The sequence below is a fragment of the Myxococcus sp. RHSTA-1-4 genome, from assembly GCF_020037125.1.
Classification (GTDB): Bacteria; Myxococcota; Myxococcia; order Myxococcales; family Myxococcaceae; genus Myxococcus.
Genome location: NZ_JAIQDG010000003.1, coordinates 57,672 through 115,033 on the forward strand (window position 1 = coordinate 57,672; position 57,362 = coordinate 115,033).

The window sequence follows — 57,362 nt, forward strand, 5'->3', positions numbered from 1 at the left end:
GGCCCTTGCCGAGCGTCGCTTCCTGGATGGCGAGGGCGCGCAGGTGCAGTGGCTCGGCCCAGGCGTACAGCCCCTCACTGGAGTAGAAGAGCGCCAGGTTGTTGAGCGCGCGGGCAACGCTGGGGTGGTTGCCGCCGCGCGACGCCTCCAGGATGGAGAGCGCGCGTTGATACAGGGGCCGGGCCCGGGAGTTCTGACCCTGGCGCGCATGGAGGGCCGCGAGATTGTTCAGCGAGCTGGCCACCTCGGGATGATTCCTTCCGAGTGCCGCCTCGCTGATGGCGAGGGCCCGTCCAAGCAGCTCCTCGGCTCGCGAGTACATTCCCTGGCCGGCATGGAGCGCCGCGAGGTTGTCGAGCGTCGTGGCCACCGCGGGATGATTCCCGCCGAGCGCCTTCTCCTGGATGGCGAGCGCGCGCTCGTACAGCGGCTCCGCCCGGGCATGGAGCCCCTGGCGGGAGTAGAGGCGGGCCAGGTGATTGAGCGTCCTGGCCACATCGGGGTGGTTCCCGCCGAGCGCCTTCTCCTGGATGGCGAGCGCGCGTTGATGCAGCGGCTCGGCTCGCGCATGGAGGTCCTGGCTCGCGTAGCCGAGGGCGAGGTTGTTGAGAGACCTCGCGACGTCGAGGTGATTCCCGCCGAGCGTCGCCTCTTGAATGACGAGGGCGCGCTCGAGTAGGGGTCTCGCCCGCGCGTGGAGGCCCTGGTCGTGGTAGAGGGCCGCGAGGTTGCAGAGCGCCCTGGCGACATCCGGGTGGCTCCCGCCGCGGGTCCCTTCGAGCAGGGTCAGTGCCCGCTCGAACAGGGGCTCCGCCCGTGCGTAGTCCCCCCGGGCGCTGTAGCCGAGCGCGAGATGGTTGAGCGACTGGGCGACGGCTGCTCCATCGGGTGCCGGCCGTGCTTCCAGCAACCCCGCCTCCGGCCCTGTGCCGTCATTCGTCAGGCCCGCGATGCAGCAGAGGACGACGACTCTCGTCACTCCCAGCACACGCCACATAGGTCATCACTCCGTGGCCGCCCTCGGACCCGGCCCCCTGCGCCGAGGTGTCGGTGGCTCTGGAGTGTCCATATGCGCGGCGGTGCGGCGGCGCTGTTACGGAGTTCACACCCGCGTGCCTATTCGTCTGAGATGGAGCGTCCCGTGTGCCCGCCGGCGGCATAGGAACGGTTGCGAAGCAGCACCGTGTCCGGGTGCATCCCCTGGCGTCGCACCATGCAGCGGTCTCCGCCGCCCATCTCCGCTTCGCCCGGGTGGAAGCGGCCGGGGCACTCCTGGAGGACGTCCTCCAGCGCGCGTCCGTCTCTCGTGCGAGCGAGGCAGGCCGCGCCGTCCGGTGCCCACGCCGCCTCGAACGAGGCCCGCTCGGTGTTCCAGGCCGCGGAGGATTCCGTCGTCCGGGACTGCACCCCGAACCCGTCGTACATATCGATGAGGGTGTGTTCCTGTGTGTGGCTCCGGCCGTTGCCGCAGTAGTCCGCGCGAGCCATGCGCGTGCAGGCCTGGTGCAGGTCGGCCAGTGACTTGCCAGCACGCTCTGCCCAGGGCTTGTAGCCCCAGCGGATGCACTGGCTGATGGCGCCGCTCTCACACGCCAGCGTCAGCTTTCCAGGCACGTCGTGGCGTGCGCCGCTGGAGTCCCAGACACCTCGCACCGCCAGGGCGCGAGGGTCGGGGACGGTGCCGGTGGACGCGCAGGGGTTCTCCCACTCGCGCGCCACCGGGTTCCAGGCCTCGATGCGGTACCAGTGCATGGCGGGGTCCTCGGGAGAGGGCTCCGCGCCGCAGATGGCGACGTCCACGGGCCTGCCGTCACTGGAGATGCCCTGGAGCACCGTGCCCACGAGATTGCCGGGGGCCTTCGGGGTGGCCACCAGCCGCCCACGTTCGAGCCACACGGCCTTCGGCTGTCCGTCGGCCGGGCGCAGGGGCACGGCGCTGACCGAGACGAGCACACTCTGCCGCTCATCCGTCCGCTGCTCGGAGCTCCAGGCGCGCTTCGTTCCCCACAGGAGCGTCGCGCCTGGCATGAGGCCGCGCTCCGGGGCATGCCCCTGACACCGGCGTGCGTACCGGTCCGTGCCGGGACGCGAGGCGAGCAGCCGATTCGAGCGGGCGCTCCGAGCCAGCGAGCTGGCCGGAGTCACGGCGAACGCTGGCTGGAGGGACATCAGACACAACGAGGTGAGCAGGAGCTTCTTCATCGCGTTCATTGGAGGACCTCCCCCTGGAGATGAGGCGGCCGGCACCGGGGCCGGCGCCCTCAGCGATGAAGAGCGCCCGACGTAACGTTTTATGCAGGAATTCTTACCCCGAGCCCGCGTGCGGCCTGGATTCCGCATGAGAAACGGTAAGGCACCCTGGAGGATGTTCTCCAGCGCGCGTCCATCCCGCGTGCGAGCGAGGCAGGCCGCGCTGTCCGGCGCCCACGCCGCCGAGGACTCCATGACGGTGTTGTCGCGCGTGTGGCTCGAAGGTGGCCACCAGGCGTCCACCTTCGAGCTGCACGGCCTTCTTCCCTGCGCCGGTCAGGCGCAGGGGCACGGTGTCGACCGAGTAGCGAGGTGAGCAGTGTGAGCGCTTTCAGCGCGGTGGAAGGACGGGAGCGATGGATTGCAGAGGGGCGTCGCGGCCCAGTGCGATGAAGGGGGCCCAGTAGTGGGGGTGAGGCCGGCTCTCTCGCAAGGTGCGCATCGCGTCGCGCAGGGCTTCCGCCCGGCCTCCGCCAGCCAGCAGGTGACGGTAGTAGTCCTCCATGAGGAGGCGAGTGCTGTCGTCGTTCACCTTCCAGAGGCTCATCACCACGGTTTCGGCACCCGCGATGACAAGGGCGCGGCGCAGGCCATAGACGCCCTGCCCATGCTTCACGTCTCCGCGGCCCGTGTCGCAGGCGGAGAGGACGACAAGCTGGGTGCCCCACAGGTCGAGACCGGCCAGCTCCAGGGCGGTGACGAGGGCGTCTTCGGCCGTGGCCGCGTCCTTTCCGGGAGCCTTTGCGCCCGAGAGGACGAGGCCGGAGCGGAGCAGCGGATCCGCCGGGCGAGGGGGGGCGGCGTCACTGCTGAAGCCGCCGGAGTGTCCCAACCCGCGAGAGTCTTTGGGGGCGACGGAGTCCTCGAGGAAGAAGCCATGGGTGGCGACGTGGAGGACACCGGGCGTGGAGAGCTGGAGGAGCCGCTGCTTCGTGGCCTCGGGGCCAAGGTGGAGCTGGGCCTGGGGGAGGAGGCTCTGGATGGCTTCGCCCTCCCGGCGGGTTCCCGGCAGTGGCGCCCAGGCTCCACCGGACAGGTCTCTGCGTCGCGTGGAGAAGAAGCGCTCCAGGGAAGGGGAACGCTGTGACTCCGGAGTGGCGTCTTCCAGGCGGGCGCCGAAGTCGGGGTCGGCGAGGACGACGACGGAGCGCGCCGGTGAAAGCTGCTGGGGTCGGGGGAGCAGGTCCTTGCCGGAGGTGACGTAGGAGAAGTCGAAGGAGTCGACGAGGAAGCCGTGGCCGTCGTGGAGCGCGGCGAAGGGAACCAGTCCCAGCTGGCCGTCTGGCGAGAGGAAGAGGCGGCGGACCTCGCCGAGGCCCGGCAGGAGGGGCTTGAAGGCCAGGGTGTAGAGCTCCTGCGCCACGCGCTGATAGTTGGCGTCGCGGCGTGCCATGGCGTTGCGCAGATGGGCGGCGGCACGGTCGATGGGCGCGGCGGGGCCCAGGTCGACGGCGTGGATGCGGGCATCCGGGAAGAGCACCAGCGCGAGATAGCGAAGCTGGGTGGGGATTCGTGACCTGGGCGTGCCGGGGGGGGGGAGGAGGGGGGAGTCTTCATAGGCGATGAACTCAATGAGGGCTGCGTTCCCGGGAAGGGAGGCGGCGACACGGTCGACGATTTCAGCGGGGGGCGGTCGTGCGGTCTGCTCACGCAGGGGGGCGGAGTGCCTGGCGAGGTCGGCTTCGAGTGAGTCACCCTCGTCGGCGAGGGCCTTCAAGCGCTGCTGATAATCAGCGGGAGCAAGCGAACCCGGGCCGCTGAGAGAGAGTTGGGCAAGCTGGGTGCGCAGGTCGCGCAATCGCTCGAAGGTGTCGCGCTCCCGCGCACCAAGGCTGCGATAGACGGCGCGAGAGGTATTGGCGATTTCCTCGACGGAGCGGCCCTTGCGCAGCAACACGGCGGTGGCGGCGAGGTGCCGCACGCTCGAATTCTCCGGATGCGCGCGGAGAAGGGAGTAGAGACGTTCCTCCTCGGTGCGGAGATGCTGGAGGAAGTCCGTCAGGCGCGATTCGGAAAAGCCGAGGGATTCCTGACGCAGGCGTCCCTCGGAGATGATGAAGGCTCGCGTGAGGAGCGGCACGGCATGGGCGGGACCGTGCAGGGCCAGTTGGTTCAAGGCGAATTCGTCGAGCGATTCGGCAATGTCGGGGTGGCTCTGGCCGAGGGCGGCTTCGAAAATGGCGAGCGCCCTCTGGAACAAGGGCTCGGCGCGAGCGTGCTTCCCCTGGTCGCGGTAGAGGTTGGCGAGGTTGTGGAGTGAGGTGGCGACGTCGGGGTGGCCCTGGCCGAGCGCCGATTCCCAGATGACGAGCGCCCGCTGGTACAGCGTCTCGGCGCGAGCGTACTGCCCCTGGTCGAGGTAGAGAATGGCGAGGCAATTGAGCGAGGTGGCGACGTCGGGGTGGTTCTGGCCGAGGGTGGCTTCCCGAATGGCGAGTGCGCGTTGAAGGAGCGGCTCCGCTCGTGACACGTCGCCCTGCCGCCGAAACAGATCTCCTAGCTGATTCAGGCTGGTGGCCACCTCGGGACTTGTGGCTCCGCGCACAGCCCCTCGTAATGCGAGGGCATGCTCGCTTTCTTTGATGGCGTCGGTGTACCTGCCAGCCTCTTTGAGTCTTTGCGCTTCGTCGAACGCCGTCTGCGCTTCTAACAGCCGCGCATCCGATTGTTCCTCGCTGGCCAAGGCACCCGTCGCGCAGCACAGGACGACCACGCACAACCATCTCAGCACTCGCCACATATCAGCACCCATGAACGTTGAAGGCGGTGGACTCGCGCACTGCAGGCGGGTCCACTCGCGATGCGGTCAATCGGCTGTGTCTCAGCGGCTGCACTGAGAGCGGTTGCGCAGCAGGGCCGTCCCGGGGCTCATGCCCTCGCGCCGCACCGTGCAGCGGTCTCCATCACCCAGGTCCACCGCCGCGCCCGTGCGGAAGCGGCCGGGGCACTCCTGGAGGATGGTCTCCATCGCCCGTCCATCCCGCGTGCGCGCGAGGCAGGCCGCGCCGTCCGGCGCCCACGCCGCCTCGAACGCGGCACGCGCCATGTCCCAGGCCGCCGAGGACTCCGTCGTCCGCGACTGCACTCCGAGTCCGTCGTACAGGTCGATGACGGTGTTGTCGCGCGTGTGGCTCCGGCCATTGCCGCAGTAGTCCGCGCGAGCCATGCGCGTGCAGGCCTGGTGCAGGTCGGCCAGCGACTTCCCGTCACGCTCCGCCCACGGCTTGTAGCCCCAGCGCACGCACTTGCTGATGGCGCCCGTCTCGCACGCCAGCGTCAGCTTGCCCGGCGCGTCCCGCCGTGCCCCACTCCCATCCCAGACACCCCGCACCGCCAGCGCCCGGGGCGCGGGCACACGGCCGTCGGCCAGGCACGGGTTCTCCCACTCCTGGGACACCGCGTTCCACGCCTCGATGCGGTACCACACCAGCTCCGGGTCCTCGGGAGAGGGCTCGGCGCCGCAGATGGCGACCTCCACCGGCTGGCCGTCACTGGCGGTGCCCTGGAGCACCGTGCCCACCACGTCGCCGGACGCCTCGGGCCAGGCCACCAGGCGCCCCTCCTCCAGCCGCACCGCCCTCACCCCGGCCTCGCTCTTCCGCACGTCGTCACTATCGACGGAGACGAGCACGCTGCTCCGCTCGTCCGCGGCCTGCTCGGAGTCCCACGTCCGCTTCGTGCCCCACAGCGCCGTGCCCTGCGGGTTGTTGCTCCGCTCGGGCGCCTGGCCCTGGCACCGGCGCGCGTACCGCTCCTCCGCGGACAGCGACGTGACGGCCCGCTCCGGCCGGCTGCCGGGAGAGGGCGCCGGTGCGGCGGCGAACACCGGCGTCGTGAGCAGCAGGTACACGGAGGCGAGCAGGGACTTCTTCAGCGCTTTCATGGACGTACCCCTCCCTTTTGACGAGGCGGCCGGCAGGTGCCGGTGCCTTCACTGAAAAGGAGCCCCCGGGTCGGAGCGCTATGCAGGAATTCGTACGTGCCTACCGGGGGGGATACGAGGCACAGACACGCACGCCCGTCGTCATGTCGCGGAGGGTGGGTGTGCCCGCGGTGCGGTTGGCCGTGAGCGCGGTGGCGGACTCGTAGTACCAGGCGCCCCCCTTCAGGACGATGCGCCCCAGGTCCGCCGTCACGGACCGCGTGAGCTCATACGCGTTGCCCGCCATGTCCATGAGGCCGAAGGGACTCGCCGACACCGGGTACGAGCCCACCATGTCGGGGCCAAAGGCCGAGGGCTCCCGGCCGTAGGTCGTGTCGAAGTTGGCGTCGTCCGGCAGCAGCCGGTCGCCATGCGGGAAGGCCCGGCCGTCGGCCCCGCGCGCGGCGTACTCCCATTCGTGCTCGGTGCACAGGCGCGCTCCCGGGAGCCGCCCCGTGCGGTCCAGCCAGTAGAAGTACCCCGCGAGGTCCTCCGTGGAGACGCCGGACAGCGGCAACCGGCGCCAGTCGGCGCTCTGGCGTCGAGAGCGGCCCGGGTAGTGGATGTCCTCTCCTTCCCGAGCGGAGAGGACGTCGTCCCCCGCGACGTGGAAGGAGAACGTCCAGCCCGTGCGCGCCTGGTGCTTCAGCGTGACGGCCTTGCCGCTGCCGTTGAAGCGCGGCTCCTCGAGGATGCGCCGGGCCGCGGCCTCCGGAGGCAGCGAGTCCAGCCAGGCCACCCAGTCGCCGAACGTCACCTCCGTCCGGCCGATGACGTACCCCTCCGTGAGACAGTGACGGTGGAGCGGCGCGGCATGCAGGAAGTCACGCATCCGCTCGGGGTCGGCGCTGCCCAGCAGGAAGCACCCGGGCGGGATGTACACATAGCCGTCAGGCACGGAGGCTGGCAGCGAGAGCCGGACCTTCTCGTGCGTCCCCCGCGTGAGGAGGACCGGCAGGTCGACCGTCGCGTGGCCGGGATGGCTGATGCGCAGGTGATACGAGCCCGCGGGCAGCCGCGTACCGGTGAGGGGCGTCGTGCCGAGCGGAGGCCGGGGCTCGCGGCGCAGCACTCCCTGGGCGTCCTTCACATAGCGCCCGAGCTCGACGCGCGCGCCCGGAGGCTCCGTCTCCACCTGGAACTCCGCCGGGAGCTGGAGCCGGTACAGCCAGGCGCCCTCGTCCGTCTCGTCCACCAGCCGCTCCAGCCGCCCCCGCAGCTCGGCGGCCGGTGGGTCCTGATGGAAGTCCTCGGCGAGCCGCATCCGCTCGTGGAGGACCTCCGCGAGGAGCCGGTGCGCGTCCCCATAGCCACGCTCGCGTTCGAGCGCCCGCTCCAGGAACTCGGTGGCCCGGGCGAAGGACGCATCGGTCTCCTCGCGCAGCCGGAGGGCCTCGGCCCAAAGCTTCTCGGGAAGGCTCCAGGCCAGGTGCGTGGGCGCGCTTCCCGGGGGCGGAGAGACACGGCCGCTGAACAGCGCGAGCGCCTCCTCGCGGCGCGCCCGGGTCTTCTCCGCCAGCTCGCGGCCTTCGGCGAAGTCTTCCCGTGCTGCCGCGACATGGCCGTCGATGAAGCGCTGGTCCTCGAGGTGCCCGTGCAGGCGAAGGCCGCCATAGAGGCCCGCCAGCGCGAGCACCCCCCCGAGCGCGGCGAGGTAGCGGCCCCACCGCTGAAGCCTCACGGCCCGCTGGGACGCCGCGAGGAAGGCCCGCTCGCGGGGGCCCAGCAGGGCGGAGTCCAGCGGGCGCGCCTCGTCGACGTGCCGCTGGCCCCACAGCGCCTCCGGGGCACGCGACAGGCGCTCCCACTCGGCGCTGGCCGCCTCCAGGCGCTGGCGCACCGCGCGGTGGCCGATGTCCCGGTCCCTCCAGTTTCGCAGCGTGCCCCAGCTCTCGATGAGCGAGTCGTGGGCAATCACATACCGGGCCGCCCAGCCGACCGTATAGGTGTGGAGGATGCGGCCCTCGGTGAGCGCGCGCAGGGCGGTGCGTGGCGCGGCGTCCGGCGTCGGCAGGAGCTCCGCCTCGCCCAGCTCGAGGCGTGTCCCCTCGGCCGTCACCAGGTTCAGCAGGAGCCGCCGCGCCGCCTCCTTCTCCGTCGGCGTCAGCCGCGCGAGCACCCCGTCCGCGTGCCGCGACAGCGCTCCGGCCACGCCGCCCATCGCCTCCAGCGCCTCCTTCGTGATGCGGCTGTGCGCCGGGTTGCGCCGCTCCCACAGCTCCGCCAGCGCGAACTGGAGGAGGGGCAGGCTGCCCGCGCCATGCGCCATGGACTCGACGAGCGTCTGGATGAGCTCCTCGGACTCGAAGCTCACCCCCCGGCCGCGCGCCGGGCCGATGATGGCCTCGCGCACGCCCGCGGGCGTCATCGGGCGGAGGATGTACAGCGCGCGCTCGGCCTCGTCTCCCAGGCCCGGCAGCGAGGACACGCTCGTCAGGAAGTCGCCGCGCACCGCCATCAGCACGCGCACGCCCGGAGAGGGCAGGGCCAGCTCCCCCAGGAGCAGCGCGAAGCGCGCCGCCTGTGCCGGCTCCGCCTGGGTGAGCAGCTCCTCCAACTGGTCGATGAAGATGAGCAGCCCCCGCCGCTCCTGGTACGCAGTGCGCAGCGTGGGCCCCAGCCAGTCCGGCACCGCCGTGAGCGCATGCACCACGTCCTGCTCCTTCATGCCCAGCACGGGCACGAGCGCGGCGGCGAGCGCCTGCAGCGGACGCGGGCCGGGCCACAGCGTCACCGTCACCATGTGCCGGCCCCCGTCCAGGGCGCCGGCCTCCACCCGGGGCAACACGCCCGCCCGGCACAGCGAGGACTTGCCCACGCCCGAGTCGCCCGCGACGAGCACCATGGGCAGGCGGCGCAGGCGCTCGATGACCGCGCGGATGTCCGCGTCGCGCCCGAAGAAGAGCGAGCGGTGCTCGGCCTCGAAGGGCGCCAGTCCCCGGTAGGGATTACCCGCCGCGAGCGGCGTGGCCGCGTGGAGCTGTTCGAGCCGCTCCAGCGCCTCGCGCAGGAGGTCGGCCGAGCCGGGCCGCTCGGCCGGGGCGGGCGCGAGGCAGTGCATGATGAGCGCCGCGAACTCCGGGTCGACGTCCGGCGCGAGGCCGCTCCCGGGCGTGTCGGCCCCGGGCGCGCCGTGTGGGAGCCCCTTGACGGGAGTGCCCGGCGGCGTGCTGCCCGTGCACAGCTCGTAGAGGGTGACGCCGAGCGAGTAGATATCGCTCTGCGGGGACGCGGGCTCGCCCTGGAAGAGCTCGGGCGCCATGTAGCGGGGCGTGCCCGCCGCCTGCCGCGCCCGGGAGGCCGGGGACAGGGTGCCCGGGTCGAAGTACTCGGCCAGGCCGAAGTCCAGCAGCTTCACCACGTCGTCATCGGTGACGAGGGCATTCGACGGCTTGAGGTCCCGGTGGAGCACGCCCTGGCGGTGCGCCGCCGCGAGCCCGCGCGCCAGCCCGAGTCCCAGCGTGAGCACCCGCCGCCACGGCAGCGGCACGGGCAGGTGCGCGAGGCTCCGCCCGACGACGTACTCGGAGACGATGTACGGCTGCCCATCCACCGTGCCGACGCGGTACACGGTGACGACGTTGGGATGTTGCAGCCGGGCAATGGCCCGCGCCTCCGTCTCGAAGTACGCGCGCACCATGGGCCGGGGACGCGAGGAGGCGATGAACTTCACCGCCACCGCCCGCCCCAGCGAGGTGTCCTGCGCGAGGTACACGAGCCCCATGCCCCCACGGCCCAGCAGCGGCCCGAGCCGGAACTCGTCGAACTCGGCGGGAGGTGTCCAGGGCGTCGCCGGCTCCGGCGCTGGCTCCTCGGCCACCTCGGCCGGGGGCGGCCGTGCGGGGGGGACGGGAATGGACTGGGTGCTGTCCTGGACGGGCACGGCCGCGGCTCCCATGGCCAGGCCGCCCCTGGCGACGGTGGCCATCAGCTTGCGGCAGGCGTCACACCCGGCGGCGTGCCGGTGGAGGCGGGCCAGTACGTCCGCGGACAGCCGACCCTCCATCAAATCCACCAGGAGCTCGTCGGATAGACACTGTCCTGCGCCCGCCCCCTCCTGGGCTGCGTTTGACGAAGTCATGGTGAGTGGTGCGAGAGTCTCTCAGACGGGTTGAAGCGGTTTCAACATCCAGACTCGAAAGAGACAGTGGAGGGATGAGGCTCACATGGGGAACGGTCCGGGACTGGTTGCCACATTCGTTACACATGCCAGGGTGCGCCTTGCCCCACCCGGCGACCCCGCCCCCCTCGAAAGCCTGCTCAGCCACGCCTGGAATTCCTCTCGCGCGCGGTGGCCCGGCGTGGACGTCTCCGCGGAGACGTTCGTGCGTCACCTCGCCGAGCGGTTCCCCGAGGTGGGCCCCGGGAGTCCGCTCGCGCCGGTGCTGGAGTCGCTCTCCGTGGAGGAGCTGTACCTCGCGTGCGCCTGCGCGCGGGGACTTCCCCTGGCCACGGAGGCCTTCGAGGTGCACTACCTGGCGAAGCTGCCAGGAATGCTCGCCTACCTGAAGCAGCCCGCCGCCGTGGTGGACGATATCTGTCAATTGACTCGCGTGAAGCTCCTGGTCCACACGCCAGGGAAGGGTCCGCGAATCAATGACTATACGGGCCGGGGCGCGCTGATGAGCTGGGTGCGCGTCACCGCCGTGCGCATCGCCCTCAAGCTCCAGGCCGCCGGCAGGCCCGAGTCGGACGAGGACGTGGCCGAGGTGCTCGAAGCCCTTCCGGCGCCGGGCGGGGACGCGGAGCTGGAGCTCATCCGGCAGCGCCACCAGGCGGAGTTCCGCCAGGCACTCCGCGACGCCTTCTCCGCGCTGTCCTCCGACGAGCGGCACCTGCTCCGGCTCTACTTCCTGGACAGGCTCTCCACCACGGAGCTGGGCGCGCTGCTGCGGGTGAACCAGTCCACCGTCTCGCGCTGGTTGAAGAGCGCGCGAAAGACGCTCCATGACGAGACGAAGCGCCACCTGCAGGCGCGGCTGAACCTCTCCGCCGCGGGCTTCCAGAGCTTCCTCTCCATCCTCGACAGCCAGCTCGACCTGAGCATCAGCCAGCTCTTCAGCGAGGAGGACCGGCTCGGAGGCGTGTAGCCCTTCCCGTCACTCTCACGGACGGCCGCCCGGACTTCGAGGCCAGCGGCTCCGGGTGGCGGACCGCGCCGCGGTGGGGCCTGGGGCTGCTGGAGACTGTTCCTGCGCTCGCCGTGAGGCGGGCCGGGCCCTGGGGCCCGTGATGAAACGATGATGAAGTGCGGAGCCCGCCGTGCGGCTGGGAGGGGGCGGCCCGTGGAACAAGAGAACCATCCCGATGACGGAGGTCCTTCCGGATGAAGCCCGCGCTCCGAAAAGTCCTGCTGTGCGTCCTCTTCCTGCTCGCCCCGCCGGCCCTGGCGGATGACGGGTTCGGCGTCCTCATGGGCACGGTGATGGATGGTGAGTCCCGCTCGGTCATAGAGGGCGTGGTCGTCACCGCCACCTCTCCCAGCCTCATGGGGGAGCGGACCGTCGTCACCGACGAGAACGGCCTCTACTGGTTTCCGCAGCTCCCCGCGGGCCTCTACACGCTCCGCTTCGAGGCCGTGCCGTTCAGGCCCGACGCCCGGGATGTCTATGTGCGCATCAACACCACCTACCGGTTGAACGTGGAGTTGATGCCGGAGGGTATGACGGAGTGTGTGAGAATCGTGGGAGGCTCCGCGAGCGTCCCCTGGAACCCCGGGCGAATCCGCGCCGGCTCGCGGAGTGCCTACAGTGACGTGGTCAGCTACACGCCGGCGAGCCCGTACGCGCTCGCGCAGATGCCCGGCCAGTACGGGAGCGGCACGAGGGTGGCGCCGCCCCGGTCGGGCACCACCGAGAAGGCCTTCCTGGAGATGTACTTCCAGGGCTACGGGGTGAATCCCACGGTGGAGACGGAGGAGGAGCGCTTCTCCACCTTCTCCGTGGACGTGGACACCGCCTCGTACTCGCTGGCGCGCGGCTACCTGGAGCGCGGCGTGTTGCCGGATGAGCGGGCCGTGCGCGTGGAGGAGTTCGTCAACGCCTTCGACTACGGCTACGAGAGCGGCCCGGACGTGCCCTTCGCCGTGCACGTGGAGGGCTTCCCGTCTCCCAACCGTCCCGGCTACCACGTGCTCCACGTGGGCCTGAAGGCGCGCGAGGTGCCCCGCGCCCAGCGCAAGCCGTCGCACCTCATCTTCACCATCGACACCTCCGGCTCCATGGACGACCCCAAGAAGCTCGCGGTGGTGAAGCAGGCGCTGCGGCTGCTGGTGGACGCGCTCGATGAGCGGGACCGGGTGTCCATCGTCACCTACGGCCCCTCCGCCTGGCTGGTGCTGCCGCCCACCAGCGTGCTGCGGCGGGAGGTGCTGCTGAGCACCATCGACGGGCTGGCGGCCGAGGGTTCCACCAACGTGCAGGCGGGCCTGGACCTGGCCTACTCGCTCGCCTCGAGCCACATGCTGGAGGGTGGAATCAACCGCGTCATCCTCTGCTCGGACGGCGTGGCCAACAACGGCGTCACCGACGCGGACGGCATCTGGGCGCGGGTGAAGGACTCCGCGGCCCGGGGCATCACCCTGTCCACGGTGGGCTTCGGCATGGGCCACTACAACGACGTCCTCCTGGAGCGGCTGTCCCACGTGGGGGAGGGCAACTACGCGTACGTGGACCGGCTCGACGAGGCGCGCCGCATCTTCGTGCAGAACCTCACCGGCACGTTCCAGGTGGTGGCCAGGGACGTGAAGGTGCAGCTCGAGTTCGACCCGCGCGCCATCGCCCGCTACCGGCTGGTGGGTTACGAGAACCGCATCCTCGGCAAGGAGCAGTTCACGGACGACGCGGTGGACGCGGGCGAGGTCGGCTCCGGCCACACCGTCACGGCCATCTACGAGGTGAAGACGCGGGGCGAGTGGACGGGGGGCGACTTCGCCACCCTGCGCCTGCGCTACAAGGCGCCGGAGGGCGGAAGCTCCCAGGAGGTGGTGAAGGCGCTGCCCTCCCGCGTCCTGCGCGCGTCCTACGCCAGCGCCGCGCCGCCCACGCGCCTGTCCTATGTGGCCGCCGCCTTCGCGGAGAAGCTGCGGGCCTCCTACTGGATGCGGCCGCTGACGTGGGAGCAGCTCAGCACCCTGTTCGAGGGCGTGGGGGAGCCGCTGCGCAACAGGCCCGAGGTGGCGGAATTGGGCTCGCTCATCCGCAAGTCCGCGTCGCTGGACCAGCGCACCGACCGCTTCGAGACGATTGCCCCGGTGCGCACGATGGACTTCGACCGGGTGCCGCGCATCGAGTAGGGCCACACGCAAGTCCATTGCTCCCGGGCACCGGCTGGTCTTTCCTCCGCCGCGATGCCCGGTGAGTTCGACTTCATCCGCCTCTTCCTGAGCCACTTCCCCCGGGCCCGCGTGCCCGTGGGGCCTGGTGACGACTGCGCCGTGCTTGCCCCGCAGCGCGGCGCGCTCTGTGTCACCACCGATGCCGTGGTGGAGGACGTGCACTTCACCCGCGCGGCCTTCTCGCCCGGGGACATCGGCCACAAGGCCCTGGCGGTGAACCTCTCCGACCTCGCGTCCATGGGCTGCACCCCGCGCTGGTTCGTCTGCGCGCTGGCCATGCCCAGGGGCTTCCCGGAGCGTGAGCTGTCCGGCATCGCGCGTGGCATGGCGGCCCTGGCCCGCGAGCACCGCATCGCCCTCGTCGGTGGCAACTTCACCTCCGCCCGCGAGCTGTCCATCACCATCACCGCCACCGGCGAGCTGTCCCGCCCGCCGCTCACCCGCGCCGGCGCCCGTCCCGGGGACCTCCTCTATGTGTCCGGCACCCTCGGTGAGGCGCGCCTCGGACTGCAACAGCTCCTTTCAGGCCTGAAGCGCGGCGCCGCCGTGCGCCGCCAGCGCCGCCCCGAGCCTCGCGTGGCCCTGGGGCGGCTCGCCTCGCGCTTCGCGTCCGGCGCGCTGGACATCTCCGACGGGCTCGCCCAGGACCTGGGCCACCTGTGCGCCGCCTCGCGTGTGCACGCGACGCTGGAGCTGGAGCGGCTGCCCATGACGGCCGCGGTGCGCAAGGCGCTCGGACCCGAGGGCGCGCTGGCCGGCGGCGAGGACTACGAGCTGCTGCTGTCCGTCCCCCCGGGACGCGGCCGGGCATTCGAGCGCGCGTGCGCCAGGGCGGGACTCCCCGTCACCCGCATCGGCCACTTCTCAGAGGGAAGCGGGTGGGTTTGCCGGGACATGACAGGCCGCGTTCTCCCACCGCCAGCCGGGTTCGACCACTTCCGGGCACCGACCGCCGGATTGACCCTGCGGAACAGCAAGGCTAAACCCGTGGCGCTTCTCCTCCCCTGAAAGCATCCCGTGCGCCGTCCCCTTCGCGACGACACATCCCCCGGACTCACTCCCCGCCGCGAGCCCGTGCAGCGACTGCTCCGGGCCGTGGACAGCCCCCGTGCCACCCGCGAGGTCTCCCTCCACCGGAAGATTCTCAACGGGTACGTCGTGCTCGGGCTGCTGCTCATCGTGTGGATGTTCTCGTCGGACATCCTCTTCCGTGAGCTGAGCCCCGGGCCGGGCCTCTGGAAGGACCTGGTGCGCGGCGGCGTCGCCGTCTTCATCACCGGCGCGGCCGCGGCGCTGCTGCCCTCGCTGCTCGCGCGCGTCACCCGCGTGAAGGTGCTCAGCCGCTCCGCCTACGAAATCTCCCAGGGCGACCTGTCCAAGCCCGTGGCCGCCGAGGCCGGCAGCACCCGCGACGAAATCGACGAGCTGACCGGCGCCATCACCCGCATGCAGGAGAACCTGCGCGAGCTGGTGGGCAAGATTCAGGAGACCGCCAAGAGCGTCGCCGACACCGCCATCGACCTGCAGCGCTCGGCGGAGAACGTCAACGGCTCCACCGAGGAGGTGGGCTCGTCGATGCACAAGATTGCCTCCGGCGCCGAGTCGCAGTCGCAGCTCGTCTCCAAGGCGTCCAAGGTCATCACCGAGATGGCCGGCAGCATCCAGCGCACCACGGCCAGCGCCGAGGACGCGGCGAAGACGGCGCTGGAGACCAGCGGCGCGGCCGACGACGGCTCCAAGGCGGCGCGCCTGGCCGGCGACAAGGTGAAGAAGGTCTTCAACCGCATCGAGTCCGCCAGCCAGCAGGTGTTCGCCTTCGGCGAGAAGACGCAGGAAATCTCAAAAATCGTCGTCGCGATTACGCAGGTGGCGCAGCAGACGAACCTGCTCGCGCTCAACGCCACCATCGAGGCGGCGCGCGCGGGTGAGTACGGCCGCGGCTTCGCGGTGGTGGCCGACGAGGTCCGCAAGCTGGCGGAGAGCTCCGGCCGCTCGGCGGAGCAGATTTCCAAGCTGGCGAGCGACATCTCCGGCCAGTCCACCTCCGTCGTGAGCGCCATGAAGGAGGGCATCGCGGAGCTGGCCGAGGGCCGCGAGGACCTGGGCAACATCGTCCGCTCCATGGGCGCCATCACCGACACCATCCGCAAGGGCGCCGAGAAGGTGCACCTCATCTCCGAGACCACCCGCGAGCAGCTCAAGGGCAGCGAGGAGATGGTGAAGGCCATCGAGGAAATCAAGCTGGTGGCGCGCAACAACGCCGCCTCCACCGAGGCCATCCAGGAAGTCATCCAGGAGCAGACGGCCGCCGTGTCGCGCATGACGTCGCTGGCCAGCGAGCTGACCAACCTCTCCGTCGAGCTGCAGAGCGTCGTCCGCAGCTTCCGCCTGAGCCCATGAGCACCACTCCCGCCTCCAAGCCGGACGCGAAGCTGAAGGCCGCCGAGGCGCGCCTGCGCGAGGTGATGCTCGCGCTGCCCGAGGTCACCGAGGAGTTCCCCTGGGGCCACCGCACCGCCAAGGTGAAGGGGAAGATGTTCGCCATCCTGGTGCTGGAGGACGGCGGCCTCACCGTCACCACCAAGCTGCCGGACTCCAACGAGGCCGCGCTGATGCTCCCCTTCGCCACGCCCACCGGCTACGGCCTGGGCAAGAGCGGCTGGGTGACCTCCAGCTTCAAGCCCGGTGACGCCGTTCCCGTGGAGCTGCTGAGCCAGTGGATCCACGAGAGCTTCCGCGCCGTGGCCCCGCAGAAGGTGCTCAAGGCGCTCGACGCGGGCCCGGCGGCGAAGAAGGCCGCCACGAAGGCGAAGACACCGGCGGTGAAACGGGCCGCCACGAAGAGGGCTCCGGCCGCTTCGACGCGGCGTGGCACGGCCCCTGCGTCCCGGTCCAAGAGGTCCACGCGGTAGCTCAGCGGCCGGTGGGTCCCGGCCATTTCAGAGCGGATAGAACGTTACTCCTGTGCGGCACGTCATCTTCCGGGTGGAAAAAGAGCGCTACGGGCTGCCGCTATCGGCGGTGCGGGAGGTCGTCGTGCCTCCCGCGCGCTTCACCCGCGTGCCCCGCGCCCCCTCGGCGATTACCGGGGTGATGAACCTTCGCGGCAGAGTGGTGACGGTGGTGGAATTGCGGCAGCTCCTGAACCTCCCGGACAGCCCCACGCCCCCGGCACGGGTCGTGCTGCTGGACCGCGGGCGGCGTGATTTGGGCCTGCTGGTGACGGATGTAGATGGTATCGAAGCAGTCGAGCGGGTGAGCACGGCACCGGGGAAGTTGACCCCCGCCATCCGGGGGGTTGCCCGGCTGGGAGGTCTGGGAGTCACCGTTCTGGACCCCGAAGGGTTGGATGCCGCGGTGGTTGCCTTGTTCACCCACTCCAAGTGAGTAGCCCCCTGGAAAGCGCGGATGCTAGTGTCCGCGCTCCTCTAGGTGATTCGGAGGCGGAGTTCTTCACATGGCTAAGCGGGTCCTGGTCGTCGACGACGCCATCTTCATGCGCAACATGATCAAGGACATCTTTGCGTCTGGAGGTTTCGAGGTCGTCGGCGAGGCCGCCAACGGCCTTGAAGCGGTTGAGAAGTACAAGGAACTCAAGCCCGACCTCACGACGATGGACATCGTGATGCCGTTCAAGAGCGGCATCGAGGCCACCCGGGAAATCATCAAGGCCGACAGCAGCGCCGTGGTCATCATGTGCTCGGCGCTGGGGCAGGAGAGTCTGGTGATGGAGGCCATCGAGGCCGGGGCGTCCGACTTCATCGTCAAGCCGTTCCGGGCCGAGGACGTGCTCGCGGTGGTGAAGAAGGTACTGGGAGAGACGTGAGCGGTATCGCCTCGCGGCGGCCGCTCCCTTCGTGTTGACGAGGCCGGGCCATGACCATGGACATGTCCCGTTACCTCGGGCTCTTCATCTCCGAGGCCACCGAGCACCTGGAGTCGCTCGGGAGGGACCTCGTGCAGTTGGAGCGCGAGGGCACCGCCACGGTGGTGGACTCCATGTTCCGCCATGCCCACTCCGTGAAGGGCATGGCGTCGTCGATGGGCTTCGAGTCCATCGCCATCCTCGCCCACCGCGTGGAAGACCTGGTGGACGCCGTCCGGCAGGACCGCGCCCGGCTGGACCGCGACGTGGTGGACCTGCTCCTCACCGCCGCGGACACCATGCTCGCGCAGGTGCGGGCCGTGGCGGAGAACCAGCAGCCGGATGAGGCCTCCGCGCTCCTGACGCAGCTCGGCAATCGTGTCACCGCGATGACGGGGAAGGGCCTGGCCACCACCCGCGTCGCGAAGGTGACCGCGCTCAAGCCCGCCGGGACGGAGGCGGGCGCGGCGGGTACGGCGCAGGCGGGGGGCGGCGCGGCTTCCTCCTCGCAGGTGGCGGGTGCTCCGGCTTCGACGGCTTCCACCACGGGCTCCGCGGCGGAGGGGGTGAAGTCCGCTGACGCGGGAGCCTCCCCGGGTTCCGCCCGCTCGCCGGGCGTGGTGGGGCTGGCGGGGGCCACGGTGGATATGGGGGCCCAGGGCCTGCCGCTGCCGCCGGACCTGCTCGCGCCTCCGGGCACGTCTTCCGACACGGCCTCGACGTCCGGTGCGCCCTCGGGCGCGGCGGCCGCCGTGGCGGCGGCGATGGGGCTCGTGGCCCCGGCCTCGACGGACCTGGGAGACGGGCTGAAGGCGGCCGCGAGCGCTCCGGTGCCGGAGGCCGGCCCGGTCCGGGGGGCCTCCCCGCCACGCGCCGAGCCCGAGGTGCGCGGCGCGATGCAGCGCTGGGCGGTGCGGCTGCGAATCGCCCCCACATGCCAGGTGCCCGGCGTGCGCGCGTTCCTGGTGCACAAGCGCCTCACCAACCTGGGCACGCTGGTGGACCTGCGGCCCGCGCTGGAGGAGCTGAAGGCCGGCCGGATTCCCGACGGCTACATCCAGCTCGAGCTGGAGACGACGGCGGGCGACACGGGCATCCACGCGTCGCTGCGGAACGTGGCGGAGGTGGAGGTCGTCTCCGTGAAGCCGGCGGTGGCCGCGCCCGCCCCGGCGGTGGCCGCGCCCGCCGCCTCCGAGGCCGCTCGCGCCAGCCCCGACGCCACGGCGCGCACGGTGCGCGTGCGCACGGAGCTGCTCGACTACTTCCTGGACACGGTGGGCGAGCTGATGCTCGCCACGGCCCGCCTGCGCGAGGTGGGCAAGGTGCTGCCGGAGAATGCCCGCCCCGCGCTGGAGGAGGGCGTCTACCGGCTGCACACGCTGGTGAAGGACCTGCACGACAAGGTGATGACGGCGCGCATGACGCCGCTGTCGCTCATCACCGACAGGCTGCCCCGCGCCGCGCGTGACATCGCCCGGCGCAAGGAGCGCGAGGTCGACCTGGTCATCACCGGCGCGGAAATCGAGCTGGACCGGGCCATCCTCGACGAGCTGGCCGACCCGTTGATGCACCTGCTGCGCAACTGCATCGACCACGGGCTGGAGTCGCCCGAGGAGCGCATCGCCGCGAAGAAGGGCCCGCGCGGCCGGGTGCTGGTGGCGGTGAAGCGCGCCAGGGACCGCGTCATCATCGAAATCGAGGACGACGGCCGCGGCATGGACCCGGGGAAGCTGAAGAGCGCCGCGGTGGCTCGCGGGCTGCTCTCCGTGGAGACCGCGGCGCGCATGACGGACCGCGAGGCCTTCCTGCTGTCATGTCTGCCGGGCGTCTCCACCGCCAAGGACATCACCGACATCTCCGGCCGCGGCGTGGGCATGGACGCGGTGAAGCGCGTGGTGGAGAACGTCGGCGGCACGCTCGAAATCGACAGCGAGAAGGGCCGGGGCACGCGCTTCACGCTGCGGCTGCCGCTGACGGTGGCGGTGGTGCATCTGCTGCTGGTGGAGGTGGGCGAGGAGGTCTTCGGCCTGCCCATCGCCAAGGTGGTGGGCGCCACGGAGGCGGATGGCGAGGCGCTCAGCCGCAGCCGCGAGACGGCACTCCTGCCCCATGGCAACTCGCTGCTGCCGGTCCATTCGCTGGACACGCTGGTGGGCGTGCCCGCGCCGCCGCGACAGGGCGCACGGCCCTTCGTGGTGATGGACGCGGACTCGGGGCGGGTGGCGCTGGCGGTGGACCGGTTGCTGGGCCAGGAAGAGGTGGTGCTCAAGCCGCTGTCCCGTCCGCTCGACCTGCTGCCCGGGCTGTCGGGAGTGACCATCCTGGGAAGTGGCCGTCCGGTCTTCATCCTGGACGTGCCGAGGTTACTGTCCGCGTGAGCCTGCCCCTTCCCAGCGACGCGCAGCTCGATGCCCTGCGCGAGGTGGCGAACATCGGCTGCGGCCACGCGGCCAATGCGCTCTCCCGGCTGTTGGGCGGGCGGAAGGTGGACCTGTCCATTCCCCGCGTGCTCGAGGGCGGCCCGGCCGACACCGTCGCGCTGGTGGGCGGGGACTCGCGGGTGGTGGCGGCATGGCTGGGCATCCGCGGTGGGCTGCGGGGCGCCATGCTGCTGGTGCTGCCCCGGGAAGACGGCGGCGCGCTGGAGTCGCTGCTGCTGGGCGGACAGCCCGCGGAGCAGGGCGAGCGCGACAGCGTCATGGCGGAGGTGGCCAACATCGCCGCCAGCGCGTGCCTGTCCGCCCTGGGCGGGCTGACGGGTTGGAAGCTGATGCCCACCGTGCCCACGGTGCGCCGCGGGGGCGCGCGAGACGCGGTGACCGAGGCGGTGGCCGGAGTGTCTGGCGACGCGGGCCGGCTGGTGGTGCTGGAGGCGCGCATCCAGGCGGCCTCGGTGCCCCCGGTGGGCGGGCAGCTCCTGCTGGTGCTGGAGCAGGAGAGCTCCCGGGCGCTGCTGGCGCGGCTGGGCGTATAGCCCGTTTCGCGGTAGACGGGCGCGCATGGACGAGAAGGCGCTGAAGCAGCTCCTCGGGAGCGTGAAGTCGGGCCGCGTGTCGGTGGACGACGCGGTGGGCCGGTTGAAGGACCTGCCCTTCGCCGAGCTGGGCTATGCGACGCTCGACACGCACCGCAACCTGCGTTTCGGCTTCCCGGAGGTGGTGCTGGGCGAGCCGAAGACGGTGGACCAGCTGCTGGGCATCGTCGGCGCGCTGGTGGAGCGCAAGCAGACGGTGCTGGTGACGCGGCTGCAGCCGGACAAGGCGGAGGCCCTGGTGGCGCGCTTCCCCAAGGGCGAGTACCACTCCGTGGCGCGCATCTTCCACCTGAAGCAGGGCAAGGTGCGCGCGGGCCGCGTGGCGGTGGTGACGGCCGGCACCAGCGACATCCCCGTGGCGGAGGAGGCGGCGCTCACCGCCGAGGCCATGGGCGCGGAGGTGCGGCGCGTCTACGACGTGGGCGTGGCCGGCATCCACCGGCTGCTGCGGCGGCGCGAGGAAATCCAGGAGTGCCACGCCGCGGTGGTGGTGGCGGGCATGGAGGGCGCGCTGGCGAGCGCGCTGGGCGGACTGGTGGGCATCCCCGTGGTGGCGGTGCCCACGTCCGTGGGCTACGGCGCCAACTTCAAGGGCGTGTCCGCGCTGCTGGCCATGGTGAACTCGTGCGCCTCCAACGTGGCCACGGTGAACATCGACAACGGGTTCGGCGGTGGCTTCTACGCGGCGCTGATTTCCCGGACGAAGGGACGGCGGTGATGCGGCGCATCCTCTACCTGGAGCCGGTGGGCGGCATCGCCGGCGACATGTTCCTTGCGGCGGGCATCGACCTGGGGCTGGCCCCGGCCGACCTCGAGCAGGCGCTGCGCGGGCTGAGCGTGCCCGGGTGGAAGCTGGCGGTGCAGCGCGCGGTGCGCCACGCCATCAGCGGCACGCACCTGGACGTGGTGCTGGACGCGCGCGAGGCGCACCCTCACCGGGCCTACGCGGACATCCGCCGGCTCATCGAGGCGGCCCCCACGCTGCCGCCCCGCGCGAAGGAGCGGGCCCTGGCGGTGTTCCGCGCCATCGGCGAGGCCGAGGCGAAGGTGCACGGCGTCTCCATCGACGACATCCACTTCCATGAGGTGGGCGCGGTGGACTCCATCGTGGACATCTGCGGCGCGGCGGTGGTGCTGGAGCTGCTGGGCAACCCGGAGGTGTACGCGGCCCCGCCCCCGCTGGGCAGCGGCACCATCCGCGTGGCCCACGGCAACATGCCCATTCCGGTGCCCGCCACGCTGGAGTTGCTGCGCGACGTGCCCGTGCGCTTCGAGGGCGTGGGCGAGCTGACGACACCCACCGGCGCGGCGCTGCTGAAGGTGCTGGCGCACATCGGCCACCCGCCGGACTTCATCGTGGAGAAGGTGGGCTACGGCGTGGGGACGAAGGACTTCCGCGACCGGCCCAACGTGCTGCGCGCGTCGCTGGGGCGGATGGAAGAGGCCCGCGCCGAGGGCCTCTGGGTGGTGGAGGCCAACCTGGACGACGCCACGCCGCAGCTCCTGGGACACCTGGTGGACCAGCTGCTCGCCGCGGGCGCGCTCGACACGTGGGTGGCGCCGGTGGTGATGAAGAAGAGCCGGCCCGGGCACCTGCTGGGCGCGCTGGTGGAGGGGGGCAAGCGCGAGGTGGTGGTGGACGCGGTGCTGCGCGAGTCCACCACGCTGGGGGTGCGCTACCACCGCGTGGAGCGGCAGGCGCTGGAGCGCGACTGGGTGGAGGTGGAGACACCGTGGGGGAAGGTCCGCGTGAAGCGCGGCCTGCGCGGGGGCGCCGTGCTCAACGCGCACCCGGAGTTCGAGGACTGCCGCAAGGTGGCCGAGGCCGCGGGCGTGCCCGTGAAGCAGGTGATGGCCGCGGCGGTGGCGGCGCTCGGCCAGAAGGGCTGAGGCTCAGCGGTAGCGGGCGGACCTGCCGGGCAGGAACAGCACGAGGAGGAGGAGGCACATGGCTCCTCCCGCCGTCCGCGTCCGTCCCGCCCCGTAACGCCAGAGCCCCACGGCGAGGCAGAGGACCGCCGCCAGCGTCAGCCACCGCACGAGCGGGTGGGGGATGAGCGCCAGCAGCCCCGTGCCTATCGTCGAGTGCTGGGAGTAGATGCGCGCCCAACGGCCTCCGCCTTCCTCCCGGCGGAGCTGCTCGAGCTGCTGCTTGAAGCGCTCGTCCTCTTCCCGCCGCCGTGCCTCGAGCTGGCGCAGCGCTTCCACCTCGTCCGCGTGCGTCCGGCTCAGCCCCTGCCGCCGCTGCTGCCAGAGCCGCTCGTTGTATTCGCGCTGCTCGGGTGTCTCCAGGTCGGCGCCGCACACGCCGCATGCCTTCGCGAAGCGGCCATTCTCGGACTCGCACACCCTGCAGCGGGGGAAGCGCCGCGTCTCCTCCGGGTTGTCCGCGAGGGCCAGGGGGGCATCGCCCTTGAAGCGCTCCAGGTGGGCCTCGGGGACGGCGGCCTCCGCGTGCGCCTCCTTCCGCTCCTCCAGGGACTCGAAGCGGCCACCGTCCCGCAGCGGGGCGGCCGTTTCATCGGAGCGCCCACCCCGCGCGCGCTCCAGGTGCAGGAAGCGGGAGAGCTTGGGTGTCATCGGGGGCTCCCGGGGGGGGCGGGAGCCGAGGCGGGACGGGTGCGGCCCCGGGCCCACTCCCGCAGCCGGTCGATGTCGGCCGCCATCGTCACCGACAGGGGGAAGGTGTCCTGGATGGCGCGCACCAGGTGTCGCTGCTCCAGCTCCTTCCCCTCGGCGAAGGCCTCGTACAGCGCGGCGATGATGCCCTGCTCGATTTCCGCGCCGCTGAAGCCCTCGGTGAGCGTGGCCAGCTCCTCCAGGCCGAAGCCCGAGGGCTCGCGCTTCCGGCGCTTGAGGTGGATGCGGAAGATGTCCTGCCGCTCGGCGTGCCCGGGCAGGTCGATGAAGAAGATTTCGTCGAAGCGCCCCTTGCGCAGCACCTCCGGCGGCAGGCCGTCGATGCGGTTGGCGGTGGCCACCACGAACACCGGCGCCGTCTTCTCCTGGAGCCAGGTGAGCAGCGTGCCGAACACGCGCGCCGAGACGCCGCTGTCTCCCGTGCTGGAGGAGGCCACGCCCGACAGGCCCTTCTCGATTTCGTCCACCCACAGCACCACCGGCGCCACGCTCTCCGCCACGCGGATGGCCTTGCGCAGGTTCTCCTCCGAGGAGCCAATCAGCCCGCTGAAGATGCGCCCCATGTCCAGCCGCAACAGCGGCAGGTTCCAGTGCGCGGAGACGGCCTTGGCGGTGAGGCTCTTGCCGCAGCCCTGCACGCCCAGCAGCAGCAGGCCCCGGGGCTCGGGCAGGCCGAACTGGCGGGCCCGCTCCCCGAAGGCGGCGGTGCGCTGGCTCAGCCACGCCTTCAGGTTGGAGAGCCCGCCCACGTTCGCCAGGCTCTCGTCGGGCGGGTAGTACTCCAGCAGCCCGCTCTTGCGGATGACCTGCCGCTTCTCGTCCTGGATGCGCTTGATGTCATCCGAGCTCAGCTTCCCGTCGGTGGCGATGGCCTTGGCGAAGGCGTTCTCCGCCTCCGACATCGTCAGCCCGAGCGCGGCCTTGATGAGCTGGTCCGCGTGCTCCCGGGACAGCTCGACGGTGGCCTTGTTGTTCCTGCGCACCAGCGCGACGATTTCCTTCAGCAGCTTCAGCAGGTCGTTGTACCCGGGCAGGGGCACGTCGACGACGGAGATTTCCTTCTCCAGCTCGATGGGGATGCTGAGCGCGGGGGACAGGAGGATGACGGTGGTGAAGGTGCTCTTGAGGAAGTGCGCCAGCTCCCGCAGGGCCCGCACCACCTGCTTCTCTTCCAGGTAGGGGTGGAAGTCCTTGAGCACCACCAGCGCGGGCTCGCCCAGCTTTTCAATGGCGGCCAGCGCCTCCAGGGGCGAGCGCGTGTCCTCGGGCAGGGCCGCGGCGCGCGAGTTGCCCACGTTGCGCAGGCCCCGGGTGACGGACCAGTGGAAGACGGCCTTGCCGTGCGCGCGGGCCAGCTCGGTGAGGATGGCGTCCACCCGGTGCTCCTCCCAGGAGACGAGGTAGAGGAGCGGGTAGCGGGCCCGGATGAGGACGTCGAGCTCCTCGAGCCACGGCTCGGTGGGACGGGAGGCGGGGACGGAGGGGGAGGACGACATATCGAGCATCATCTCCCAGGTGGCGCCCTGCTCATAAGCGCGTGGCGGCCGGGGCGAAAGCGGAAGGGGCCCGGACAGGCAGGCAGGCCCGGCGCGCGGGGCGCCCGCGTCACATCCACTTGAGCGAGAAGCGCCGCGTGCCGCCCCGGTGCGTCACCTTCGCCTCGGTGACAATCTTCCCGAAGCCCATGAGGAAGCCCCGGAAGGTGCCCAGCAGCAGCGCGCTGGGCAGGCGTGAGTGGCTCTCCAGCTCCGCCGCCAGCGGCGTGAAGGACACGGTGCGCGTGGAGTCGGACGGCGGCAGCTCCCGCACCATGGCGCGCAGCAGCGCGTCGAAGTCGCCGAACACCTTCTCCACCGAGTCGAAGCCCAGCGAGCGCGCCAGCGGGAGCGTGCGCATCGCCGAGCGCTGGGCGATGGCCTCCACCGCCCTGTCCCCCAGCGCCACCTGCAGCTCGCCCGTCATGCGGACATAGTCCTCCCACGCGTACCAGGTGTCGTCGCGCATGCTGTTGATGCGCTGCTGGTGCTGGGGGAAGCGGGACGAGGCCGCGGTCATCGAGCCGAGGATGGCCTTGAACCAGGCGCCCTGAATCTCACCGGACATACGAGGCTCCTCCCTCGGTGACGCGGACGGCGGCCCCCGGCGGGTCCTCGCGGGCCGGGACGCTGGAGGCTCCCGACACTCCACGCCCTGGGGCCTTCGCCGGCCATCGGCCCGGCGGCCGCGCGTGAAGGGGCAGACGCTCCGGCCGCTCCCGCGCGGGACTTCCGTCGCCAGGTGGATGGTGCAGCCGTGGGGAGCCGGACATCGGAGCGCCTGTCACGACTTCCAGGCTACACGGGAAGGCGTACCTGCACACGCGTGCCGCCCGGCTCGGACAGCACGCGGAGGTCGCCGCCGTGCCGCTCGATGATGCGGCGGCTGATGTCCAGGCCCAGGCCCGCCGCGTGGGGTTTCGTGCTGAAGAAGGGCTCGAAGAGGCGCGGCATCAGGTCCTTCGGAATCCCCGGCCCGTTGTCCGCCACCTCCACCACCACCCGCGAGGGCTCGGCCCAGGTGCGCAGCCGCAGGCGCCCGCCGCCCTCGCCCATGGCCTGGAGCGCGTTGAGCACCAGCTGCGTCCACACCTCTTCCAGCGCGCCGCCCTCCGCCTTCAGCCGCGGCAGGCTCCGCTCGTACTCGCGCTCCACGGTGAGGCGGCCGCCGGTCAGCCGGTGGCCCAGCACGGCCAGCGTGGCCTCCAGGCCGTCGTGCACGTCCACGTCCTCCGCGGGGGCCGGGTCCAGGAAGCTGTACGTCTTCAGCGCGTCCACCAGCGCGGAGACGCGCGCCGTGCCTCGCTCCACCTCGGCCAGCAGCACGTCGCCCGTCACCGCTGCCACCAGCCACGCGAGCACGTCGCCCAGCAGCGCCGTGCCCACCCGCGTCGACACCGACTCCAGCCAGGGCACGTCCAGCCCCGAGGCCACGAGCACGGGCGCCGCCTCCCACGCGTCCGCCACCCCGCGCGACTCCAGCCAGGAGCCCATCGCCTCCTCGCGCTCGGCCCGTGCCATGGGCTCCAGCGGAGGGGAGGTCCTTCCACGCTCGGCGGCCTCCCGGGGCAGGGCGAGCAGGGCCCCGCGCTGTGCCGAGCTCAGCCCGTGCTCGCCGAGCGCCATGGCCCGCGCCGACACCGTCCGCAACGTCTCGCGCAGCCGCGCCGCGCTCCGGCGCGCCGCCGAGGCGGGATTGTCCAGCTCACCGCCCAGTCCCGCCACGAGCTGGCCCACGGGCAGCAGCGCCGCCTGCTGCCGGGAGTCCACCTCGTTCGGCGCGGAGCGCTGCGAGGCCACCTCCATCAGCCCCCGGCTCAGCACCGGCGCCACGCGCAGCAGCTCCCAGAAGGTGGCCGGCTCCAGCCGGAACAGCCGCACGTCCGTCACCGCGTGGCCCGTGGAGGGGTGGGGCGAGTTGAGGAAGAGGATGAGCTCGCCGAAGAGGTCGCCCGCCTCCAGCGTGTCGGCGTGCACCTCCTGCGTGCCCACGCGGCGCGTCCACTCCGTGCGCCCCTCCAGGATGACGGACAGCCCGTCCGCCGGGTCTCCCTGCGCGGCGATGCGCGTGCCCGCCGCGAAGTGGAGCTGCCGGCCATGCCGGGCCATCCACTGAAGTTGCTCGCCGGTGAGCCGGGCGAACAGCGGCACCCGGCGCAGCGCTGTGACGATGTCCTCGCTCTCCATACGCTCCCGCTGCCGCCTTTCCCCGGGAGGGTGTCCATCTCCCAGTCACTCGTGCCCGCCCGGGAGGAGGGCCGCCCGGCCACCCACCTTCTACCGCAACGGCTGCCGCTCCAGCGCCCGGGCGAAGGCATCCGTCCGGTGCCCGGCCACGCACACCGGCAGCCCCTCCAGCATGCCGCAGCGCGCGCCCTCCCGGAGGAAGGACGCGAGGTGCTCCGGCGCCACCACGTAGGCCGTGTCCGCGTCCACCCCACCGGGCCGCAGCGGGGCATTGCACTCCCTCGCCAGCTCCGGCGGCGTGCGCGACGCATAGCCGCTGTTGAAGGTGAGCTCCAGCCGGTAGGCGAGGTAGCCCAGCGCGTTCACCACCGGCTCGTCGTAGCGGCACACCCACTGGACGTGCGGCGGGAAGAGGGCGAGGTGCTGGTAGGGGCCCTTCAGCTCCGCCCACTCGGGGGCCTGGAGCCGGCGGAACGGGGTGGGCCGGTGCAGCGGGCTGCGCTGCGCGCGCCAGTCGTACGCCTGCACCGCCACCGCCACCACCAGCGCCGCCGTGCCGGCCCACGCCCGCTCGCGCCACAGCCGCAGCCACAGCAGCACGGCCCCGGCCACCAGCAGGTAGCACAGCGGCCACACGAAGCGCCCGGACGAGCGGAACGCCGCCGTCAGCCGGGAGAAGGGCTCGTACAGCGCGCCCAGGTCCGCCACCTGCCGGCCCATCCACGTCACGCGCCAGGACAGCGCGTAGATGGCCATCAGCAGCACCACCACCGCCAGCGGCACCCCGCGGCGCCAGGGCACGGCGCGCAGCGCGCGGAAGCGCACCGCCGAGGACGCCAGCGCGAGCGCCAGCAGCAGCAGCGCGCCGGCGCCCAGGTAGCCGAAGCCCTCGCCCTGTCTCGGCGCGGCCCTCAGGTCGGGCAGGAGCCGGGACCAGCCCATGGGGTTGAACAGCGTGGCCAGGTCCGCGGAGAAGTCGCCGAAGCCCTCCGCGCCCAGCCCGCTGCCGCCGAAGTAGCCGAAGAGGGCGAAGACGAGCACGTCCAGCAGCACCACGCCCACTGCCGCCACCATGGCCGCGCCCCACCCGAGCACCCGGCCGAGTGCCAACCGCACGGCCAGTGCCACGGCGAGCGGCGCCAGCATGGCCACGAGGTACGGGTGCGTGCCCGCGCCCACGGCGTTGAAGAGGGCGGCCAGGGCGAGCGTCCGCCTCGCGGCGCCGGCCTCCGGTGCGTCACGCAGGTGGAGCCACAGCATGGCCACCAGCAGCCAGTGCGCGCACAGCGTCGGGTGGCCGAAGCGCGCCGCCATGGGCGGGGCCAGCGCGAAGAGCAGGCCTCCCAGCACCTGGTGCTCCGGGCGCGATGACACCTCGCGCACCAGCCGCGCGCCGAAGTACCCCATCAGCGCGAAGCACAGCCCGAGCCACAGTCCCGTGTATTGGAAGTCCGCCGGCAGCAGCGCCTCGAAGGGCTTGAGCAGCACCGCCACCAGCGGGTTGCCGTCCGTGAGCGCCACGGACGTGCCGTAGGGGTGGAGCTGGTTGGGCGAGGCCGACAGCGGCAGGCCCCACGGGGCATTGCGGTAGAAGAGCCAGCCGAAGATGTGGCCCGCCCAGTCCTCGCGCATCATCCAGTCGATGCGCGTGGGCGGCAGCACCTTCCCGCCGCCCAGCCACAGGAACCAGCCCAGCCCACCGAGCGCGGCCACCCAGGGCGCAAGCCGGCTCGCGCGAGAGGGCGTCGAGGCGGTGGTGGGGGCGGGCTCCATCAGCGCCGGCGGACTCAGGTTCGACATGACGGCCTTGGCACGGCCGGCACTGTAGGGCCGCGCTTCCGGCACGGGCAAGCGTGGAGGCCGGGCCTCCACGTATCCGCCGGGCTCATGTGCCCGCCGCCCGGTCAGTCGAGGGCGCTACGGTCCGCAGGCCGTCTCCGCGTTGCGCGCGATGTCGAGGTCCTCGGCGCGCCCGGTGTACACGCTGCTCGCGAGTGTCGTGGCCAGGCACCCGGGGAGCTTCGGATTGTCCGTGGCGATGAAGTAGGTGCCCACCCGGACGAGTCCGCTCAGGCCCAGCTGCGTCAGCTCGGGGTTCTCCTTCACGAGCAGGCCATCCAGCTCGCGCAGGCCGCTGAAGGGAGACAGGCTCGTCAGCGCGGGGCTGCGCGTCACGTGCAGTCCTTCCAGGCGCAGCAGCCTGCCGAAGGCCGACAGGTCGGTCAGCAGCGTGTTGTCGCTGAGCTCGAGGATGCCCCCCACGCTCACCAGGAGGGGGAACTCCATCACGGCCGTCAGCTTCGGGCTGTTGGAGATGCCGAAGTCCTTGTCCACGGACTTGAGGGACAACATCGGCCCCACCGTCGCCAGCGAGGCGTTGCCGTTGATGATGATGGAGCCCGCGCGGGAGAGGAAGGAGGTCCCGAAGTCCTGGAGGCTGTCGTTGCCAATCACCTGGAGGGCGCCGCCAACGCTATGCAGGCTCCACAGCCCCGAGCTGCTCGGCAGCGCGTCGTTGTCGGAGATGAGGAAGTCTCCGCCGACGGTCGTCAGCACATTCAGTCCCTCGAGCGAGGTGAGCGCATCGTTGTTGAAGAGCTGTACCGTGCCGCCCACCGTGCGCAGGTGGGTGAAGGGCAGCGTTTGCAGGGTGGGATTTCCCCAGATGCTCAGGGTGCCCGAGAGCTCCTCGAGGTACGGGAACCGGTCCCCTCCCATCAGGAGCGCGTTCTCGGTCACCGTGAAGCTGCCGCGCGGGGACACGGCGGCCAGCCCGAACAGCGTCTGGAGCTTCGGGTTGGTGCTCAGTCCCAGGTTGGTGCCCACATGGACCGCGTGCTCCGGAGCCGGGCCGGCCGGACCGATGGTCAGCAGCTCGAGGTTGTCGTTGTAGCCCACGAACAGGGCCTCTCCCACGGAGCGCAGGCCCATCAGCTCCACGCGCGTCAGGGCGGCGTTGCTGGTGATGCTCAGCGAGCCCTCCACCGATACGAGGCCGGGGAGCACCACCTCCGTGAGCTGCGTGTTGGTGATGGTGAGCCCGCCCCGGATGTGGGAGATGGCCCCGAGCGCCGCGAAGTCCGCCGCATCCTGCACGAGGTACGAGCCGTCATAGGTGGACGTGGGCTGGCACACGTAGGCGGTGCCGAGCACCTCGTTGCTGTCGAACACGCCGTCCCCGTTCATGTCCCTGCCGGCCTCCACCGCGATGCCGCCCATGGGGCAGCGCGTGCCCGCCGGCTCCGGCCGCTGGCGCACCCGGACCAGGGCGGGGTCCACGCAGACGCGGGTGGAGGCTCGTGCCTCCTCGTCGTCGAACACCCCGTCGCGGTCCAGGTCCAGGGCCGCGTCGACGATGGAGCTGGTCTGCTGGCAGACGAAGGGGGCCCTCGTGAGCAGGCGCACCCGCGTCAGCACCGGCGCCGGCTCCGAGCAGCCATACACCTCGCGCGTGATTTCCGCGTCCCCCAGCAGCCCGTCTCCGTTCAGGTCCTTCCCGGCGTGGGACACGACGCCGCCATTCGGGCAGTGCTCTCCCGGGGGCACCTGCCGCGTGCGCACCAGCACGTCCGGGACGGCGGTGGCGCAGACATACTCGGTGGCCGTCACCTCGGCGTCGTCGAGCTCGCCGTCCCCATCCAGGTCCGGGCCGGTCCGCACCGCCTGCCCGCCATGCTCGCAGTGGGCCCCCGCCGCCTCGGGCTGGCTGTACGCGAGCGCCGTGGTGCAGGCGTACTCGGTGTTCGTCACCTCGCTGTCGTCGAGCACGCCGTTCTCATCGAGGTCCAGGCCGGACAGCACCGCCTGCCCGCCATGTGGGCAGTGGGCGCCGGCGGGCTCCGGGGCCAGGCGCGTGAGCGCCGGGTGCTGCTTCACGAGCTTCTCCAGCTCGATGCCGTTGCAGCCGGCCGCCAACGCGAACACCGCCATCCAGGTCCAGCGCATGGTGCAGTTCCTCCGGGGCAGGTCGTGCCGGCCCCGTCCTTCAGTTGCCACAGGTGGCCGTGTCGTCATTGTCGCTGATGCGCAGCTGGGCCGGCGCGCCCGTGTAGACGGCGGCGGCGAGCCCGGTAGCGAGGCAGGTGGGCAGCTTCGTGTTGCCGGTAACGGTGAACTCATGGGGCACCCGCTCCAGCGCGGTCAGGTCGAACCGGGTGAGGTTCGCGTTGTCCAGGACGCTCAGCATCTCCACCTCCTGGAGTCCCGCCAGTTCCGCCAGGCTGCTCAGCGCGGGGCTCCGCCGCACGGACAGGCTGCTCAACCAGCGCACCCGGGTCAGCCCTTGCAGGCTGGCCAGCAGCGGGTTGTTGTCGATGGACACCTGGGCGACCTGCTGGAGGCTGCCCAGGTTGCGCACGCCGAGCAGCTTCGGGTGGGAGTCGACCACGAGCCGGGAGCCGATGCTCTGGAGGGAGGGCAGGTCTCCCACCCACTCCAGCTCGGCGTTGAAGCCGAAGGAGAGGCCGCCCACGTGGCTGAGCTCCGGCAGTCCTTCGGTGGTCCGCAGCGCGTCGTTGCCGGCGACGGTGAGCCAGCTGTTGATGGTCTCGAGCAGGGGCATGCCCGACAGGCCTTGCAGCGCGTCGTTGTTGGAGATGGAGAAGGCCCCGCCCACGGACCTCAGGCTCGGCAGCGACAGGCTCCGCAGCGCGGTGTTGTCGTCGACGTACACGCTGTAGCCCACATGGCGGAGGACCGGGAAGGGGAGGGCGCCCAGCGCGTCATTGCCCGAGACGTAGAGGACTCCCGTGAGGGCCTTCACGTTGTCGAAGCCCGTCTGGCCCGGGATATACTCGAGCGCGCCGTTCTCCCGCAGGTAGAGGCTCTGCCGGGGGGACACGCGGCTCAGCCCGCTCAGGCTCTTCAGCTTGGGGTTGGAGATCAGCCACAGGTCCAGCTCCACCAACAGTTCCTCACCCTGGGCACCGCCAAGCACCAGGGTCTCCAGGTTGGCGTTGGACTCGACGGAGAGGTCGTACTTCACGAAGCGCAGGCCGGGCAGTTCCACGCGCGTCAGGGCCGCGTTGCCGTAGATGGTGAGCTGCCCCTCCACCGCCATGAGGCCGGGGAGGACCACTTCGGTCAGCTCCGTGCCCATCAGGAAGAGGGAGCCGTGGATGTGGGAGATGCCCTGGAGCGCCGCGAGGTCCGCCGCGCTCCGCACCACGTAGCTTCCGTCGTACGTGTGCAGGGGCTGGCATACGAGCGCCCACGAGGAGCGCTCCTCGTTGCCCAGGTTGCCGTCGCCGTTCACGTCCAGACCGGCCACCACCAGCGTGCCACCCGCCGGGCACCGCGTGCCGGCCGGTTCCGGGCGCAGCTCCACCCGCACCGGGTCCACCACCGACGCGCAGAGGCTCACCCGCGCCCGGGCCTCGCCGTCATCCAGTTCGCCGTCCTGGTCCATGTCCGGGCCCGCCTCCACCGCCACCGACGCCAGACCGGGGCACTCCTGGGCCGGCTGCGGGATCGCGCTCAGGCGGGTGACCACCGTCTCCGGCTGTGTGCAGCCATACACCTCGCGGGTGACCTCGCCGTCCTCCAGCTCGCCGTTGCCGTTGGTGTCCTGCCCGGCGCGGGAGACCTGGCCGCCAAGCGGGCACTCCGCGCCGGGCGGCACCTCCCGGGTGCGCACCAGCACGTCCGGGACGGCGGTGGCGCAGACGTACTCGGTGGCCGTCACCTCGGCGTCGTCGAGCTCGCCGTCCCCATCCAGGTCCGGGCCGGTCCGCACCGCCTGCCCGCCATGCTCGCAGTGGGCTCCCGCCGTCTCGGGCTGGCTGTGCGCGAGCGCCGTGGCGCAGACGTACTCGGTGGCCGTCACTTCGCCGTCATCGAGCACGCCGTCTTCATCGAGGTCCAGGCCGGACAGGAGCGCGCTGCCGCCGTGCGGGCAGTGGGCGCCGGGCGGCTCCGGCGTCACCCGCGTGCGCGCCGGATGCTGATTCACGAGAGGCTCCAGCTCGATTCCACCGCAGCCCGCCGCCAGCGCGAGTACCGCCATCCAGGTCCAGCGCATCCGTGCCTCTCTTCTGCCGCTCCTGAAGGGGGACGCTCGTCCCCGCCGGGAGGGGCTCAGTCGCAGGTGGCCGTGGAGTCGTTGCCGGTAATCTGGGCCGCGATGCCGGTGAAGGTCCTCGTCGCGAGCGCGGTCGCCTGGCACGTGGGCAGCACCGGGTTGTCCACGACGGTGAAGGTGCCGGTCACGCTCTCCAGCGCGGGCAGGTCGAGCCGCTTCAAGGTCAGATTGTATGTCACCTCCAGCCCCTCCAGCGCCCGCAGCCGGCTCAACGCTCCCAGACTCGTCAGGGAGTTGTTGCTGTCCACGTTCAGGAACCTCGCGGTCTGTAGCGTGTCGAGCCCCGTCAGGCTCGTCAGCCGCGTGTTGTTGCCCACGTGCAGCAGCTCCAGGTGCTGGAGGAAGCGGAAGTCCCCCACGGACACCAACGATGGATTGTTGTTGATGTCGAGGGCCGTGGTGATGGTCCGTAGGACGGGGAAGGGGCCCGCGTCCGTCAGCTCGGCGTTGCGGTAGACACGCAGAGAGCCCAGCCGCGCGAGCGACTGCATCCCCGCCAGGGACAGCAGGCGGTCATTGTCCTGGACGATGAGGTTGCCGCCAATGGACTCGAGCTGAGGCATCCCCGACAGGTCCATCAGCGTGTCGTTGTCTGAGATGGAGACGTCCCCGCTCACGCTGGTCAGGACGGTGCCTGTCAGGGAGGGCAGGGCGGCGTTGCGGGTGATGTCCAGGCTGCCGCCCAGACGCTCCAGCTTCGCGAATGGCAGCGCCAGCAGGCCGTCATTGTCCGAGATGAAGATGGAGCCCGTGAGCTCGACGAGGGAGTCGAACGTCCCCGGGAACCGGAGCGCGTCATTGTCCCGCAGGGTGATGCTCCCGCGCGGAACCACCGGGCTCAGGCCGGAGAGGGTGGCCAGGCTCGGGTTGGTCTCGATGACCAGTTCCTTCTCCACCCACACTTCGTTTCCGGCACTGCCCACCGCGAGGGTCTCCAGGGCCGCGTTGAAGCCAATGCGCAGGTCCTGCTCCACGAAGCGCAGCGACGGCAGTTCCACGCGCTTCAGGTCCATGTTGCTGTCGATGAGGAGCTGGTCTTCCACCATCATCAGCGCGGGCAGGACGAGCTCCTTCAAGGGCGTGCCGACGACCTGGAGCGAGCCGCGGATGCGCGAGATGCCCTCGAGCGCCGCGAGGTCCGCCGCGCTCTTCACGACATAGTGCCCGTCATAGGTGCGCAGGGCGTTGCACACCGCCATGGTCGCGCCTACCTCGGCGTACTCGAACTCCGTGTCGCCATCGTCGTCGGCGCCGGCCTCCACGCGGATGCCGCCGCTCGGGCAGGTGACGCTGGCGGGCTCCGCGACCTGGCGTACCCGGACGAGGGCCGGCGCCACGCAGACGATGGCCATCGCCCGGCGCTCCGGGTCATCCAGCGCGCCGTTCCGGTCCAGGTCGAGGCCCGCCTCCACCAGGGTGCCTTCCAGGTGGCAGGGGCCCGGAGGCGACGGGAGCGCGCTCATGCGCGTGACGACCGCCTCCGGCTCCGTGCAGCTGTACACCTCGCGGGTGACCTCGCCGTCCTCCAGCTCGCCGTTGCCGTTCACGTCGAGCCCGGCGCGGGAGACGTGGCCACCGAGGGCGCACCGCTCCCCGGGAGGCACATACCGCGTCAGCACCAGCACGCCGGGCATGGCCGAGGCGCAGCTGTACGCGGTGCTCCGCACCTCCGTGTCGTCGAGCACGCCGTCGTCGTCGAGGTCCAGGCCCGTCAGCACCGCGCTGCCGCCGTGGGCGCAGTTGGCGCCCGCGGGCTCCGGGGTGATGCGGGTGAGCGGCTCGTGCTGCTTCAGGAGCTTGTCCAGCTCGATGCCGTCACAGCCGGCCGCCAGCGCCAGCACCGCCACCCAGGTCCATCTCATGAATCCGTGCCTCATCACCCGCTTGCCTCAGCGCCGCAGCGCCAGCTCCACGCCGTAGGAGGGGTCCCAGTGGTTGTTTCCGTCGAGCGTGACGAGGTCCGCGGACAGCGTGGCCCCCAGCCGCAGCTTCAGCCCCGCCAGCGTTCCCGTGACTCCGGCCGCCGCGTGAGTGGTGAGCAGGGTGGAGTCGCCCATCCGCAGCGAGTCCTTCGTCAAGGCCAGCAGGCCCAGGCCCGCGCCCGCCTCCAGGAACAGCGGCGTGCGGTACAGGCCCTCCGTGCCCACCAGCCCCTGCACCGTGGCACGGTGCAGGCGGAGGCCGTCGAGCGCCTCCGCCGTCAGCGCGTAGGTGCCGCGCACGCCGTAATAGAGGAAGGGCCGCAGCTCCATCCGCAGCGCCACGCTCGGGCCGGCGGCGATGGTGCTCAGCCCCAGCGGGGCCCGCAATGCCGTCAGGCCCCAGTCCCACTGCCGCGTCTGGGGGCCGCGCAGCATCAGGTGCGGCAGCGTGCCTCCTTCCGCGGGCGGGAAGGCCCGGGCCAGGTCCACCGGCACCAGGCCGGCGGCGGCCACGTATTGCTCGTAGTAGTGCTTGTCCAGCGGCACCGCGAACAGGCCGCGCCGCAGCGCCTCCTCCGCGGGGCCGCGCTCCTGCATCTCGCGCGAGGCCATCCGCGGCACCCCGGTGGACAGCTCCGCGAGGGTGATGCGCGCCTCGGCGGTGGGGGTGCGCACCCAGTACACGTCGCGCTCGGGCAGGCGCAGCAGCACGTACTGGTCCTCCGAGCGCCGCACGTCCGCCAGGCGCCGGCCGTCCGCGTCCTCCACGGAGATGCGCGAGTGCTCGAAGCCGGAGGGCAGGGTGAGGCTGGGGCCCCGTGGGGCGGGGCCCACCAGCGGGCGCCGGGGCTCGCGGGTGGGTGCGAAGGCGTGGAGGGTCAGCCGCGCGGGCAGGCCCTTCACACCCTTGAGCGACGCGGAGACGAAGGCCCCCAGCTCGCTGTACTCCACCCGCCCGTCGCCGTTGATGTCCGCCGCGCCCATGAGGCCCGAGCGCGCCACGTGGCTGAACACGCCGGCGCGGATGCGGGACCACTCGTGCGTCTCGCCGTCGTCGCTCTCCGCGAAGACGGCGCCCACGGTGGGCCGGGTGGCGAGCTGCTCGCGCGCGAGCATGCCGCGCAGCTCCGCCAGCACCGCCGCGTCCGTCTGACCGCCGCGGCTGCCCACCACGCCGGAGGCGCGGCACGCATCCACGATGACGTGCGTGAAGTCCGCGGCGAGCGGGTCCACCACGTCCGAGTAGAGGGTCGCCTTGTCCAGCCGGCCGCCCGCGAGGGTGAAGTACGCGCGCCCGGCCTCGTCCGTGTTGCCGTGGCCCACATAGATGACGAGCACGTCCGTCTGACGTCCCAGCTCGTCGTCGGCGAGGCTGGCCGCGCGCAGCCGGGCCACCTCGCGCTTCACCTCGTCCGGCGTGGGCGGGCGCGCGCCCGCGAGCACGGGCCGACTCCCGGCCCGAGTCGCCTCGTCCGGGTCCACCAGCAGCGTCGTCTCCACGCCCAGCCGCTGGAGCGTCTCCGCCCACAGCACGCCGTCGTCATCCGCGAAGCGCAGGTCCGGGAGGGAGGGGTCGTCGCTCCCGTTGTGGGCGATGACCAGGGCGCGGCGCACCACCTCTTCCGCCGAGGCGCTGCTTCCGGAGAGCAGCGCGAAGGCCCCGAAGAGCAGTCCCAGCTTTTTCATGGGCCTTCCTTTACCTTGACCTCCTGCTTGAGCACCACGACTCCCCCGGTCTGCTCACCGCGCAGGGCCGCCAGTGCCACTGCCGGGTGGTCCGCGAAGGCAGCCGTGACTTCCACCACGCCCGCCTGCTGGGGCATGGGGACGGTCAGCTCCAGGGGGCCTTCCCGACCCGGGGGACCGGACAGGACGAAGGGACCTGCCGTCACCTCGGCCTTCTTCGCGCCGCGGACCTGGACGGCCACGTGTGAGTAGGGCGCGGTGCCACCGGCGGCGAAGGCCAGCATCGCGCCTGCCTGGCAGTCGTCCCCCGCGTGCAGCTCGCGCATGGGCTGGCCGGCCGCCGCGCAGAAGATGCGCAGCGCCACGCCCGGAGGGGGCGTGCCCTCGCCGCGGGACGTGAACTCACGCGTGTCCGTGGCGGGCGGAGTCAGCACCACCGCCAGGAAGACGGCGGCCACCGCGCCCGCGAGCATCGCCAGCGAGGGCCAGCGCGCCCGCGCTTCTTCCGCGGGAGCCGCCGCCGCCAGGGCCGCCGCCAGGCCGCCCTCCGTCAGCGCCTGCCGCTCCATGGAGGAGGGCATGTCCAGGTTGCCGCCCTCGAGGGCTCGGTGGGCCCGGGCCCATTGCTCGTACCGGGCGCCACAGCGGGCGCAGCCATGAGCGTGGCGCAGCAGGCGGGCGGACTCGCTGGGGGACAGCTCTCCCAGAGACCAGCGCGTCAGACTGGCGTCGATGTGTCTCTCGTACCACCTCATGATGGCATGCTCCCTATTGCGCACAGGGCCATTGAGGCCAGGAGGACTCCCAGCTCCATCCGCCCGGGCTCGGCCGAGGCCTCCAGCCAGCCCGAGGCCTTCAGATGCTCGGTGAACTGCGTCCGCAGCCGCTTCTCGCGCACCCGGACCTCTCCTCGGGTGAGCTGGAGTTGCTCGGCGGCGGATTCCTGCGACAGCCCTTCCACGAAGCGAAGCTGTGCCAGCGCGCGTCCCTCTTCCGGCAGCGCGTCCAGGAAGCGGCGCACCAGCGCGCGCACCTCCGTGCCCAGCGCCTCCTCCTCCGGGCTGCGGCTCTCGGTGGGCAGGTGGCTCAGCTCGGGCGCGTCGTCCATGGGGACGGCTTCTCGCGCCACGCGCCCGGAGGCGCGCATCAAATCAATGGCCGTCGAGCGCGCCACCGTCAGCAGGAAGCCCAGGTAGGGACGGACCCCGTCGTAGGCCTGCCGCATGTTGGGCCGGAAGGCGCGGACGAAGGTCTCCTGGTGCGCCGCGTCCAGGTCCAGCGCGGAGAGGGCCACCGTCCGCGTTCCACCGTCCCCACCCACCGCGAACCGGCGCGAGAGGTAACGCAACACCTCCGGCGAGTACTTCCGGTACACCTGCGTGAGGACGGCCGCATCCCCGCGGCGGAAGGCCTCCAAGACGGACCTGTCATTTCCTGGCAGCACGGACACTCCCGGTCCCAGTCGAGCGGCCCGGGCCCCGTGCCCTGCCGTCCGTCTCCCTCACAAAAAGAGATACGGAACGTGCTCGAAATCTGGGTTGTGCCAAGGAACGACGAACGGTTGATTTATTGAGCGATTGGGCGGAATTCGTTGCGCGGGCGGGGTTGTACGGGCGCGAACGACAGTCGCCTGGGGGGCTTCCGGCCAGCCGGAGGCAGAGTCAGGGCGGCCCCATCCTTATATAGGGGCCACTCCGGAGCGCTCCGCCCGGACCCGTGGAGCGTCAGAACGCCGAGCCGTTGACGCGCTTGCCGGGGGAGGCGGTGAGGGTGGAGGACAGGGTGTTGTGCAGCACCCAGCTCCCGGTGGCGCTGGCGTCCGGGCTCCGGTTGTAGGAGACGCCCTGGTAGGTGTCCTGGTAGTTGTGGCTGTCCTGCACGCTGCCGTCCGGCAGGACGAGGTACACCGTGTCCCCGCTGCCACTCACGTTGACGCCGCGGTTGAAACGCAGCCCCTGATAGACTCCGTTCAACAGGCCATTGGAGTAGTCGGCGTTCGTGGCCCCGGCGGGGACGGCGGAAGCCCCCGAGTAGACGACGTACACCTTGCCTGGCTGCAGCACGGTGCCGGCGGGGAAGGTGTGCCGGGCGGGCCTGGCGCCGCTGTACGACTCGTCATCGTGAATCTTCCAGCCGCCCAGGTCGACGGTGGTGGTGCCCGTGTTGAGCAGCTCCACGAACATCTGGTCGTAGTCCGGGGTGCTCGTCCCCGGGGCGTTGTTCGGCTGGGGCAGGTACTCGTTGATGAAGACGGCGTGTGGGACGCGGTTCAGCACGAAGGCGCCATCGCTGGCGTCGGAGAGGGTGGCATCCAGTGCATCGCTCACCCGCACGCGCGCGCCGCTGGACGCGTCGTAGGGCACCGTCCACGCGTAGCGCCCGGAGGCGGCGGACACGGAGGCGGCCACGTCGCGCCAGGTCGTCCCGTTGTCCACGGAGTACTGCAGCCGCACCGAGTTCACGCCGTTGGAGACCCAGGTGATGTTGTACGGTGTCCCCGCCAGCAGCGTCTCCCCGCCGTTGGGTGCGGTGAGCCGGAGGGCTCGCACGTTGCCCTGCCCGAAGTCGTAGCGGCTGAGGATGGGGTAGTGGTCGGACGTGTTGTCCTTGTAGCCGGTAATCGCCGGGCGAATCACGGTGGTGGAGTTGGCGACGTAGGCCGCGTACACCTCGTTGGTGGCGAGCTGGTGGTCGATGAAGGTGCTGCGTCCCACCGTACTGCCCACGTTCGCCAGGGACAGGGCCTGGGTGGCGAAGGTGTAGTCGGCCGTGTCGCTGACGAAGTCGCGGAAGGGCGTGTCCCGCTTCTGCTGCGTCACCGGGTCCGTCACGGTGGACACGTCCACGTCGTCATTCCAGTCGCCCACCACCATGACCCGCTGCGTGGGGAGCTGGGTGTCCAGGTAGCTCTTGAGCCTTCCGGCCGCGGCGACGCGCTGGTTGTAGTCGTCCGTGGGGTCGGCGCTCGTCGTGGCCTTCAGGTGCACCACCAGGACGGTCATGTCCACGCTGGCGCCGCCCCGGGTGACGCGCAGGTCCACCCGCAGCGGAGGCCGCCCGGCGAAGTCATTGTCGTACTGGGTGAGGACGACGTCCGCCCCGAGCACCCGCACCACGTCCGACTTGAAGAGCACGCCCAGCTTCTGCTCGTTGGTTCGGTAGTAGCTCGCGCCCGAGGGCACGCGCGTGGCGTCGTCCGCGAGGAAGCCGTCGTAGCCGGGCAGCTGCGCCTTCAGCTCGTTGAACTGCGACGTGCTGACGATTTCCGCCAGGCCCCAGATGTCCGCGCCCGCGTCGGCGATGACGGCCTGGGCGTTGGCGAGCTGCAGCGGCTCGTCGCTCGGCCCGTAGGTGGTGTCCCCGAACCACTCGATGTTCCAGTTGGCCACCGACACCGGGAAGGTGCCCGTCGGGAGCGGGCCGCCGTCTGGCTGCCCCCCGTCTGGCTGCCCCCCGGAGTTGCTCACCCCCAGCGACAGCCGCGCCTCGGCCGTCGCCCCGCTGGCGTCCTGCACGCGCAGGGTGAACGAATAGATGCCGGCCGCCTGTGGGACGCCGCTCAGCACTCCGTCCTGGCCGAGGCTCAGTCCCAGGGGCAGCGAGCCGTCCGCCGATGACCAGCGCAGCGGCGGGTGGCCACCGCTGGCGACGAAGGTGTGCAGGTAGTTGCCGCCCACGGTGGCGCTGGGCATGGCGGCGCCCGACACCGCGAGCGCGGGCCATACCTTCAGCCCGTAGGTGCGGACGTCCTCGTGGCCCTCCGCGTCCTGCACGCCCACGGTGAGGGTGAACTCGCCGTCCTCGCTGGCCGGGCCCGTCAGCTTCCCCTCCGCCGTAAGGAAGGAGAAGCCCGGCGGCGGCGCGCCCATGAACGAGTAGCGCAGCGGCGGGGTGCCGCCGGTGGCCGTCAGCACGGCCTCGTAGGCGGCTCCCACCGTGGTGGCGGGCAGTTCAATGGCGGGAAGCCTGGGACCTTCCGACGGGTCTCCACGACCTTCGGAACAGGCACTCAGCAGGACGAGGACGGCGAGCGTCCCGGCCACTCGGGCGGACAACATGTCGGCGGGCTCCAGCGCGGGCCCTGGGGAGGGGGCTCGGCGCGCATACTCTAACGCCTTTCACCGCTCGCTTGCACGAGCCGCGTGACAGATGTTTCACGCGACACGCCCAGGGCAATCGTCGCGTTTCTCATGCGTGTGTTCAGAAAGCCCAGGAAGGTTTTGCGCTCCCGGCGGGCGTGGAGTGGAATGCTTCGAAGGGGGGCCCCGTCGCCCCACGGAGGACACAGCACATGGCCGAGAAGTGGGACAAGCAGCTGATGGACTTCCTCAAGCGCACCGGTGACGAGCTCAAGCGCACCACCGAGGACCTGCGTGGCGAGGCTCAGCGCCTCCTTCATGAGGTGAAGGACCCGCGCAACCAGGCCAAGGTGAAGGAGGGCCTGGAGCAGCTCCGCACCTGGGCCACCACCACCAGCAAGGTGGCGACGGAGAAGATTGAGTCCGCCGTGCGCCAGGTGGAGGGCGCCGTGGAGCGCGCCTTCATGCCGGAGGAGGGCGGCCAGGAGCCCACGGGCGCGAAGGCGGCCCCGGCTCCGTCCGGAGCGGCCACCACGGGCGCCACCGAGGCCCCGAAGGCGGAGCCTCGCGCCGCCAGGAAGGCCGGAACCAAGTCCATTGGCCGAAAGAAGGCCGCCGCCAAGGGGGCTGCCTCCCGCCCGGCCGCCAAGGCGGCGAAGAAGGGGGCCTCAGCTTCCAAGAAGACGATTGGCCGAGCGAAGAAGCCCACGTCCTGAGCGTGAAGTTCCACCCCGCATGGAGCCGGTCTGCTCGCACTCCAGGGTTGGGCTCCGGCGGGTGTTCGCTCCAGTTGGAACGGTCCGCGGTGCGTGAGATAGTGCGCGCCGTGGCCGGCGACAATGAGAAGGGCAGCATCCAGACGGACATCGGTCAGGACGTCATCGACGCGGCGGTGCGCAGCGTGGAGCGTCATATGAGCGAGGACGAGGAGGTGACCGTCGTCGAGGTGCAGGCTTCCGAGCCCGCCTCCGAGGCCCCTCCCGCGGGGGAAGGTGACTCCGCCACCGCGACGCCCGGGGAGGTCGCGGCGCTGCGCCAGGAGGTGGAGTCGCTCAAGGCGCAAATCGAGTTCAGCCAGGCCAGGGCCCGCGAGACGATGGAGCGGCTGCGCGAGGCGCACGAGCGCGCCAAGGAAGCGCAGGAGCGCACCGTCCGCGCCGCCGCGGACCTGGAGAACTACCGCAAGCGCGCCCAGAAGGAGAAGGAGGAGGTCCAGCGCTTCGGCTCGGAGAAGCTGCTCAAGGACCTGCTCCCCGTCATGGACAACCTGGACCGCGCGCTGGAGGCGGCGTCGAAGTCTCCGGACATCGACAGCTTCCAGAAGGGCGTGGCCATGACGCGCAAGTCCTTCGAGGACGCGCTCGCCCGCCATGGCGTGAAGTCCTTCAGCGCCAGGGGCCAGCCGTTCGACCCGCGCATGCACGAGGCCATCCAGCAGGTGGAGACGGCGGAGGTCCCCGCCGGCCACGTCGTCTACGAGGTGGTGCGCGGCTTCTTCCTCAACGAGCGGCTGGTGCGCCCGTCGCTCGTCGTCGTCGCCCGCGCGCCCGCGCCGGCCGAGGCATCCACCATTACCCAGCCGGCGGAGGTCGAGGGGACCTCCACGTCCGGCGCGGAGGGGGCCCCCACGCCCCCGCAGTCCGAGAACTCTTCCGGGGGGAGTCAGTAAGCGTCATGGGCAAGGTGATTGGAATCGACCTCGGGACGACCAACTCCTGCGTCTCCGTCATGGAGGGCGGCGAGCCGGTGGTCATCCCCAACAGTGAAGGCAGCCGCACCACGCCTTCCATGGTGGGCTTCACCGACTCCGGCGAGCGCCTCGTCGGGCAGATTGCCAAGCGGCAGGCCATCACCAACCCGGAGAACACCGTCTTCGCGGTGAAGCGGCTCATCGGCCGCAAGTACGACTCCCCCGAGGCGAAGAAGGCCATCGGCGTCAGCTCCTTCCGCGTGGCGCCCAGCCCCAACGGCGACGCGTGGGTGGAGATTCGCGGCAAGGGCTACAGCCCGCCGGAAATCTCCGCCATCGTGCTGATGAAGATGAAGCAGACGGCGGAGGACTACCTCGGCGAGCCCGTCACCGAGGCGGTGATTACGGTCCCCGCGTACTTCAACGACAGCCAGCGCCAGGCCACCAAGGACGCCGGCCGCATCGCGGGCCTCAACGTCCTGCGCATCATCAACGAGCCCACGGCGGCGGCCCTGGCCTACGGCCTGGACAAGGTGAAGGACGGCGGCACCGAGCGCATCGCCGTCTACGACCTCGGCGGCGGCACGTTCGATATCTCCATCCTGGAGCTGAACGCCGGCGTCTTCGAGGTGAAGAGCACCAACGGCGACACGTTCCTCGGCGGCGAGGACTTCGACCAGCGGCTCATCGACTACCTGGCCAAGCGCTTCTCGGAAGCGAACAACGGCCTGGACCTGCGCAGGGACCGCATGGCGCTCCAGCGCCTGAAGGAGGCCGCCGAGCGCGCCAAGCACGAGCTGTCCAGCGCGCCGGAGACCGAGGTCAACCTCCCCTTCATCACCGCCGACGCCACCGGCCCCAAGCACCTCACCGAGACGGTGGACCGCGCCACCTTCGAGGCGCTCGTCGCCGACCTCATCGACCGCTCCATCGAGCCGTGCCGCATCGCCCTCAAGGACGCGGGCGTGACGGCGCAGCAGATCAACCAGGTGCTCCTGGTGGGCGGCATGACGCGCATGCCGCGCGTGCAGCAGAAGGTGAAGGAGTTCTTTGGCAAGGAGCCGCACAAGGGCATCAACCCGGATGAAGTCGTGGCCGTCGGCGCGGCCATCCAGGGCGGCGTGCTCAAGGGCGAGGTGAAGGACGTCCTCCTCCTGGACGTGACGCCCCTGTCGCTGGGCGTGGAGACGGCCGGTGGTGTCTTCACCAAAATCATCGACAAGAACACCACCATCCCCTGCAAGAAGAGCCAGGTGTTCTCCACCGCGGTGGACAACCAGCCGCTGGTGAGCGTGCACGTGCTCCAGGGCGAGCGCGAGATGGCGGCGGACAACAAGACGCTGGCGCGCTTCGAGCTGGTGGGCATCCCCCCGGCGCCCCGCGGCGTGCCGCAGATTGAAGTGTCCTTCGACATCGACGCCAACGGCATCGTCCACGTCGGCGCCAAGGACCTGGGCACCGGCAAGGTCCAGCAGGTGCGCGTGGTGAGCAACTCCGGCCTGTCCGAGGCGGAAATCCAGGCGATGATTTCCGACGCCCAGGCGCACTCGGCGGACGACAAGAAGAAGAAGGAGCTGGCGGAGCTGCGCAACAACGCGGACGGGCTCATCTACACCACGGAGAAGAGCCTGGAGGAGTACGCCAGCCTCCTGTCGGAGAAGGACCGCGAGGAAATCAAGGCGGACCTGGAGCGGCTGAAGGGCCTGCTCAACACGACCGATGCCGCCGCGCTGAAGGAGGCCTTCCAGCGGCTGGAGGGCAGCGCCTACCGCATCGCGGACGCCATCTACACCGGCCAGGCGAGCTGAGCCCGGGCTCCGGGCCCACCCCGGGCGCGTGCAATCGTTTCCGCGCCCGGGCGTAGAGGGACGCACCACCGCAGTCCGCTGAAAGGCGTCCGCCATGGATACCACCGAAGCCGTCGTCACCGTCCTCATCGTGACCATGACGATTGGCATCCCCGTCGCGGGGCTCACCCTGCGCTTCTCCCTCAAGCCGCTGGTGGAGGCCTTCATCCGCATGCGCGAGGTGCAGCTCGGCGCCTCCGACACCCTCCTGCTGCGAGAGCGCGTGGCCCACCTGGAGCGTGTGCTGGAGGCGCATGGCCTCCTGGACGCGCGCCAGCCCCTCAGTCTTCACCAGGGCCCGTCCGAGCGGCTCCCCGCCGGCGTCCCCCTGAAGGACCGGGAGCGCGTCTAATACGGGTTTACCCGTCTTCCAGGGGCAGTGGCCGCGGGTGTTGAATGCACCCGTGGACTTTCCCTCTCTGCAGACGGAGGTCGCGTTCCTGCGCGGCCTGGTGGCCGTCCACCGGATGGCCGACGACATCCTCGAGGACTGCCTGGAGCGCGGCCTGGACCTGGACGCCGGGGTGGACGTGTTCCTCACGCAGTGCGCGCGGATGGTGCACGCGCCCGCGGGTTTCGTGTCGCTGCGGGGCACTCGCGGGCCGGTGCTGACGCGCGTGCTGGGCCACCTGGGTGTGGACGTCTTCGAGGCGGCGCACTGGACGGGGCCCCGGCGGTTGCCGGACGGGCGGATGCTCTTCTGCACCCGGCTGAAGCTGGGGAAGCTGGAATTGGGGGGCATGGGGCTGGTGGTGGAGGGCACCTTCGAGGACGGCGGCGGACTGGTGATGAAGCTGGTGGAGGCCATCGGCGAGCAGCTCGACACGGCGGTGCTGAGCTTCCTGGCGCTCACGGACGGGCGGAGCGCGCTGGAGCGGCTGGACGAGCTGGAGCTGGACGACGCGCAGGAGCCCCGCGGGCGCATTGGCCGCTACGAGGTGGTGACGCCGCTGGGCACCGGCGGCATGGCGCAGGTGCTGGTGGCGCGGGCGCGCGGGCCGGAGGGGCTGGGCCGGCTGGTGGCGCTCAAGCGCATCCTCCCGCACCTGACGGCGGACCCATCCATCATCCAGCAGTTCCTGGACGAGGCTCGCATCGGCCTGCGGCTGTCGCACCCCAACCTGGTGCACGTCTATGACTTCGGCGAGGCGCAGGGCGCGTACTACATCGCCATGGAGCTGGTGCGGGGCGTGGACCTGGACCGGCTCATCCGCTCGCTGAAGGGCCCGCTGGAGCCGGCGCACGCGGTGGCGGTGGTGGTGCAGGCGCTGCACGGGCTGCACGCGGCGCACACCCTGCGGGGCGAGGACGGCGCTCCGCTGCGGCTCGTGCACCGGGATTTGTCCCCGCACAACCTCATGGTGGGGTTTGACGGGCGGGTGAAGGTGCTGGACTTCGGCGTGGCGAAGGCGCGGGCGCAGCGCACGGTGACGCTGCCGGGCATCGTCAAGGGCAAGCCGCTGTACATGTCCCCGGAGCAGGCGCGGGGGCAGCGGCTGGACGCGCGCAGTGACTTGTTCGCGATGGGCCTCATCCTCTACGAGGCGCTCACGGGCCGGCGCGCCTTCGACCGCGGCGACGAGCTGGCCTCCATGCAGGCCATCTGCGACGAGCGGCTGCCCCGGCCGGACTCCATCTCCAGGCCCCTGTGGGACACGCTGGAGGTGGCGCTGGCCAAGCGGCCCGAGGCGCGCTTCGGCAGCGCGCAGGAGATGGCGGACCGGCTGTCGGAAGTGTGTGCCCCGGCGCGCGAGGTGGAGCTGGCGCGGCTCACGTCGAGGCACTTCCCGGACCGGCTGCGCCAGTTCAACCAGATGGACAGGACGGAAGCCGCCGGGAGGCCCGGTGTGCGCGACGGGGCCGAGGAGGAGACGCAGGTCCGCCCCCCCGGCCCCCGCGCGCGCGCTCAGTAGCCGCGCTTGTTCGGGTCCTCGCCAGGCGCGCCCAGTGGACGCGTGCCGCCCTCCACGTCGCCCTCGGTGCGGATGTTCACGTCCTCGCGGCGGACGCTCTCCGCGACGCGGCGCTCCTCCTCGATGGCGTCCTTGTGGATGACGACCTCCTCATCCACCACGGCGCGCTTCTGGACCTCGACCTCCTCGGCGCGCAGCGGCACCACGACAGTCTCCTCCTGGAAGGAGGCGCCCATGGCCGGGCGGTCCGGCGTCACGTCGCGGCGCTCCACGCGCACGCGCTCGCGGCGCACCGGCACGTCCATCACCTTCTCCTCCTCGATGACGTCCTTGCGGACGCGTACCTCACCGGCCTGCTTCTCCCGCTTGAGGACGTCCAACTCCTCCTTGTGCACGGGGATGGAGATGTCCTCCGAGCGCCCCGTCATCGTGCGCTCGCCGCCCATGCGGGTGTCGGTGCCGTAGCCCGTCGCGGTGGTCCCCGTGGCCGGCACGCCCACCGCGCCGGGGCCCACGCCCGCGCCACCGCCCAGGCCCGCCGTCGTGCCCGGCGTCTCCTCGTAGCGCTCCTCGCCCCTCAGCGCATGCAGCGTCTCCTTGCCGTGGTTGAGGATGATTTCCCCGCCGCGGATGTCGCTGATCTCCGAGTACCGGACGAGATAGTCCTTCGGGAAGAAGAGGCCCTTCTCGATGTGGAACTCGCCGTCACCCACGGCGAACACCTTGCCGAGCTTCTCGCCGTCGATGCTGCGGACGGCCATTCCCTCTCTTACGTCGCTGCGCTGGAACATGGCTGGCTCCTTTAACCAGGGTGGGGTTCGCCGAAGCGGAAGGTGCCCCGTGTCCCTGGTGCGGTGACTGCCTGGCCCGTGCGCATGCACGTGGCCTCGGGTGGGTTCCGCTCCGGTCTTATCGGGAAGGTGGGAGCGGGTGGGCCAAACGGCAGTGGCCGGGCGTCGGTGCCAGGGGGCTCGGCACCGCGCCTGCCCGCCCGGACGCACGCCCGCCTCCCCGCCTCCCCCCGAGCCGAGGAGCGCGACGGCAGGCGGGTGTCCCAGCCTGGGACTTCTCACCATGAGAGGGCCCACCCCACCTTCCGTACGCGTGCCGACAGGCCATGAGTGCCCGCGCGGGAGAGGTCCATGCGCACCAGTCAGGCGAGCACGCGGCAGGGGCGCTGAGCGACTCGGGAGGAGCACGGCATGCGCTGGGACGTACGGGAAGGGATGCGGGTCTTCACGGCGGACGGTGCGCGGCTGGGCACCGTGGTGGGCTGCGGCGAGGACACCTTCGTCGTCGAGCGCGGGCTGCTCCGGGCACGGGACTACGTGGCCCGCTACGGCGATGTGGTGGCGGTGCGCGACGGCGAGGTGCACCTGGGCCTCACTCGGTACGAGGTGGCACCCGGCCCGGGTACGCGCGAGGAGGCGGCCGCTCGCCGTCCGGAGGCCGTGCGGGCGGGGACCTTCGGCGAGTCGCAGGACATCGTCGTCCCCCTGGCCCGCGAGGAGGCACTCCCGCGCACCGTGCTGCACGAGGTGGGTCAGCTCCGCCTGCACAAGGTGGTCCGGACGGAGGTGAAACATTTCTCCATTCCCGTGCGGCGCGAGGAATTGGTGGTGGCGCGGGTGTCCGCCGAGGAGCACGGGGGCGAGGCCGCCCGGGGGGCGGAGGGCCGTGCCGTGCCGGGTGGGGCGGCGCCCTTCGAGGAGCACACGCTCGTCATCCCCCTGTACGAGGAGCGGGTGGAGTTCACCAGGACGGCCCATGTCTGGCAGGAGGTCTCCATCTCCAAATCCACCGTCGAGGAGATGCGCCAGGTGCACACCACCGTCCGCCGGGAGACGGCGGAGGTGGAGGAGCAGGGTGAGGTGCTTCACGACGGCCCGGTGGATGGGTTGCACTCCTGACTGACGCAGTGCACGGCGCATGTGGGGCATGGGGCGGCTCGGTTGTGAGCTTGACCCATGGAGAGGGCTCCCCTAGAAAACCGGGGCTTTGCCGTGTCCCCCCTGAAGAGGGAAGCCCCGCATGCGACGACTTGCCCCGATGCTGCTCGCCGCGCTCGCCTTCCTGGCGGCCGCTTGCGAGAAGAAGACGCAGCCCGCCCCGTCCGGTGAAGGAGGCACGCAGGCCACGCAGCAGGGCAAGCCCGCCACGCCCGGTGGCGAGGCCCCGGCCGGCGCGGACGTCATCCTCCTGGGGCAGGTGGGCGCGCTCACCGGTGGGCAGGCCACCTTCGGCATCTCCACGCGCAATGGCATCGAGATGGCCATCAAGGAGGCCAACGCCGCCGGTGGGGTGAAGGGCAAGAAGCTGGCGATTCGCGTCTACGACAACCAGAGCAAGCCGGAGGAGGCCGCCCAGGCCACCACCCGCCTGATTACGCAGGACAAGGTGGTGCTCATCCTCGGTGACGTGGCCTCGTCCAACTCGCTGGCCATGGCGGAGAAGGCGCAGGCGGCGGGCGTGCCGATGATTACGCCCTCCTCCACCAACACCACCGTCACGCAGAAGGGCGACTACATCTTCCGCGTCTGCTTCATCGACCCGTTCCAGGGCTATGTGATGGCGAAGTTCGCCCGCGAGGACCTGAAGCTCAACAAGGTGGCGGTGCTGCAGGACAACAAGAGCGCCTACTCCATCGACCTGTCGGACGTCTTCACGCGCAAGTTCACGGAGATGGGCGGCAAGGTCACCACCACGGAGAGCTACAGCCAGGGTGACACGGACTACCGCGCGCAGCTCACCGCCATCCGCAAGACGCAGCCGGACGGCATCTACGTGCCGGGCTACTACAGCGAGGTGGGCGTCATCGCCCGCCAGGCGCGCGAGGTGGGCCTGAAGGTCCCGCTGATGGGCGGCGACGGCTGGGACTCCGAGAAGCTCTTCGAGCTGGGCGGCAGCGCCATCCAGGGCAGCTACTTCTCCAACCACTACTCGCCGGACAACCCGGATCCGCGCGTGCAGAAGTTCATCGCCGACTACAAGGCCGCCTACGGCAGCGTGCCGGACGCGCTGGCGGCGCTCGGCTACGACGCGGCCCGCGTGGCCCTCGCCGCCCTGGAGCGCGCCAAGGACCTGAGCGGTCCGTCCGTGCGTGACGCCATCGCCCAGACGAAGGACTTCCCGGGCGTGGCGGGCACCATCACCCTGGACGACAAGCGGAACGCCGTGAAGTCCGCCGTCGTCCTGAAGGTCGGAGACGGGAAGACGGAGTACGTCACCACGGTCAACCCCTAATGGCGCAGCTCCTCCAGCACCTCATCAACGGTCTGGCCGCCGGCACCATCTACGCGCTCGTCGCGCTCGGCTACACGATGGTGTACGGCGTCCTCAAGCTCATCAACTTCGCCCATGGCGACGTCATGATGGTCGGCGTCTACATGGGCTACGCCACCGCCTTCGTGCTGGGCCGCGAGGCGCGTAGCTCGTTGCTGGGCGTGGCGCTCATCTTCGCCGTGGCCATGCTGGGCTGCGCGCTGCTCGGCTTCCTCATCGAGCGGTTCGCGTACCGGCCGCTGCGCGAGAAGCCCCGGCTGACGGCGCTCATCACCGCCATCGGCATCTCCTTCGCGCTGTCCTACGGCTTCCAGCTCGACATCGGCTTCCTGCCGGGCGCGTCTCCCCGGGCCTTCCCGGAGGTCATCGAGCCGACGGAGTGGCTCATCATCGGCGACCGCGACGTCGTCGTCTGGAACTGGCAGGTCATCAGCTTCCTCATCGCCGTGGCGCTGATGGTGGGGCTGCAGTACCTCGTGTTCCGCACGCGCTTCGGGCGGGCGATGCGGGCCGTGTCCTGGGACCACCGGGTGGCGGCGCTGATGGGCATCCCCACCGACCGCGTGATTGCCCTGACGTTCATGCTGGGCAGCGCGCTGGCGGCGGGCGCGGGCCTGCTCTACGCCATCAAGGACACGTCGGTGAGCCCGCTGATGGGGCTGTACGTGGGCCTGAAGGCCTTCGTCGCGGCGGTGATTGGCGGCATCGGCCACGTGCCGGGCGCGGTGGTGGGTGCGCTGGTGCTCGGGCTGGTGGAGGAGTTCGTGGTGGGCTACGCGGCCAGTACCTGGCGTGACGCGGTGGCCTTCGGCTTCCTCATCCTGGTGCTGCTGGTGAAGCCGGGCGGGCTCTTCGGCCGCGTCGCCGCGGAGAAGGTGTGATGATGGAGACTCCGGCGCTCCCCGTCCCCGAGGCCCGCTCGCCCATTCCGGCCAGCCTGCGCGGCATCTTCCCCGTGCTGGTGGCGCTGCCCGTGCTGGCGCTGTTCCAGTGGTTGCTCAGCGAGTCCCCCTTCGCCGTCTACCTCCTGTCGGTGATGGGGGTGAACATCATCCTCGCGGTGAGCCTCAACATCGTGAACGGCATGACGGGCCAGTTCTCCATCGGCCATGCGGGCTTCATGGCGGTGGGGGCGTACATCTCCGGCGTGCTGTCGCTGAACCTCAAGGAGGTGGCGCTGTCCTTCCTCCCGGTGGCCGCCAGCGACCAGGTGCTCTTCACCGTGGCGCTGCTGGTGGGCGGGCTGGCCGCGGCGGCGTGCGGCTTCCTGGTGGGCCTGCCCTCGCTGCGGCTGCGCGGTGACTACCTGGCGATTGTCACGCTGGGCTTCGGCGAAATCATCCGCGTGGTGGTGCAGAACACGGACGCCTTCGGCCGCGCGCTGGGCCTGTCCGGCATCCCCCAGTACTCCAGTCCGTACATGGTCTACTTCTGGGTCTTCCTCGTCGTGCTGGTGGCGCGGCGCATCGCCGGCTCCAGCCATGGCCGCAGCCTGTGGGCCATCCGCGAGGACGAGGTGGCCGCCGAGGCCATGGGCGTGGACACCACCGGCTACAAGGTCCGCTCGTTCGTCATCTCGTCGTTCTTCGCGGGCATCGCCGGCGGGCTGTTCGCGCACTTCGTGCCCATCATCAACCCCGGCTCCTTCACCTTCGTGAAGTCGATGGAAATCGTCGTCATGGTGGTGCTGGGGGGCCTTGGCTCCACCACGGGCGCCATCGTCGCGGCCATCTTCCTCACGCTGCTGCCGGAGGGCCTGCGCTCGCTGTTCAACGCGCTGGGCACCGAGGGCACGCTGGCGCAGAAGGTGGACCAGATTCGCATGCCCATCTACGGCCTGATGCTGGTGGCGCTGATGCTGTCGAGGCCGCAGGGCCTGTTCGGCATGCGTGAAATCTGGGACGTGCTGCCGCGGTGGATTCCGCGCCGGCGCAGGGGGCTGTCGTGAGCGCGGCGGTGCAGGCGAGTGTCGGGTCCGGGGCCCCGCTGCTCCAGGCGGACGGGGTGAGCATCCAGTTCGGCGGCCTCAAGGCGCTGACGGACTTCTCCCTCACCATCCGCCAGGGAGACCTGCAGGGCCTCATCGGCCCCAACGGCGCGGGCAAGTCCACCGCGTTCAACGTGCTGACGGGCGTGTACCAGCCCACCCGGGGCGAGGTGCGCGTGGGCGGCCTGCGGGTGAACGGGCTCAAGCCTCATCAAATCAACCACCTGGGGCTGGCGCGCACCTTCCAGAACATCCGCCTGTTCCGCGCGCTCACCGCGCTGGACAACGTGAAGGTGGCGTGCCGGGCGCAGGGCGCGCTGCACCCGCATGACACGGGGTTCGGCGGGAAGGCGAAGAACGCGCTGGCCAACTACCGCGACTGGTGGCGGGCGCTGCTGCTCACCCCGCGCTTCCAGACGGAGGAGCGGGAGCTGACGCGGCAGGCGGAGCACCTGCTGGAGGTCATGGGCCTCTCCCACCGCCGGGACGAGGAGGCGCGCAACCTGCCCTACGGCGAGCAGCGCCGGCTGGAGATTGCGCGCGCGCTGGGCACGAAGCCGAAGGTGCTGCTGCTGGACGAGCCCGCGGCGGGCATGAACACCCGCGAGAAGGCGGACCTGATGGTGCTCATCCGCAAGCTGCGGGACGACTTCCAATTGGGCGTGCTGGTCATCGAGCACGACATGAAGCTGGTCATGGGCATCTGCGAGCACATCACCGTGCTGGACCACGGGGAGACGATTGCCCGGGGCGCTCCGGCGCAGGTGCGCAGCGACAGGAAGGTCATCGAGGCCTACCTGGGTGACAGCTACCTGGAGAGCCACGGAGGGGCGGCGTGAGCGAGGCGCAGGTGAAGACGCTGGGCGAGCGCCGGGCCTTCCCGCCGCTGCTGGCGGTGGACGGCATCAAGGTGCACTACGGCGCCATCCAGGCGCTCAAGGGCGTGTCGCTGACGGTGGGCAAGGGCGAGGTGGTGGCCCTCATCGGCGCCAACGGCGCGGGCAAGACGAGCACCCTGCGCGCGGTGAGCGGCATGCTCAAGCCCAGCGCCGGGCGCATCACCCTCGACGGCAAGGACACCACGAACCTGAAGGCGCACCAGCTGGTGCCTCGCGGCATGGCGCACGCGCCGGAGGGGCGGGGCGTCTTCCCCAACCTCACCGTGCAGGAGAACCTGGAGCTGGGCGCGTACCTGCGCAAGGACACGGCCGCCGTCCAGGAGGACATGGAGAAGGGCTTCACGCTCTTCCCGGTGCTCAAGGAGCGGCGCAGGCAGCTCGCGGGGACGCTGTCCGGCGGCGAGCAGCAGATGCTGGCCATCGCCCGCGCGCTCCTGAGCCGGCCCCAGTTGTTGCTGCTGGACGAGCCCTCCCTGGGCCTGGCGCCGCAGGTGACGGAGACCATCTTCCGCACCCTGCGCGAGGTGAACGCCACCGGGGTGAGCGTGCTGCTGGTGGAGCAGAACGCTCACCTGGCGCTCAACTCGGCCCACTACGGCTACGTGCTGGAGACGGGCGAGGTGGTGATGGCGGGGCCCGGCAGGGCGCTGCTGGACAGCCCCGAGGTGCGCCGCGCGTACCTCGGCGAATAGGGCGCTGGACCGGGGGGCGGCTCCCGGATGTCTTTTCGTCAAGGGGGACTTGAGACGTCCTCCCGCTGACGATGTCCGGTGAAACAAGTCGCAAGGAAACTGGCGAGCCCCCCAATCTCGGGTAGTCAGCAGGCAATCAATTCGTCTAGTTTATTTCGACGCGCCGCGTTCAACCACACTCAGGAAGCGTGCCCATGCCCCCGTTGTCCCGTCTTCTCGCCGCCGTTGCCACCCTCGCGCTGATTGCCGCCGCGTGCGCCGGTCAGCAGAAGCCCGCCGACGACAAGCAAGCCACCTCGACGATTGAGGAGCTTCCCGGAGAGGGTGGCGACACCGGCGCCCCCGCCGCCGACACCGCCTCGATGATGAACACGGTGAACGCGGAAGAGGGCTTCTCCGTGAAGATGCCGGGGCAGCCGCAGGTCCAGCGGCAGAAGGTCACCATCCCGGCGGGTGACGTGGCCACGGCCGCGTACTCGCTGCAGACGCCCGAGGGCGTCATCTTCTCCATCAGCACCGCGGACTACCCGGAGAAGGTCGTCGCCGCCCGTCCCCCGGAGGCCTTCCTCAACGAGGGCCGTGACGGGCTTACGAACCAGCTCAAGGGCACCGTCAGCAACGAGCAGGAAATCACCATCGACGGTTACCCCGGGAAGTCCTACACGGTGTCCTCGCCCAACGGCGAGGTGAAGGCGCGCAACTACCTGGTGGGCCCGCGCCTCTACACCATGCTCGTCCTCTACAACCCGAGCATCGGCGCTCCGGGCGCGGACGAGTTCCTGGGCTCGCTGGCGCTCGTCAACCCGCCGCCCCCGGTGCAGCGCGCCGGCGCGGCTGGCGCGGATGCCGGCACGGCCGACGCCGGGATGATGACCGAGACCGGCCCGGCCACGGAGATGGGCGCCGCGGACGCGGGCGCCGCTCCCGACGCGGGCACCCGCCGCCGTAAGGGCACGAAGTAGTCCGCTCCTCGCTCCGGGCGCCCTCTCCCTGAGGGAGCGCGCCCGGAGGAAGGCAGCCTGCCGGGCCCGGTTTCCCTTCCAGCGCGCCGAGTGCCGCGGGTGAGGCGCTGAGCCACCCGGCGCGTTATGCCTCCTGGCGCGCGGTGCCCGCCGCACCGCCTGGAGGTGGCCGTCATGTGGGACCCGGCGCGGTACTCGCACTTCCGTGACGAGCGGAAGCGCCCCTTCTTCGAGTTGCTGGCGCGCGTGGACGTGGACGCGCCCTCGCACGTGGCGGACCTGGGCTGCGGCACGGGAGACCTCACGCGCGTGCTGGCCGAGCGCTGGAAGGGCGCCCGGGTGTACGGCGTGGATTCGTCCGCCGCCATGGTGGAGGAGGCACGCCGCCGCCCCGCGCCGGAGTCGCTGCGCTTCGAGGTGGCGGACCTGGCGGGCTGGGAGCCGCCCGCGCCGCTGGACGTGCTCGTCTCCAACGCGGCGCTGCACTGGGTACCGGACCATGGCGCGCTGCTGCTGCGGCTGGTGGCGAAGCTGGCCCCGGGAGGGGTGCTGGCCTTCCAGGTGCCGGCCAACTTCGACGCCCCCTCGCACCGTCACATCGACGAGGTGCGGACCCTGCCGCGCTTCGCGGCGAAGCTGGCCCAGGTCCGCCGCGGCCATGCGGAGTCCATCGCCGCCTACGAGGAGCTGCTGTCCGGCCTGGGGCTGGTGGTGGACGCGTGGGAGACGGCGTACCTGCACGTGCTCCCGGGCGAGGACGCGGTGCTGGAGTGGCTGCTGGGCACCACGCTGCGGCCGGTGCTGGCGGCGCTGGAGCCCGAGGAGGGGCGGGCCTTCCTGGACACGCTGCGGCCGCTGCTGCGCCAGTCCTACCCGGCGCACGCGCGCGGCACGCCGTTCCTCTTCACCCGCCGCTTCGTGGTGGCGCGGCGGGGACGCTGAGCCGCGTCACTGCGGCCAGTGGAGGATTCGGCCTCCATCGCCCACCACCCACAGGTCCGCCGGGCTGGTGCCGGCGATGTCGTTGAACCGGGCGCCCGAGACCGTGTGGATCTGCTGCCAGCTCTGGCCGTTGTACCGGTAGATGTGGCCACTCGCGCAGGTGGCATAGGCCGAGGACGCGCCGAAGGCGACGACGGAGGTCAGGTCGTGGGTGTTGGGGAAGGTCAGCTTGCTCCAGGTCGTGCCGTTCCACCTCACCGCGGAGCCGGAGTCACCCACGGCGAAGGCGAGCTTCGCGTTCACCACCCAGACACTCACGAGGCGGGCCACGCCTGAAACGCTGTTCTGGATGTTCTCGTTCACCCACCGGTTGTTGGCGGGGTCATAGCGGTAGGCGCGGGCCGAGGGCGTGCTGATGTACCCGCCGACCAGGAAGAGGGTGTCCCGCGAAACGCCGTGGACGTCGTACACGGGGAGGATGGGGTTGGTGGAGGTGTCGTTGAAGGTCACCGCGTCGACGCCGCTCCAGGTGAAGGCCCGTCCCTCGCCGGAAACCGAGCTGTCGCTCGCGCCGTAGATGAGGAGGCTCCCGGTGTCTCGCAGGCCCACCATGCCGTAGGTGGCCACTCCGGTGAGGGTGACCTCGGTGCAGCCCGAAGCGGTGGGGTCCTGCCAGGCCTGCCGGCCTCCGACGGAGCCGAACCAGGCGCGGCCGCTGTTGTCCGGGTCTGACCACACGCTGGACCAGGCCGTGGAGTTCGAGGCGTTGGGGCCGACGTTGCCACACCCGGCCGTGGTGACGTTGAAGGTGGTGCCACCCGGCGACACCACGGCGCGGCGGTTGTTCTCACCCACGGCCCAGACACCCCCGGCCGTCCAGGTGGAAACCGAGTTCCACACCTGGCTTCCCGAGCCGACGGTCTGCTCACTCCATGCATGCGTCCCGTTCGGGCACGTGGCCGCGGACTCGGGCTGGGTGTCGCAGTCGTTGTCGAGCTGGTCGCACAGCTCCGTCGCGCCCGGGCGGGTGAACGGATTGCCGTCATCGCAGTCTCCGGCCTGGGTGACGTACCCGGTGCCCGGGGAAACACAGGACTGGATGGCCGTGCCGCTGCCGTACCCGTCACCGTCCGCGTCGAGCACCCAGCTCGCCGGGCTCTGCGTCAGCTGGCAGACGGCATTCCCGGTGACGGTGTCGCACGCGTACTGGCCGCCGCACTGGGTGGCCGCGTCCGTGCAGGCCGAGCCGGGCGTGGGGAAGCCCTCGTTCAGGTTGCCATCGCAGTTGTCGTCCAGGTCGTTGCAGCGCTCCTGCGCGCCGGGACGCACGCTGGCGCGGGTGTCGTCGCAGTCATCCGCCGCGTTCGTGGTGTAGCCCGCGGGCACGGCATCGCAGAAGGACACCGAGGGAGCGTTCTTGTCACCGTGGCCGTCCTGGTCCACGTCCGGGGATGCGACGATGGCGTTGGGGACGGAGCAGACGACCTCGCCGTTGCTTCCGCAGCGGAAGGTGCCCGCGCAGCTCTGGGCATTGGTGCAGCCCTGGCCCAGCGACAGCTCCACCGCGTCGGACTGGCCGTTGCAGTTGTCGTCCTCGTCGTCGTTGCAGCGCTCCGCCACGCCCGGGTTGATGGTGGACGCGTTGTCCCGGCAATCGGTGCCGCCGCTGAGGACATCCACATAGCCGTCATGGTCCGCGTCAGTCGCGAGCAACCGCAGCGTCACCGGGGTCGACTGGCCGCGCGTCATCGTGACGCGCTCCGAGTTGCTCACCACCGGCTCGCCCACGCAGGTCCGCTCGTAGGCCTGGGCCACCACCTCCACCACGCTGCCCCAGCCGTCAGGGGGCAGCACGCCCACCACGAGGGAGCCGCCGGTGGGTTCGCCCTTGCCTGGCACTTCCTGGGAGAGCTCCTGGCCACTGGCCGCGTCGCGGGCCACCACCAGCACGCAGCCGGGACGGAAGCCCTGGTACGTCACCGTGAGCTTCACGGCACCTTGAGGAGTCTTGTCCTTGCAGCCAGCAAGCGCGAGGAGGGGGAGGAGCCACAGGACGCGTCGCATGGCGCGCATCCTATCCGTCCACCCCCGCTTCCGCGCAGTCCCCGTCCCCGTGGGAGCCGCGCTCACATCCCGGGGATGGGTCCCCGGAGCCCTACCGCACCGACGGGAAGTCCGAGTGCACCACCTCCAGCCGTGTGTCCACGGCGAGGCTCGCGGGTGTCACCAGCTCCAAATCCATGGGCACCTTCCCCCCGTAGCGCTCGCGCATGGGCTTCTCCAGCCCCGCCACCTTGAGTGAGCCCAGGCGCTCCATCTTCCCGTACTCCACGCCCGCGCTCCGGGCGTACGCCTTGTGCACCAGCTCCGAGCAGTACATCGCCTCGTCGCCCCAGCCGAAGCGCCAGTCATACGGCTTGCCCAGGTGCGCCTTCGCCGAGGCCACGGCCTGCTGACGTTGCGTGTCGTTCAGCTCCTTCGGCCGCAGCACCAGGATGTGGCCCTTCACGCCTCGCGCCTTCCACTTCGAGAAGGGCACGCGCTGCACCGGCTGCACCGCCTCCACCACCCATGCGCCCTGGGGCGTCACCTCCACCATTCCCACGTGGGACA

Annotated in this window: 45 protein-coding genes and 1 pseudogene (2 of these 46 cut by a window edge); 26 read left to right on the forward strand and 20 right to left on the reverse strand. The window is 71.0% G+C overall.

All coding sequences use genetic code 11. From position 1 onward, the window contains the following. Together K8638_RS06065 and K8638_RS06070 are read right to left on the reverse strand one after the other, a co-directional pair. Window positions 1-979 carry the 5' portion of a tetratricopeptide repeat protein gene (locus tag K8638_RS06065; protein WP_370643924.1) on the reverse strand. 1,961 nt of this gene lie to the left of the window's left edge, so 979 of the gene's 2,940 nt are visible here — the first part of the coding sequence; the start codon lies at window positions 977-979; its stop codon lies off the left edge, out of view. 137 nt (window positions 980-1,116) lie between these two features. Next, the gene (locus tag K8638_RS06070; protein ID WP_223753462.1) at window positions 1,117-2,211 is read right to left on the reverse strand and encodes an ADYC domain-containing protein; all 1,095 of its coding nucleotides are present in this window, start codon (window positions 2,209-2,211) and stop codon (window positions 1,117-1,119) included. Between the two features lie 127 nt (window positions 2,212-2,338). On the opposite strand from K8638_RS06070, the gene K8638_RS06075 reads away from it, so the two are divergent. Further along, window positions 2,339-2,566, forward strand: a complete 228-nt coding sequence (locus K8638_RS06075; protein ID WP_223753463.1) for a hypothetical protein — start codon at window positions 2,339-2,341, stop codon at window positions 2,564-2,566. Window positions 2,567-2,581: 15 nt separating this feature from the next. On the opposite strand, the gene K8638_RS06080 is transcribed toward K8638_RS06075, so the two are convergent. The 3 genes from K8638_RS06080 to K8638_RS06090 all read right to left on the reverse strand — a co-directional run bounded on the left by K8638_RS06080 (window position 2,582) and on the right by K8638_RS06090 (window position 10,178). Next, window positions 2,582-4,963 carry a CHAT domain-containing protein gene (locus K8638_RS06080; RefSeq protein ID WP_370643925.1) on the reverse strand — a complete coding sequence of 794 codons (2,382 nt, stop codon included), beginning with the start codon at window positions 4,961-4,963 and terminating at the stop codon, window positions 2,582-2,584. 108 nt (window positions 4,964-5,071) lie between these two features. Then, complete coding sequence (locus tag K8638_RS06085; RefSeq protein WP_223753465.1) at window positions 5,072-6,133, reverse strand: ADYC domain-containing protein; 1,062 nt, start codon at window positions 6,131-6,133, stop codon at window positions 5,072-5,074. 100 nt (window positions 6,134-6,233) lie between these two features. Continuing rightward, window positions 6,234-10,178, reverse strand: a complete 3,945-nt coding sequence (locus tag K8638_RS06090) for a bifunctional serine/threonine-protein kinase/formylglycine-generating enzyme family protein (protein WP_223753466.1) — start codon at window positions 10,176-10,178, stop codon at window positions 6,234-6,236. 295 nt (window positions 10,179-10,473) lie between these two features. Here K8638_RS06090 and K8638_RS06095 point away from each other — a divergent pair, with 295 nt between their 5' ends. From K8638_RS06095 to larC, 12 genes and pseudogenes are all read left to right on the forward strand, one after another. Then, entirely contained in the window at window positions 10,474-11,262 is a 789-nt protein-coding gene (locus K8638_RS06095; protein ID WP_223753467.1) for a sigma-70 family RNA polymerase sigma factor, read from the forward strand. A gap of 26 nt (window positions 11,263-11,288) precedes the next feature. Further along, a pseudogene (locus tag K8638_RS06100) lies at window positions 11,289-11,405 on the forward strand (di-heme oxidoredictase family protein); the annotation flags it as partial. A gap of 93 nt (window positions 11,406-11,498) precedes the next feature. After that, window positions 11,499-13,466: a von Willebrand factor type A domain-containing protein gene (locus tag K8638_RS06105; protein WP_223753468.1), complete on the forward strand. Its 1,968-nt coding sequence runs from the start codon at window positions 11,499-11,501 to the stop codon at window positions 13,464-13,466. Between the two features lie 54 nt (window positions 13,467-13,520). Next, window positions 13,521-14,516, forward strand: coding sequence for a thiamine-phosphate kinase (gene thiL / locus K8638_RS06110; RefSeq protein ID WP_223753469.1), 996 nt, complete (start codon window positions 13,521-13,523; stop codon window positions 14,514-14,516). Window positions 14,517-14,525: 9 nt separating this feature from the next. Beyond that, on the forward strand, window positions 14,526-15,908 hold the full coding sequence (locus K8638_RS06115; RefSeq protein ID WP_223753470.1) for a methyl-accepting chemotaxis protein: 1,383 nt from the start codon (window positions 14,526-14,528) through the stop codon (window positions 15,906-15,908). Then, a complete protein-coding gene (locus K8638_RS06120) occupies window positions 15,905-16,420 on the forward strand; it encodes an MmcQ/YjbR family DNA-binding protein (RefSeq protein ID WP_223753471.1) in 516 nt (171 codons plus the stop codon). The genes K8638_RS06115 and K8638_RS06120 overlap by 4 nt, the downstream gene beginning before the upstream one ends. Window positions 16,421-16,472: 52 nt before the next feature. Then, window positions 16,473-16,895 carry a chemotaxis protein CheW gene (locus K8638_RS06125; protein WP_223753472.1) on the forward strand — a complete coding sequence of 141 codons (423 nt, stop codon included), beginning with the start codon at window positions 16,473-16,475 and terminating at the stop codon, window positions 16,893-16,895. A gap of 70 nt (window positions 16,896-16,965) precedes the next feature. After that, window positions 16,966-17,334, forward strand: coding sequence for a response regulator (locus tag K8638_RS06130; RefSeq protein ID WP_011556618.1), 369 nt, complete (start codon window positions 16,966-16,968; stop codon window positions 17,332-17,334). A 50-nt stretch (window positions 17,335-17,384) separates the two neighbouring features. After that, window positions 17,385-19,751 (forward strand): chemotaxis protein CheA, encoded by a 2,367-nt coding sequence (locus K8638_RS06135; protein ID WP_223753473.1) that lies wholly within the window; start codon window positions 17,385-17,387, stop codon window positions 19,749-19,751. Beyond that, window positions 19,748-20,347 carry a chemotaxis protein CheC gene (locus tag K8638_RS06140; RefSeq protein WP_223753474.1) on the forward strand — a complete coding sequence of 200 codons (600 nt, stop codon included), beginning with the start codon at window positions 19,748-19,750 and terminating at the stop codon, window positions 20,345-20,347. Before K8638_RS06135 ends, K8638_RS06140 begins: the two co-directional genes overlap by 4 nt. A gap of 25 nt (window positions 20,348-20,372) precedes the next feature. Then, window positions 20,373-21,125: a nickel pincer cofactor biosynthesis protein LarB gene (gene larB, locus K8638_RS06145; RefSeq protein ID WP_223753475.1), complete on the forward strand. Its 753-nt coding sequence runs from the start codon at window positions 20,373-20,375 to the stop codon at window positions 21,123-21,125. Then, window positions 21,125-22,297 (forward strand): nickel pincer cofactor biosynthesis protein LarC, encoded by a 1,173-nt coding sequence (gene larC, locus K8638_RS06150; protein WP_223753476.1) that lies wholly within the window; start codon window positions 21,125-21,127, stop codon window positions 22,295-22,297. Before larB ends, larC begins: the two co-directional genes overlap by 1 nt. Before the next feature lie 3 nt (window positions 22,298-22,300). Here the strand turns inward: larC and K8638_RS06155 are convergent, their stop codons facing one another. The 12 genes from K8638_RS06155 to K8638_RS06210 form a co-directional block, all read right to left on the reverse strand. After that, a complete protein-coding gene (locus tag K8638_RS06155) occupies window positions 22,301-22,987 on the reverse strand; it encodes a hypothetical protein (protein ID WP_223753477.1) in 687 nt (228 codons plus the stop codon). After that, entirely contained in the window at window positions 22,984-24,543 is a 1,560-nt protein-coding gene (locus K8638_RS06160) for an AAA family ATPase (RefSeq protein ID WP_223753478.1), read from the reverse strand. The genes K8638_RS06155 and K8638_RS06160 overlap by 4 nt, the downstream gene beginning before the upstream one ends. Before the next feature lie 109 nt (window positions 24,544-24,652). Then, entirely contained in the window at window positions 24,653-25,150 is a 498-nt protein-coding gene (locus tag K8638_RS06165) for a hypothetical protein (protein WP_223753479.1), read from the reverse strand. A 230-nt stretch (window positions 25,151-25,380) separates the two neighbouring features. After that, a complete protein-coding gene (locus K8638_RS06170; RefSeq protein ID WP_223753480.1) occupies window positions 25,381-26,769 on the reverse strand; it encodes an ATP-binding protein in 1,389 nt (462 codons plus the stop codon). Window positions 26,770-26,859: 90 nt separating this feature from the next. Continuing rightward, window positions 26,860-28,569, reverse strand: a complete 1,710-nt coding sequence (locus K8638_RS06175; protein WP_223753481.1) for a DUF6311 domain-containing protein — start codon at window positions 28,567-28,569, stop codon at window positions 26,860-26,862. Window positions 28,570-28,686: 117 nt separating this feature from the next. After that, entirely contained in the window at window positions 28,687-30,714 is a 2,028-nt protein-coding gene (locus tag K8638_RS06180) for a hypothetical protein (protein WP_223753482.1), read from the reverse strand. Between the two features lie 40 nt (window positions 30,715-30,754). Further along, window positions 30,755-32,788, reverse strand: a complete 2,034-nt coding sequence (locus tag K8638_RS06185; RefSeq protein ID WP_223753483.1) for a hypothetical protein — start codon at window positions 32,786-32,788, stop codon at window positions 30,755-30,757. A 56-nt stretch (window positions 32,789-32,844) separates the two neighbouring features. Further along, complete coding sequence (locus K8638_RS06190) at window positions 32,845-34,710, reverse strand: hypothetical protein (protein WP_223753484.1); 1,866 nt, start codon at window positions 34,708-34,710, stop codon at window positions 32,845-32,847. A 27-nt stretch (window positions 34,711-34,737) separates the two neighbouring features. Then, the gene (locus K8638_RS06195; RefSeq protein ID WP_223753485.1) at window positions 34,738-36,456 is read right to left on the reverse strand and encodes a caspase family protein; all 1,719 of its coding nucleotides are present in this window, start codon (window positions 36,454-36,456) and stop codon (window positions 34,738-34,740) included. Further along, a complete protein-coding gene (locus K8638_RS06200) occupies window positions 36,453-37,211 on the reverse strand; it encodes a hypothetical protein (RefSeq protein ID WP_223753486.1) in 759 nt (252 codons plus the stop codon). The genes K8638_RS06195 and K8638_RS06200 overlap by 4 nt, the downstream gene beginning before the upstream one ends. Further along, entirely contained in the window at window positions 37,208-37,900 is a 693-nt protein-coding gene (locus tag K8638_RS06205) for a sigma-70 family RNA polymerase sigma factor (protein ID WP_223753487.1), read from the reverse strand. Before K8638_RS06205 ends, K8638_RS06200 begins: the two co-directional genes overlap by 4 nt. Window positions 37,901-38,180: 280 nt before the next feature. Further along, a complete protein-coding gene (locus K8638_RS06210; RefSeq protein WP_223753488.1) occupies window positions 38,181-40,514 on the reverse strand; it encodes a lamin tail domain-containing protein in 2,334 nt (777 codons plus the stop codon). A gap of 233 nt (window positions 40,515-40,747) precedes the next feature. Here K8638_RS06210 and K8638_RS06215 point away from each other — a divergent pair, with 233 nt between their 5' ends. From K8638_RS06215 to K8638_RS06235, 5 genes are all read left to right on the forward strand, one after another. Next, the gene (locus tag K8638_RS06215) at window positions 40,748-41,251 is read left to right on the forward strand and encodes a transcriptional regulator (RefSeq protein WP_223753489.1); all 504 of its coding nucleotides are present in this window, start codon (window positions 40,748-40,750) and stop codon (window positions 41,249-41,251) included. A gap of 101 nt (window positions 41,252-41,352) precedes the next feature. Further along, window positions 41,353-42,204 carry a nucleotide exchange factor GrpE gene (gene grpE / locus K8638_RS06220; RefSeq protein ID WP_223753764.1) on the forward strand — a complete coding sequence of 284 codons (852 nt, stop codon included), beginning with the start codon at window positions 41,353-41,355 and terminating at the stop codon, window positions 42,202-42,204. Between the two features lie 5 nt (window positions 42,205-42,209). Further along, window positions 42,210-44,033: a molecular chaperone DnaK gene (dnaK, locus tag K8638_RS06225; protein WP_223753490.1), complete on the forward strand. Its 1,824-nt coding sequence runs from the start codon at window positions 42,210-42,212 to the stop codon at window positions 44,031-44,033. Between the two features lie 94 nt (window positions 44,034-44,127). Beyond that, window positions 44,128-44,424 carry a hypothetical protein gene (locus tag K8638_RS06230; RefSeq protein WP_223753491.1) on the forward strand — a complete coding sequence of 99 codons (297 nt, stop codon included), beginning with the start codon at window positions 44,128-44,130 and terminating at the stop codon, window positions 44,422-44,424. Between the two features lie 115 nt (window positions 44,425-44,539). Further along, window positions 44,540-45,985, forward strand: coding sequence for a serine/threonine-protein kinase (locus tag K8638_RS06235; protein ID WP_225937063.1), 1,446 nt, complete (start codon window positions 44,540-44,542; stop codon window positions 45,983-45,985). Here the strand turns inward: K8638_RS06235 and K8638_RS06240 are convergent. Beyond that, the gene (locus tag K8638_RS06240; protein WP_223753493.1) at window positions 45,979-46,776 is read right to left on the reverse strand and encodes a YsnF/AvaK domain-containing protein; all 798 of its coding nucleotides are present in this window, start codon (window positions 46,774-46,776) and stop codon (window positions 45,979-45,981) included. The two genes, K8638_RS06235 and K8638_RS06240, sit on opposite strands and share 7 nt — an antisense overlap. Window positions 46,777-47,187: 411 nt before the next feature. Here K8638_RS06240 and K8638_RS06245 point away from each other — a divergent pair, with 411 nt between their 5' ends. The 8 genes from K8638_RS06245 to K8638_RS06280 all read left to right on the forward strand — a co-directional run bounded on the left by K8638_RS06245 (window position 47,188) and on the right by K8638_RS06280 (window position 54,749). Then, window positions 47,188-47,895, forward strand: a complete 708-nt coding sequence (locus tag K8638_RS06245; protein ID WP_223753494.1) for a YsnF/AvaK domain-containing protein — start codon at window positions 47,188-47,190, stop codon at window positions 47,893-47,895. Window positions 47,896-48,016: 121 nt separating this feature from the next. Beyond that, window positions 48,017-49,228: an ABC transporter substrate-binding protein gene (locus tag K8638_RS06250; protein ID WP_223753495.1), complete on the forward strand. Its 1,212-nt coding sequence runs from the start codon at window positions 48,017-48,019 to the stop codon at window positions 49,226-49,228. Beyond that, window positions 49,228-50,148: a branched-chain amino acid ABC transporter permease gene (locus K8638_RS06255; protein WP_223753496.1), complete on the forward strand. Its 921-nt coding sequence runs from the start codon at window positions 49,228-49,230 to the stop codon at window positions 50,146-50,148. Before K8638_RS06250 ends, K8638_RS06255 begins: the two co-directional genes overlap by 1 nt. Before the next feature lie 2 nt (window positions 50,149-50,150). Then, window positions 50,151-51,215 carry a branched-chain amino acid ABC transporter permease gene (locus K8638_RS06260; protein ID WP_223753765.1) on the forward strand — a complete coding sequence of 355 codons (1,065 nt, stop codon included), beginning with the start codon at window positions 50,151-50,153 and terminating at the stop codon, window positions 51,213-51,215. Continuing rightward, on the forward strand, window positions 51,212-52,093 hold the full coding sequence (locus K8638_RS06265) for an ABC transporter ATP-binding protein (protein WP_223753497.1): 882 nt from the start codon (window positions 51,212-51,214) through the stop codon (window positions 52,091-52,093). The genes K8638_RS06260 and K8638_RS06265 overlap by 4 nt, the downstream gene beginning before the upstream one ends. Next, window positions 52,090-52,845: an ABC transporter ATP-binding protein gene (locus K8638_RS06270; protein ID WP_223753498.1), complete on the forward strand. Its 756-nt coding sequence runs from the start codon at window positions 52,090-52,092 to the stop codon at window positions 52,843-52,845. Before K8638_RS06265 ends, K8638_RS06270 begins: the two co-directional genes overlap by 4 nt. A gap of 194 nt (window positions 52,846-53,039) precedes the next feature. Then, entirely contained in the window at window positions 53,040-53,807 is a 768-nt protein-coding gene (locus tag K8638_RS06275; protein WP_223753499.1) for a hypothetical protein, read from the forward strand. Between the two features lie 174 nt (window positions 53,808-53,981). After that, entirely contained in the window at window positions 53,982-54,749 is a 768-nt protein-coding gene (locus K8638_RS06280) for a methyltransferase domain-containing protein (protein ID WP_223753500.1), read from the forward strand. A gap of 6 nt (window positions 54,750-54,755) precedes the next feature. Here K8638_RS06280 and K8638_RS06285 read toward each other — a convergent pair whose 3' ends face one another. Both K8638_RS06285 and K8638_RS06290 read right to left on the reverse strand, forming a co-directional pair. Continuing rightward, complete coding sequence (locus tag K8638_RS06285; protein ID WP_223753501.1) at window positions 54,756-56,813, reverse strand: putative metal-binding motif-containing protein; 2,058 nt, start codon at window positions 56,811-56,813, stop codon at window positions 54,756-54,758. A gap of 91 nt (window positions 56,814-56,904) precedes the next feature. Beyond that, a protein-coding gene (locus K8638_RS06290; protein ID WP_223753502.1) for a YiiX family permuted papain-like enzyme crosses the window boundary here: on the reverse strand, window positions 56,905-57,362 show its 3' portion. The gene runs 160 nt beyond the window's last position; the window shows 458 of its 618 coding nt (coding positions 161-618); its start codon lies beyond the right edge, outside the window; the stop codon is at window positions 56,905-56,907.

What these genes read in the sequence shown, in the direction of transcription:
- K8638_RS06235 (WP_225937063.1), top strand. Translation starts at nt 44,540, where the DNA reads ATGGCCGACGACATCCTCGAGGACTGCCTGGAGCGCGGCCTGGACCTG.
- K8638_RS06215 (WP_223753489.1), top strand. Translation starts at nt 40,748, where the DNA reads ATGGCCGAGAAGTGGGACAAGCAGCTGATGGACTTCCTCAAGCGCACC.
- K8638_RS06280 (WP_223753500.1), top strand. Translation starts at nt 53,982, where the DNA reads ATGTGGGACCCGGCGCGGTACTCGCACTTCCGTGACGAGCGGAAGCGC.
- K8638_RS06180 (WP_223753482.1), bottom strand. Translation starts at nt 30,714, where the DNA reads ATGCGCTGGACCTGGATGGCGGTGTTCGCGTTGGCGGCCGGCTGCAAC.
- K8638_RS06075 (WP_223753463.1), top strand. Translation starts at nt 2,339, where the DNA reads ATGAGAAACGGTAAGGCACCCTGGAGGATGTTCTCCAGCGCGCGTCCA.
- dnaK (WP_223753490.1), top strand. Translation starts at nt 42,210, where the DNA reads ATGGGCAAGGTGATTGGAATCGACCTCGGGACGACCAACTCCTGCGTC.
- larB (WP_223753475.1), top strand. Translation starts at nt 20,373, where the DNA reads ATGGACGAGAAGGCGCTGAAGCAGCTCCTCGGGAGCGTGAAGTCGGGC.
- K8638_RS06070 (WP_223753462.1), bottom strand. Translation starts at nt 2,211, where the DNA reads ATGAACGCGATGAAGAAGCTCCTGCTCACCTCGTTGTGTCTGATGTCC.
- K8638_RS06170 (WP_223753480.1), bottom strand. Translation starts at nt 26,769, where the DNA reads ATGGAGAGCGAGGACATCGTCACAGCGCTGCGCCGGGTGCCGCTGTTC.
- K8638_RS06260 (WP_223753765.1), top strand. Translation starts at nt 50,151, where the DNA reads ATGGAGACTCCGGCGCTCCCCGTCCCCGAGGCCCGCTCGCCCATTCCG.
- K8638_RS06160 (WP_223753478.1), bottom strand. Translation starts at nt 24,543, where the DNA reads ATGTCGTCCTCCCCCTCCGTCCCCGCCTCCCGTCCCACCGAGCCGTGG.
- K8638_RS06130 (WP_011556618.1), top strand. Translation starts at nt 16,966, where the DNA reads ATGGCTAAGCGGGTCCTGGTCGTCGACGACGCCATCTTCATGCGCAAC.
- K8638_RS06175 (WP_223753481.1), bottom strand. Translation starts at nt 28,569, where the DNA reads ATGTCGAACCTGAGTCCGCCGGCGCTGATGGAGCCCGCCCCCACCACC.
- thiL (WP_223753469.1), top strand. Translation starts at nt 13,521, where the DNA reads ATGCCCGGTGAGTTCGACTTCATCCGCCTCTTCCTGAGCCACTTCCCC.
- K8638_RS06190 (WP_223753484.1), bottom strand. Translation starts at nt 34,710, where the DNA reads ATGAGATGGACCTGGGTGGCGGTGCTGGCGCTGGCGGCCGGCTGTGAC.
- K8638_RS06090 (WP_223753466.1), bottom strand. Translation starts at nt 10,178, where the DNA reads ATGGAGGGTCGGCTGTCCGCGGACGTACTGGCCCGCCTCCACCGGCAC.
- K8638_RS06120 (WP_223753471.1), top strand. Translation starts at nt 15,905, where the DNA reads ATGAGCACCACTCCCGCCTCCAAGCCGGACGCGAAGCTGAAGGCCGCC.
- K8638_RS06155 (WP_223753477.1), bottom strand. Translation starts at nt 22,987, where the DNA reads ATGACACCCAAGCTCTCCCGCTTCCTGCACCTGGAGCGCGCGCGGGGT.
- K8638_RS06135 (WP_223753473.1), top strand. Translation starts at nt 17,385, where the DNA reads ATGACCATGGACATGTCCCGTTACCTCGGGCTCTTCATCTCCGAGGCC.
- K8638_RS06240 (WP_223753493.1), bottom strand. Translation starts at nt 46,776, where the DNA reads ATGTTCCAGCGCAGCGACGTAAGAGAGGGAATGGCCGTCCGCAGCATC.
- K8638_RS06200 (WP_223753486.1), bottom strand. Translation starts at nt 37,211, where the DNA reads ATGAGGTGGTACGAGAGACACATCGACGCCAGTCTGACGCGCTGGTCT.
- K8638_RS06105 (WP_223753468.1), top strand. Translation starts at nt 11,499, where the DNA reads ATGAAGCCCGCGCTCCGAAAAGTCCTGCTGTGCGTCCTCTTCCTGCTC.
- K8638_RS06210 (WP_223753488.1), bottom strand. Translation starts at nt 40,514, where the DNA reads ATGTTGTCCGCCCGAGTGGCCGGGACGCTCGCCGTCCTCGTCCTGCTG.
- K8638_RS06195 (WP_223753485.1), bottom strand. Translation starts at nt 36,456, where the DNA reads ATGAAAAAGCTGGGACTGCTCTTCGGGGCCTTCGCGCTGCTCTCCGGA.
- K8638_RS06230 (WP_223753491.1), top strand. Translation starts at nt 44,128, where the DNA reads ATGGATACCACCGAAGCCGTCGTCACCGTCCTCATCGTGACCATGACG.
- K8638_RS06275 (WP_223753499.1), top strand. Translation starts at nt 53,040, where the DNA reads ATGCCCCCGTTGTCCCGTCTTCTCGCCGCCGTTGCCACCCTCGCGCTG.
- K8638_RS06085 (WP_223753465.1), bottom strand. Translation starts at nt 6,133, where the DNA reads ATGAAAGCGCTGAAGAAGTCCCTGCTCGCCTCCGTGTACCTGCTGCTC.
- K8638_RS06255 (WP_223753496.1), top strand. Translation starts at nt 49,228, where the DNA reads ATGGCGCAGCTCCTCCAGCACCTCATCAACGGTCTGGCCGCCGGCACC.
- K8638_RS06285 (WP_223753501.1), bottom strand. Translation starts at nt 56,813, where the DNA reads ATGCGACGCGTCCTGTGGCTCCTCCCCCTCCTCGCGCTTGCTGGCTGC.
- K8638_RS06250 (WP_223753495.1), top strand. Translation starts at nt 48,017, where the DNA reads ATGCGACGACTTGCCCCGATGCTGCTCGCCGCGCTCGCCTTCCTGGCG.
- K8638_RS06245 (WP_223753494.1), top strand. Translation starts at nt 47,188, where the DNA reads ATGCGCTGGGACGTACGGGAAGGGATGCGGGTCTTCACGGCGGACGGT.
- larC (WP_223753476.1), top strand. Translation starts at nt 21,125, where the DNA reads ATGCGGCGCATCCTCTACCTGGAGCCGGTGGGCGGCATCGCCGGCGAC.
- K8638_RS06165 (WP_223753479.1), bottom strand. Translation starts at nt 25,150, where the DNA reads ATGTCCGGTGAGATTCAGGGCGCCTGGTTCAAGGCCATCCTCGGCTCG.
- K8638_RS06185 (WP_223753483.1), bottom strand. Translation starts at nt 32,788, where the DNA reads ATGCGCTGGACCTGGATGGCGGTACTCGCGCTGGCGGCGGGCTGCGGT.